Annotated in this window: 45 protein-coding genes (1 of these 45 running past the window's edge); 8 read left to right on the top strand and 37 right to left on the bottom strand. The window is 69.4% G+C overall.

The features are described 5' to 3' along the window. From DXK32_RS16320 to DXK32_RS16245, 16 genes are all read right to left on the bottom strand, one after another. Positions 1-6,782: the 5' portion of a non-ribosomal peptide synthetase gene (locus DXK32_RS16320; protein WP_114859478.1), read on the bottom strand. 433 nt of this gene lie to the left of the window's left edge; the window shows 6,782 of its 7,215 coding nt (coding positions 1-6,782); it begins with the start codon at positions 6,780-6,782; the stop codon falls past the left edge of the window. A gap of 155 nt (positions 6,783-6,937) precedes the next feature. Further along, the gene (locus DXK32_RS16315) at positions 6,938-7,159 is read right to left on the bottom strand and encodes an MbtH family protein (protein ID WP_114859477.1); all 222 of its coding nucleotides are present in this window, start codon (positions 7,157-7,159) and stop codon (positions 6,938-6,940) included. Positions 7,160-7,185: 26 nt separating this feature from the next. Continuing rightward, positions 7,186-7,941 (bottom strand): 2,3-dihydro-2,3-dihydroxybenzoate dehydrogenase, encoded by a 756-nt coding sequence (dhbA, locus tag DXK32_RS16310; protein WP_114859476.1) that lies wholly within the window; start codon positions 7,939-7,941, stop codon positions 7,186-7,188. Further along, positions 7,938-8,813, bottom strand: a complete 876-nt coding sequence (locus DXK32_RS16305; RefSeq protein ID WP_114859475.1) for an isochorismatase family protein — start codon at positions 8,811-8,813, stop codon at positions 7,938-7,940. Before DXK32_RS16305 ends, dhbA begins: the two co-directional genes overlap by 4 nt. Further along, positions 8,810-10,447, bottom strand: coding sequence for a (2,3-dihydroxybenzoyl)adenylate synthase (locus tag DXK32_RS16300; protein WP_114859474.1), 1,638 nt, complete (start codon positions 10,445-10,447; stop codon positions 8,810-8,812). The genes DXK32_RS16305 and DXK32_RS16300 overlap by 4 nt, the downstream gene beginning before the upstream one ends. Continuing rightward, positions 10,444-11,649 (bottom strand): isochorismate synthase, encoded by a 1,206-nt coding sequence (locus DXK32_RS16295; protein WP_114859473.1) that lies wholly within the window; start codon positions 11,647-11,649, stop codon positions 10,444-10,446. The genes DXK32_RS16300 and DXK32_RS16295 overlap by 4 nt, the downstream gene beginning before the upstream one ends. 236 nt (positions 11,650-11,885) lie before the next feature. Beyond that, positions 11,886-15,035: an efflux RND transporter permease subunit gene (locus tag DXK32_RS16290; protein WP_114859472.1), complete on the bottom strand. Its 3,150-nt coding sequence runs from the start codon at positions 15,033-15,035 to the stop codon at positions 11,886-11,888. A 171-nt stretch (positions 15,036-15,206) separates the two neighbouring features. Beyond that, on the bottom strand, positions 15,207-16,304 hold the full coding sequence (locus DXK32_RS16285; protein ID WP_114859471.1) for an efflux RND transporter periplasmic adaptor subunit: 1,098 nt from the start codon (positions 16,302-16,304) through the stop codon (positions 15,207-15,209). Further along, positions 16,301-17,563, bottom strand: coding sequence for an enterobactin transporter EntS (gene entS / locus DXK32_RS16280; protein ID WP_114859470.1), 1,263 nt, complete (start codon positions 17,561-17,563; stop codon positions 16,301-16,303). The genes DXK32_RS16285 and entS overlap by 4 nt, the downstream gene beginning before the upstream one ends. 97 nt (positions 17,564-17,660) lie before the next feature. After that, positions 17,661-19,664: a TonB-dependent receptor plug domain-containing protein gene (locus DXK32_RS16275; RefSeq protein ID WP_282184590.1), complete on the bottom strand. Its 2,004-nt coding sequence runs from the start codon at positions 19,662-19,664 to the stop codon at positions 17,661-17,663. Between the two features lie 136 nt (positions 19,665-19,800). Further along, positions 19,801-21,426 carry a PepSY-associated TM helix domain-containing protein gene (locus DXK32_RS16270; protein ID WP_114859468.1) on the bottom strand — a complete coding sequence of 542 codons (1,626 nt, stop codon included), beginning with the start codon at positions 21,424-21,426 and terminating at the stop codon, positions 19,801-19,803. 42 nt (positions 21,427-21,468) lie between these two features. Further along, the gene (locus DXK32_RS16265) at positions 21,469-21,786 is read right to left on the bottom strand and encodes a hypothetical protein (protein ID WP_114859467.1); all 318 of its coding nucleotides are present in this window, start codon (positions 21,784-21,786) and stop codon (positions 21,469-21,471) included. A 3-nt stretch (positions 21,787-21,789) separates the two neighbouring features. Continuing rightward, entirely contained in the window at positions 21,790-22,095 is a 306-nt protein-coding gene (locus DXK32_RS16260) for a hypothetical protein (RefSeq protein ID WP_247877186.1), read from the bottom strand. A gap of 221 nt (positions 22,096-22,316) precedes the next feature. Next, positions 22,317-22,502, bottom strand: coding sequence for a hypothetical protein (locus DXK32_RS16255; RefSeq protein WP_114859465.1), 186 nt, complete (start codon positions 22,500-22,502; stop codon positions 22,317-22,319). Beyond that, complete coding sequence (locus DXK32_RS16250; protein WP_114859464.1) at positions 22,499-23,686, bottom strand: PepSY-associated TM helix domain-containing protein; 1,188 nt, start codon at positions 23,684-23,686, stop codon at positions 22,499-22,501. The genes DXK32_RS16255 and DXK32_RS16250 overlap by 4 nt, the downstream gene beginning before the upstream one ends. Before the next feature lie 47 nt (positions 23,687-23,733). Beyond that, entirely contained in the window at positions 23,734-26,229 is a 2,496-nt protein-coding gene (locus tag DXK32_RS16245) for a TonB-dependent receptor (protein WP_247877185.1), read from the bottom strand. Positions 26,230-26,667: 438 nt separating this feature from the next. Between DXK32_RS16245 and DXK32_RS33685 the strand changes: the two genes are divergently transcribed. Further along, positions 26,668-27,009, top strand: coding sequence for a zinc ribbon domain-containing protein (locus DXK32_RS33685; RefSeq protein WP_205215733.1), 342 nt, complete (start codon positions 26,668-26,670; stop codon positions 27,007-27,009). Here the strand turns inward: DXK32_RS33685 and DXK32_RS32695 are convergent. The 5 genes from DXK32_RS32695 to DXK32_RS16220 form a co-directional block, all read right to left on the bottom strand. Beyond that, on the bottom strand, positions 26,936-27,223 hold the full coding sequence (locus DXK32_RS32695; RefSeq protein WP_205215735.1) for a hypothetical protein: 288 nt from the start codon (positions 27,221-27,223) through the stop codon (positions 26,936-26,938). The two genes, DXK32_RS33685 and DXK32_RS32695, sit on opposite strands and share 74 nt — an antisense overlap. 25 nt (positions 27,224-27,248) lie before the next feature. Beyond that, on the bottom strand, positions 27,249-28,274 hold the full coding sequence (locus DXK32_RS16235; protein WP_114859463.1) for a FecR family protein: 1,026 nt from the start codon (positions 28,272-28,274) through the stop codon (positions 27,249-27,251). Between the two features lie 101 nt (positions 28,275-28,375). Continuing rightward, positions 28,376-28,900 carry an RNA polymerase sigma factor gene (locus DXK32_RS16230; protein WP_114859462.1) on the bottom strand — a complete coding sequence of 175 codons (525 nt, stop codon included), beginning with the start codon at positions 28,898-28,900 and terminating at the stop codon, positions 28,376-28,378. 205 nt (positions 28,901-29,105) lie between these two features. Further along, entirely contained in the window at positions 29,106-30,416 is a 1,311-nt protein-coding gene (locus DXK32_RS16225; protein ID WP_114859461.1) for a hemolysin family protein, read from the bottom strand. Between the two features lie 437 nt (positions 30,417-30,853). Next, positions 30,854-31,336, bottom strand: coding sequence for a hypothetical protein (locus DXK32_RS16220; protein WP_114859460.1), 483 nt, complete (start codon positions 31,334-31,336; stop codon positions 30,854-30,856). Between the two features lie 163 nt (positions 31,337-31,499). On the opposite strand from DXK32_RS16220, the gene DXK32_RS16215 reads away from it, so the two are divergent. From DXK32_RS16215 to DXK32_RS16205, 3 genes are read left to right on the top strand one after another with little or no spacing between them, the layout of a single operon-like run. Continuing rightward, a complete protein-coding gene (locus DXK32_RS16215) occupies positions 31,500-32,486 on the top strand; it encodes an amidoligase family protein (protein ID WP_205215732.1) in 987 nt (328 codons plus the stop codon). Between the two features lie 16 nt (positions 32,487-32,502). Then, a complete protein-coding gene (locus DXK32_RS16210) occupies positions 32,503-33,198 on the top strand; it encodes a response regulator transcription factor (RefSeq protein ID WP_282184589.1) in 696 nt (231 codons plus the stop codon). After that, complete coding sequence (locus tag DXK32_RS16205) at positions 33,191-34,510, top strand: sensor histidine kinase (protein WP_114859458.1); 1,320 nt, start codon at positions 33,191-33,193, stop codon at positions 34,508-34,510. Before DXK32_RS16210 ends, DXK32_RS16205 begins: the two co-directional genes overlap by 8 nt. On the opposite strand, the gene DXK32_RS16200 is transcribed toward DXK32_RS16205, so the two are convergent. Next, the gene (locus DXK32_RS16200) at positions 34,500-35,324 is read right to left on the bottom strand and encodes an undecaprenyl-diphosphate phosphatase (RefSeq protein ID WP_114859457.1); all 825 of its coding nucleotides are present in this window, start codon (positions 35,322-35,324) and stop codon (positions 34,500-34,502) included. The two genes, DXK32_RS16205 and DXK32_RS16200, sit on opposite strands and share 11 nt — an antisense overlap. A 180-nt stretch (positions 35,325-35,504) precedes the next feature. Between DXK32_RS16200 and DXK32_RS16195 the strand changes: the two genes are divergently transcribed. The 3 genes from DXK32_RS16195 to DXK32_RS16185 all read left to right on the top strand — a co-directional run bounded on the left by DXK32_RS16195 (position 35,505) and on the right by DXK32_RS16185 (position 38,125). Further along, positions 35,505-36,152, top strand: a complete 648-nt coding sequence (locus tag DXK32_RS16195) for a DedA family protein (RefSeq protein WP_114859456.1) — start codon at positions 35,505-35,507, stop codon at positions 36,150-36,152. 178 nt (positions 36,153-36,330) lie between these two features. Further along, entirely contained in the window at positions 36,331-37,182 is an 852-nt protein-coding gene (locus DXK32_RS16190) for an alpha/beta fold hydrolase (protein ID WP_114859455.1), read from the top strand. 58 nt (positions 37,183-37,240) lie between these two features. Further along, a complete protein-coding gene (locus DXK32_RS16185; protein ID WP_114859454.1) occupies positions 37,241-38,125 on the top strand; it encodes a helix-turn-helix domain-containing protein in 885 nt (294 codons plus the stop codon). Here DXK32_RS16185 and DXK32_RS16180 read toward each other — a convergent pair. The 15 genes from DXK32_RS16180 to DXK32_RS16110 all read right to left on the bottom strand — a co-directional run bounded on the left by DXK32_RS16180 (position 38,067) and on the right by DXK32_RS16110 (position 53,420). Further along, positions 38,067-38,780 (bottom strand): IMPACT family protein, encoded by a 714-nt coding sequence (locus tag DXK32_RS16180; RefSeq protein ID WP_432612349.1) that lies wholly within the window; start codon positions 38,778-38,780, stop codon positions 38,067-38,069. The two genes, DXK32_RS16185 and DXK32_RS16180, sit on opposite strands and share 59 nt — an antisense overlap. Before the next feature lie 8 nt (positions 38,781-38,788). Beyond that, positions 38,789-39,463, bottom strand: coding sequence for a GntR family transcriptional regulator (locus tag DXK32_RS16175; RefSeq protein ID WP_114859452.1), 675 nt, complete (start codon positions 39,461-39,463; stop codon positions 38,789-38,791). 119 nt (positions 39,464-39,582) lie between these two features. After that, positions 39,583-40,866, bottom strand: coding sequence for a TRAP transporter large permease (locus tag DXK32_RS16170; RefSeq protein ID WP_114859451.1), 1,284 nt, complete (start codon positions 40,864-40,866; stop codon positions 39,583-39,585). Then, positions 40,863-41,441: a TRAP transporter small permease gene (locus DXK32_RS16165; RefSeq protein ID WP_114859450.1), complete on the bottom strand. Its 579-nt coding sequence runs from the start codon at positions 41,439-41,441 to the stop codon at positions 40,863-40,865. The genes DXK32_RS16170 and DXK32_RS16165 overlap by 4 nt, the downstream gene beginning before the upstream one ends. A 32-nt stretch (positions 41,442-41,473) precedes the next feature. Continuing rightward, a complete protein-coding gene (locus tag DXK32_RS16160) occupies positions 41,474-42,655 on the bottom strand; it encodes a mandelate racemase/muconate lactonizing enzyme family protein (RefSeq protein WP_114859449.1) in 1,182 nt (393 codons plus the stop codon). An 88-nt stretch (positions 42,656-42,743) separates the two neighbouring features. Next, positions 42,744-43,763: a TRAP transporter substrate-binding protein gene (locus tag DXK32_RS16155; protein WP_114859448.1), complete on the bottom strand. Its 1,020-nt coding sequence runs from the start codon at positions 43,761-43,763 to the stop codon at positions 42,744-42,746. A gap of 497 nt (positions 43,764-44,260) precedes the next feature. Further along, on the bottom strand, positions 44,261-44,836 hold the full coding sequence (locus tag DXK32_RS16150; RefSeq protein ID WP_282184591.1) for a helix-turn-helix domain-containing protein: 576 nt from the start codon (positions 44,834-44,836) through the stop codon (positions 44,261-44,263). A 135-nt stretch (positions 44,837-44,971) separates the two neighbouring features. Further along, the gene (locus DXK32_RS16145; RefSeq protein WP_114859446.1) at positions 44,972-46,165 is read right to left on the bottom strand and encodes a hydantoinase/carbamoylase family amidase; all 1,194 of its coding nucleotides are present in this window, start codon (positions 46,163-46,165) and stop codon (positions 44,972-44,974) included. Between the two features lie 135 nt (positions 46,166-46,300). After that, positions 46,301-47,371 (bottom strand): arginase family protein, encoded by a 1,071-nt coding sequence (locus tag DXK32_RS16140; RefSeq protein ID WP_014199589.1) that lies wholly within the window; start codon positions 47,369-47,371, stop codon positions 46,301-46,303. Positions 47,372-47,442: 71 nt separating this feature from the next. Continuing rightward, positions 47,443-48,282: a substrate-binding periplasmic protein gene (locus DXK32_RS16135; RefSeq protein WP_035681055.1), complete on the bottom strand. Its 840-nt coding sequence runs from the start codon at positions 48,280-48,282 to the stop codon at positions 47,443-47,445. 11 nt (positions 48,283-48,293) lie between these two features. After that, entirely contained in the window at positions 48,294-49,049 is a 756-nt protein-coding gene (locus DXK32_RS16130; RefSeq protein ID WP_114859445.1) for an amino acid ABC transporter ATP-binding protein, read from the bottom strand. Positions 49,050-49,085: 36 nt separating this feature from the next. Further along, complete coding sequence (locus DXK32_RS16125; RefSeq protein WP_035680993.1) at positions 49,086-49,751, bottom strand: amino acid ABC transporter permease; 666 nt, start codon at positions 49,749-49,751, stop codon at positions 49,086-49,088. A gap of 259 nt (positions 49,752-50,010) precedes the next feature. After that, positions 50,011-51,225: a YbfB/YjiJ family MFS transporter gene (locus tag DXK32_RS16120; protein WP_114859444.1), complete on the bottom strand. Its 1,215-nt coding sequence runs from the start codon at positions 51,223-51,225 to the stop codon at positions 50,011-50,013. Positions 51,226-51,310: 85 nt separating this feature from the next. After that, on the bottom strand, positions 51,311-51,913 hold the full coding sequence (locus tag DXK32_RS16115) for a TetR/AcrR family transcriptional regulator (RefSeq protein ID WP_114859443.1): 603 nt from the start codon (positions 51,911-51,913) through the stop codon (positions 51,311-51,313). A gap of 136 nt (positions 51,914-52,049) precedes the next feature. Further along, positions 52,050-53,420, bottom strand: a complete 1,371-nt coding sequence (locus DXK32_RS16110; protein WP_114859442.1) for an FAD-containing oxidoreductase — start codon at positions 53,418-53,420, stop codon at positions 52,050-52,052. Between the two features lie 698 nt (positions 53,421-54,118). Between DXK32_RS16110 and DXK32_RS16105 the strand changes: the two genes are divergently transcribed. Then, the coding region (locus DXK32_RS16105; protein ID WP_247877184.1) for a beta strand repeat-containing protein at positions 54,119-57,671 on the top strand (3,553 nt) is incomplete at its 3' end.

Genomic DNA, 57,671 nt, shown 5'->3' with positions numbered 1-57,671 from the left:
GCCTCCGCCGGGTAGGTGTCGAGCAGGCCAAGGAAATCCACCCGCTCCCCCATCCGTCGCAGCCGCACCGCCAAGCCGTAGGCGACCGTGCCGCCCAGCGAATAGCCCAGCAGGTGGTAGGGACCCTGCGGCTGCACCGCGCGCAGGATGGCGAGCTGGCGGTCGCACAGTTCGTCGAGGTCGGCGCTGAGCGCCAGCGGGCCGTTGGGACGTGGCGATTGCAGGCCGACGATGGGCCGGTCGCCGCTCACGTAACGCGACAGCACGCTGTACTGCCAGGACAGGCCGGACCCCGGATAGAGACAGATCAGCGGCGGCCCCGACCCGTCGCGCAGGCGGATCACCGGCGCGAAACCGAGATTCTCCGGCTCGTCCCGCCCGCCCGCTTCGGCCAGTTGGGTATTGGCCAACAGGGCGGCCAGCCGGGCGATGGTGGGGGCGACCATGATCTGGCTGACCGCCACCGGCTGACCCAGGTCGCGGCGGATGCGCGCCGCCAGCCGCATCGCCAGCAGCGAGTGTCCGCCGATGGCGAAGAAATCGTCGTCCGCAGCGATCCGCTCCCGCTCCAGCAGTTCGGCGAAGAGAACCGCCAGATGGCTTTCCAGGCCCGGCGCCGGTGGACGGCCCGACGCGGCCCCTTGGGCGGTCGCTGCGGGCAGAGGCAGCGCTTTGCGGTCCAGCTTGCCGTTCGGCGACAGGGGCAGGGTGGACAGCGTCACATAGGTGGCGGGCAGCATGTGCGGCGGCAGCGTGTCCCGCAGGGCGGCGCGGAGGGCGGCCTCGTCCACCGCGTGGCCCTCCGCCGGAACGAGGTAGGCGACGAGTTGGCGCCGGTCCATGCCGGCTTCTGACCCGCCGTCGCCCAGCGCCACGGCGGTCACCACCGCCTGGGCCACGCCGGGCAGGGCGGCCAGCGCGCTTTCGATCTCGCCCAGCTCGATGCGCTGGCCGCGGATCTTCACCTGATGGTCGGTGCGGCCCAGATACTCGACCACGCCGTCCGGCAGCCAGCGGGCGAGGTCGCCCGTGCGGTACATGCGCCGCCCCGCATCGAAGGGGTCGGCGACGAAGCGCGACGCCGTCAGGCCGGGCCGTCCGAGATAGCCGATGGCGAGCTGGTCGCCGCACAGATGCAACTCCCCCACCGCGCCGGGCGGCACCGGGCGCAGGGCGTGGTCGAGGATGCGGAGCCGCGTGTTCCACACCGGCCGGCCGATGGGAACGCCGCCATCTCCCTCGATCCAGGCGTCGGACGCCGGGCAATAGGTGACGTCCACCGCCGCCTCGGTCGGGCCGTAGAGGTTGTGCAGCGCCGCGCCGAAGCGGCCGGTGAAGGCGCGCGACAGGGTCCGCGCCAGCGCCTCCCCGCTGCAGAAGACGCGGGTCAGGCTGGTGCAGACCGCGGCATCGGGGCCGTGGCTTTCAATCACGCTGGCGGTGAAGAGGGCCAGCATCGACGGCACGAAGTGGATCGTGGTGATGCGGTGATCCTCGATCAGCCGGACCAGCGCCGCCGGGTCGCGGTGGGCCTCGGGCGGTGCCATGACCAGCCGCGCCCCGACCAGGAAGGACCAGAAGAACTCCCACACCGACACGTCGAAGCCGCAGGGCGTCTTCTGCAGGATCGCGTCGTCCGGCCCCAGCGGGTATTCGTTCTGCATCCACAGGATGCGGTTGACGATGGCGCCGTGCGACACCGCCACGCCCTTGGGCCGTCCCGTGGTGCCGCTCGTGTAGATGATGTAGGCCGGGTGTTCAGGGGCCGGGTGCTCCGGCGTCAGCCCGTCCGCGAGCAGAGGCGTTCCATATCCTGCCCCGCCGTCCTCATCGACGAACAGCACCGGCACCGCGTCGCCGAACAGCGGGCGCGAGGCCGCGTCGGTCATCAGGGCGCGCGGGCGGGCGTCGGACAGCATGAAGGCCAGCCGCTCCGCCGGATAGCCGAGGTCGAGCGGCAGATAGGCCGCCCCCGCCTCGATGACTGCCAGGATCGACAGGCTGAGGGACGCGGAGCGCGGCACGCCCACCGCGACCACGTCGCCGGGGCCCACGCCCAGGGCCCGCAGCCGCCCGGCCAGAACGGTCACCCGCCCTCGAACGTCGCGGAACGTCAGGCTCTCCCGCTCATCCTCCAGCGCAATGGCGTCCGGCGTGCGCGCCGCCTGCGCGACGAGGAGGTCGCGCAGCGTGGTCCGGGGAACCGCCCGCGCGGTGGCGTTCACCGCGGCGAGGTGCCGCCGCTCCCCCTCCGTCAGGGTCGGCAGGGCGGCCACGGGCGTCTCGGGATGGCGGACCAGCGCGACCAACAGGCTGCGGACCCGCTCCCCCAGCGCCGTCGTGTCGGGCACCGCGCCGCGGTTCTCCACCAGCAGGGTCAGCTCGCGGCCCGGCAGGACCAGCAGGGCCAGCGGGTAGTGGCTGTAGCCACGGTTGTGGACGCCGGAGACGCGGACGCCGCCGAGGTCGAGGGCCTCGTATCCGCTGTCCGGGTAGTTCTCCACGACCAGCAGCGTGTCGAACAGCGCGGCGCCGCCGGCCATCGCCTGAAGCTCCGACAGGCCCAGGCCGTCATGCTCCATCAGGGTGATGTGGCGCTCCTGGATGGCCGGAAGCTGCTCCCATAGCGACTGCGCCGGGTTAAGCGCCACCCGCACCGGCAAAGTGTTCAGGAACAGCCCCACCTGCTGTTCGACGCCCGGAACGGCAACGGAGCGTCCGGAAACCGGCGTGCCGAACAGCACGTCGTCGCGCCCCGCCAGATTGCTCAGCACAAGCCCCCACACCGCCTGCATCAGCGCGTTCAGGGTCAGCCCTTCCGCCCGCAGCCGGGAGAGGAGGGCGTCGGTCAGCTCCGCCGGCAGGGCCAGCTCCGCCTCCTCCATCGGCGCGTCGCCGCCGGAGCGGGCCGGGTCGAACAGGACGGTTGGGGTGGCCCCGGCCAGCGCCGCGCCCCAGGCGTCCCGGCTCGCGGCCCGGTCACGGGCCAGCAGGCCGTGGATCACCGCCGGATAGCCGATGGCCAGGGGCGTCAGCGCGCCGGGACCCTGCCCATAGGCGGTCAGCAGGTCGCGCAGCAGCAACGGCGTCGACCAGCCGTCCACCACCAGATGATGCACGGCGATCAGCAGCCGATGACGGTCCGGCGCGGTGCGGACGAGGATGGCCTTCACCAAGCCCAGGAAGCGGTCGGTCGGGTTGGCACGCTCCGCCGCCGCCGCCTCGATGCGGGCCAGTTCCGCGGCGCGGGCCTCCGGCGCTTGGTCCGACAGGTCGTGCCGCTCGACGGCCCACAGTCCGGCGCCGCCGTCCGGCAGGGCTGGGATGACCAGCAGCGGGTCGCCGCCACCGTCATGGTCGAACAGCCCGGCAAGCTGCGGGTGGCGGAGCAACACCGCGTCGAAGGCCCGCTCCAGCCGCTCCGCGTCCAGCGGCCCGTCGAGGTCGAGAGCGGTGAAGGCGTTGTAGGCGCTGGCCTTTCCGCCGAGCTGGTTCTGGAACAGCATGCCCTTCTGCAAAGGCAGCAGCGGCACCGCCGCGGCGACCGGGCCGTGACGGACCTCCAGCGCCGCCAAATCGACGGCGGGCGTCGCCATGGCGGTTCGGCGTTCTGCAACCAGCGCCGTCAGGGCGAGCGCCATGCGCCGCGGGTCGCGTCCGGCGAAGACGTCGCGCGGGCGCAGCTCGAACCCGTGGGCGCGCAGGGCGCTGCCCAGCGCGATGGCGCTGATGCTGTCGCCGCCGAGCGCGAAGAAATCGGCGTCGGCGCCGACCGCCGGCAAGCGCAGAACCGTCGCCATGGCGCGGCAGAGCAGCGCCTCCGCCGGGGTGGCGGGAGCCGCGCCGCCGGTCTCCGCCGCCGGGGCGGGCAGGCGGGCGCGGTCCACCTTGCCGTTGACGGTCAACGGGAAGGCGTCCAGCACCACCAGCGCCGAGGGCACCATGTAGTCGGGCAGCCGCTCGCGCAGCCCGTGCAGCAGGTCGCGGGACGTCCGATCCACCCCCTCCGCCAGGGTGCAGTAGGCGATCAGCCGGTGGCTGCCGTTCACCGCCTCCGCCACCACCAGCGCGCCGGACACGCCGGGCAGGCGGTGAAGGGCGGCCTCGACCTCCGGGATCTCGATGCGGTAGCCGCGGACCTTGATCTGGTGGTCGGCGCGACCGATGAAGTCGATCTGCCCATCGCCGGTCCAGCGCACCAGATCGCCGGTGCGATAGAGCCGCCCGCCCGATCCGAAGGGGCCCGAGCCAAACGGATCGGCGACGAAGCGCTGGGCGGTCAGCCCCGGACGGCCCACATAGCCCGCTGCCAGACCGGCGCCGCCGATGTACAGCTCGCCCACGGCGCCCACCGGCACCGGGCGCAGCCGGCTGTCCAGCACATGGACCCGCACATTGCCGACCGGGCGCCCGACCACCGGCCGCTCCGCCGCCGTGACGGGCGCGCGTAGCGTGTCCACCGTGTTCTCGGTCGGGCCGTAGAGGTTCACCGCCATCAGATCGGCATGGCCGCGAAGGTCCGCCCACAGGGCGGGGGAGGCCGCCTCGCCGCCGATCAGGATCAGCGTCGGCTGGTGATGGCCCGGCTCCATCAGACCGCAGGCCAGCATCTGCGCGCAGAAGGAGGGCGGCAGGTCCATGGCGTCGATGCGCCGGTCCCGCACCTCCCGCACCAACGCGTGGGCGTCCCGCCGCATCTCCTCGTCGAAGACGTGAAGCTCCTGCCCCAGCAGCATCCAGAAGATCTGCAACCAAGAGGAATCGAAGGCGAAGGAGTGGGTGTGGGCGGCCCTCAGGACGCGGGTGCCGTGGCGCTGCCGAACGGCCTCCAGGGCCGGGCCGTAGACTGTCGCCGTGTGCGACAGCAGCAGGTTCAGCAGCGCGCCGTGGGTGTTCATCACCCCCTTCGGGCGCCCGGTGGAGCCGGAGGTGAAGATGATCGTGGCGACATGGCCGGGCGTCAGGGGCGCCTTGCGCTCCGCCGGCGCGACGGGGCCGCCGGGCAGGGCGGCGCAGGCGGCCAGCAGGTCGGCGTCGTCCAGGCACAGCGCCTCCAGCCCGGCGGGCAGCCGCCCGGCCACCGAGGCCCAACTCAGGGCGCAGAGCGGCCCGGCGTCCTCGCACATCATCGCCAGCCGCTCGGTGGGGTAGTCGAGGTCCAGTGGCAGGTGGGTGGCGCCGCTCGCCAGAACCGCCAGCATGGCGACCACCGTGTCGGCGGAGCGCGGAACCGCCACCGCCACCACGTCGCCGGGGCCGACGCCGCGCGCGATCAACAGACGCGCCAGCCGCGACACCGCGCCCGACAGCTCCGCGAAGGGGATGCGGGTTTCGCCGAACACCAGCGCCGTGGCCTCCGGCGTCTCGGCGGACTGGCGGTCCAAAACCTCCACCAGGGTCGCCGGGCGCTCCGGGGCGGCGAAGACGGGACCGCTGGACCAAGCGGCGATGGCCGCTTCCTCGTCGGCGTCCATCACCGGCAGGCCGTCCAGCGGAGCGCTGGTCACGGCGGCGTCGAGCAGCCGGATCAGGCGCCGGGCGTGGCGGGCCAGTTCGCCCACCGTGTAGCGCGTGCGGTCGGCGCGCAGTTCCAGCGCGATGCCGCCGCCGCGCGTCATCAGGCCGAACTCGAAATCGTCCACCGGGCCGGTCGCCAGATGGTGGGTGACCGCCTCCACGCCCGCGAAGTCCAGGTCGTAATCGAACAGGCGGTAATTGACCACCGGGCCGTAGAGCGCCTTTCCCGACCCGACCTGACCCAGATCGCGGGGGATGCGCTCCGCGTCGTAGCGCTGGTGCCGGCGCGCCTCCCGCAGCGCGGCGCGCACCCGTCCGGCGGCCTCGGCCAGCGTGCCGGCCCCGGTCAGGTCGATGCGCACCGGCAGCACGTTGACCACCGGAGCCATGGCGTGGACGGCGGCGGAGCCCATGCGCCGCATGAAGGGAACGCCCACCACCGGGCGGGGGTCGCCGGACAGCCGGTGCAGATAGACGGCGATGCCGGCCATCGCCAGATCGGCGACCGACACGCCGCAATGCTCCGCCAGCGTGCCAAGCGCGCGGGCCAGCGGGTCGGGCAGGGCGGCGGTGTGGGCCACCACCTCCGACGTCGCCTGCTGCTCGGTCGGCTTGGCTCCCTGGACGGAGAGGGTCAGCGGCGCCGGAAAATCCCGGCACAGCCCGCTCCAATAGGCGCGGTCGCGGACCAGCGCATCGGATTCGAGATAGGCCGCTTCCTCCTCCGCCACCGCGGCGACGGAGACGAAGGGGCAGGAGGCCGGCGCCCGCCCCGCGACAGCCGCGCCGTACAGATCGGCGATGCGGCGGGTCAGCGCGTTGAAGCTGTAACCGTCCAGCATGATGTGGTGGTAGCGCTGGTACCAGATCCAGCGCGGCGCTCCGTCTGCCCCGGTGACGTCGAACAGGATGTGGCGGCACAGCGGGCGGTCGCCATCGGCGGGCAGGTCTGCGGCCAGATCGTCGGCCATGACGGCGCGCGCCGTCGCCTCCGGGTGGGTGGCGGTGGTCAGGTCCATACGCTCCGGCTCGGCCACCGGATCGCCGCCCAAAATCTGGACGACGCGGCCGTCCCGTTCGGCGAAGCGCGCGGTCACCGTGTCGGCCTCCGCCAGCCCGTCGCGGATGGCCTGGGACAGGCGCACGGCGTCGATGGCGCCGTTCAGCTCAATGGCGTGGGCGATGACATAGGCGTTCTTCCGGGCCGCGACCTGATCCGCCAGCCAGATGCCCAGTTGCGTGCCCAGCAGGGGGATGATGCGCATGGCCCTGTCCTTGATATGAAACGTTGAATTCCCTCTCCCCCTGGGGAGAGGGTTAGGGTGAGGGGGTTGCGCGTGTCGAGACGTTCGGCACAAGCGCAACCCCCTCACCGGCCCTCCGGGCCACCCTCTCCCCAGAGGGGAGAGGGCTATGAAGCTCAGGCGGCGGCCGGGGTGAGGCTGGTGGGGGTGAGGCTGGCCCAGGCGGCCTCGATATGGTCGAGGCAGGCGGCGCGCCCGGCGGGGCCGAAGACGGCGGTCCAGCCCTCCGGCACCGCGGCGAAGCACGGCCACAGGCTGAACTGGCCGGCATCGTTCATCAGCGCCAGGAAGTCGTGACGGTCGTCGTCGAAGGGGTTCACATACTGGTCGTTCGTCATTGGATCATTCCTGGAAACGATAAGGATCAGCGCCCCAGCGTCGCTCCGCCGTCCACCAGCAGGTCGGCCAGCGTGATGTGGCCGGCGGCGGGCGAGGCGAGGAAGACCACCGTCTCCGCCACGTCGCGCGGCGTGCCGAGCTTGCCGAGCGGGATGCCGAGCTTGTGCTGGCCGGGATTGCCCCGGATGGTCTGCGCCGCTCCGTCCGGCCCGCTCCACAGCGCGCGCTGCATGGGCGTGTCGGTGGAGCCGGGGGAAACGACGTTGCAGCGCACGCCGTAGGGCGCCAGCTCCAGCCCCACCGCCATGGTCAGGCTGGTCAGCGCCGCCTTCGACGCGCCATAGGCGGCCATGCCGATCCGCGGCACATGGGCGGCGTTGGACGACACGCTGACAATGGCGCCGCCGTTCCCCCCGCTTTTGAAGGCCGGGATCACCGCCCGCATCATGTGGAAGGGACCGGCCACGTTGACGGCGAAGCTGTCGCGCCAGTCGTCATCGGTCGTGTCCTCCACCGGTCCCATGCGCAGGATGCCGGCGACGTTGGCCAGGACGTCGATCCGCGTTCCTTCCGCGAACAGCGCCCGGCAGGTTCCGGCCACCGCGTCGGCGTCGGCGATGTCCAGCGTCACGGCGCGGTAGGGCCGCTCCCCGCTGTCGTGCCAGTGGCGGTCGAAGGCGACGACGATGGCGCCGCGGGCGTGGAAGAGGTCGGCCACGGCCCGCCCGATCCCTTGCCCGGCGCCGGTCACCCAGGCGGTCCGGCCCGCGAAGTCCGTCATGCCGCCACACGCCCGGACGCGGCCAGCCGGGGCTCGATCAGCGCCCACCAGCCGTTGATGCTCGGCTGCGCGGCCAGCTCGGCGAAGCCGACCTCGACGCCGGCGGCCTTCCAGCGGTCCACCACCTGCATCACCGCGATGGAATCGAGGCCGAAATCCATCAGGTTGTCGTCGTCCCCCGGCGCTTCGTCGAGCGAGGCGAGCAGGATGCGCCGCAGCCCCTCCTTGCTCAGCACCGCCGCGGGGGCGGCCAGCACACTGTCGGAATGGATCGTCCGCCCGGCGTTGCGCGCGACGTAGCGCAGCGCCATCATGTGATCCTCGCGCGAGAAGTCGGCGATGGCGTCGGCGATCAGGAAGGGCTTGATGCCGCGCATGAAGGCGTCCAGCGCCGTCTGCATCACGCCGATGTGCGCGTAGATCCCGCAGATCAGGAGCTGGTCGCGCCCGGCCTCCGCCATCATCTCGGCCAGCGGCGCGCGGAAGAAAGCGCTGTAGCGCCATTTGGTCAGCACCCGGTCGTCGGCGTCCGGGGCCAGCGGGGCGACGATGCCGGCGAGGTCCGGCTTGGCCGTCAGGCCCGGCCCCCACAGGTCGTTCAGCAGGCCGCGGTCGGCGTCGGACTGCACCGCCGGCTGGGCCGTGTAGACGACCGGCACGCCCAGCGCTTTCAGATGGCGCTTCAGCCGGACGATCCGGTCGATGCAGCTGACGATGGCCGGGTTCGCCGCGCCATAGAAGCCGACGAAATAGTCCTGCATGTCGTGGATCAGCAGGACGGCGCGGGCGGGGTCGAGGTTCCAGGACAGCTTGTCCTGTGGCAGCTCCGCCGCGGTGGGCAGGGCGTAGGGGGCGATGGATCGGATGGTCATGATGCGGTCGTTTCCATGGATGCGTTGTCTTGGCGCGCCCGCTCGCGCAGGGTCTGCTTGTCGACTTTGCCGACGGCGGTCTTGGGCAGGTCCGGGACGAAGACGAAGCGGTCGGGCAGCTTGAAGTCGGCGAGCCCCTGGCCGCGCAGGAAGCGGCGCAGCTCCGACGGTTTGGTGCCGGGCGGGGCGATCACGAAGGCGCAGGACCGCTCGCCCATCAGCGCGTCGGGCATGGCGACGACGGCGGCGTGGCCCACCGCGGGATGGGCGGCCAGCAGGTCCTCGACCTCCTGCGCGTCGATCTTCTCGCCGCCGCGGTTGATCTGGTCCTTGTTGCGCCCGCAGACGACGAGGTTGCCGCCCGGCGCCAGGCTGACCAGATCGCCGCTGCAATAGAAGCCCTCGGCGTCGAAGACGCGGGCGTTGTGCGCCTCGGCCTTGTAATAGCCGCGGAAGGTGTAGGGGCCGCGGGTCCACAGCTCGCCCACCGTGCCGGGCGGGACCGGGTGGCCGGCGGCGTCGAGGATGCGGATCTCGTCGTCGGGGCTCATCGGGCGGCCCTGGGTGTTGACCACCGTCCAGGCATCGTCGTCGAGCCGCGTGTAGTTCACCAGCCCTTCCGCCATCCCGAAGACCTGCTGGAGGCGGCAGCCCAGCCGCTCCGGCACCCGCTCGGCGACGGCGGGGCTGAGCTTGGCGCCGCCCACCTGGACGACCTCCAGGCTCGACAGGTCCTCGGCGCCGCCGGCGGCCTCCAGCCAGACCGACAGCATCGGCGGGACCAGCGCCGCCCAGGTGACGCGGTGGCGCGCGATCAGCGGGAAGCAGGTGGCGGGGCTGGGGTCGCCGGCCATCACCACCGTGCCGCCGGCGTGGAACACGCCGAGCGCGCCGGGCGAGCTGAGCGTGAAATTGTGCGGCGCCGGCAGGGCGCAGAGGAAGCGGCAGGACCCGTCCAGCCCGCAGATCTCGACGCTGCGGCGGACGCTGTAGAGATAGTCGTCGTGGGTGCGCGGGATCAGCTTCGGCGTGCCGGTGCTCCCGCCGGACAGCTGGAAGAAGGCCACGCCTGACGGGTCGGCGGCCAAGTCGGCGACGGGGGCCGGCCCGGCGTCCTCCTCCGCCAAGGCATCGCCGTCGGCCCAGGCGAGGCCGCCGATCCCGTCGTCGGACGGCGCGCCGAGCAGGAGCAGCCGCTCCGCCCCGACGGTCTGCGTCATCAGGGCGACCAAGGCCTGGTCCGCCGCCGGCAGCACGGCCAGCGCCGGCTCTATCTGGCGCGCGTAGGCGGTCAGCTCGTAGACGCCGTGGCTGTTCAGCGCGTTGACCGGCACCACGCCGCAACGCAGCAGGGCGAAGAAGACCAGATAGAATTCCGCGCGGTTGGGCACGCGGACCAGCGCCGTGTCGCCGGGCCGCAGGCCGCGGGCACGGAAGGCCACCGCCAGACGGAACGACTGGCGCTGCAGGTCGGCGTAGCGGAACCGGCGCTCTCCGCAGAGGATCGCGGTGGCCTCCGCCGCAGCGCCCCGGTGACGGTCGATCACGTCGGTCAGCGGGTCGCCGGTCCAGTAGCCCTTGGCGCGGTAACGCTCCGCGAACGCGGCGGGCCAAGGCGTGAAGGGAATGGTCACGACGCCAGCTCCACCGGAAGGTCGGTGTTGGAGGGCCGGGCGGACGCGACGCCGAACAGGTTCAGCATGGTGGTCAGCTTGGCCGCCGTCTCTTCCCACTCCGCCGCCGGGTCGGACTCCGCGACGATCCCGGCCCCGGCATAGAGGCGCAGATGCCGGCCCTGGACCAGCCCGCAGCGGATGGACAGCGCCCATTCGCCGTTGCCCCGGCTGTCCATCCAGCCGACCATGCCGCCGTACCAGTTGCGGGCGTACCCCTCCAGCCGCTCGATGGCGTCGCGGGCGAGGCCGGTCGGCGTGCCGCAGATCGCCGGCGTGGGGTGCAGCGCGTGGGCGAGCCGCAGCGACGACACCGCCGGATCGGCCAGCTCGCCGGTCAGTTCGGTGGACAGGTGCAGCATGGTCGGGGTGCGGATCACGCTGGGCGCGTCCGGCACGGACAACGGGTTGCAATGGGGGGCGAGCGCGGCGCGCACGGCATCGACGACGTAGCGGTGCTCTGTCCGGTCCTTGGCCGAGGCGAGCAGGGCGGCGGTGCGCTGGCGCTCCACCGTGGCGGACGGGCTGCGCGGGGCGGACCCGGCCAGCGGGTTGCTGACCACGGTCCGCCCGGTCTTGCGGATCAGCAGTTCCGGACTCGCCCCCACCAGGGTCTGTCCGTAGGCGACCGGGGCCGCGAAGACGTGGGCTCCGGGATTTTGCCGCAGCAGGGCGCGCAGCAGGCGGCCCGGCGCGAAGGGTTCGCGCGCTTCCACGTCGAGCGGACGCGACAGAACGACCTTTTTCAACGCGGTGTCGCGGAACAGGTCGATGGCCTGGGCCACCGCCGCTTCGAAGGCGTTGCGCCCCACCGTCTCATCAAGGGCGGTCAGCGCGACGGGGTCGGGGTCGGCGGCCATGCGGCCGGCATCCTCGCAATCGCAATGCTCGGGGATGAAGAGGCGGGCGTGCTGCCGTCCGTCGAAGGGGACGGCGCCGACCAGGATGGGATTCTCGACACCCTGGGCCTTGCGGCGGCGGAAGGCGCGGTCCAGCGCCTCCTCCCACCGGCCATCGGCGAAGCTGCGGTCGTCGAGGGCGACGTCCAGCCGCTCATCCACGCCATAGGCTTTCAGGACGCGGCCGCGCGAGGCGAAGGCAAAATCCGGGTCGGAACGGCCGCCGGGCGGCCGCTCCCCGGCGGGCAGGGGTAGAACGTCCATGGAAACACGAGCCTCCACTGTCCATCCGCCAGCGCGGACGACGTTGACATGTTCGGAAAAAAGGCGCGCCGCCATCGGTCCGTGTGGGCGCGGGAATCACCACCGGCGTTCTGCCGGGGTCGTGAGCGGCGTCCGCATGCATAAAAATGCGAATGATTCTCATTCGCAATATAGGGATATGTCCGATTCCGCGCAAGCGCTTTCTGCAACCGACGCGGGATTTTTCGCTCTCGGAATTAATCGCCCGCTTCGGCCACCCTCCGGTCGTGCGTTCTGGCGCCCAAACGGTCGGACAGGCGGAAGACCAGGGACAGCACGACGGGCAGGACCGTCACCGTCACCAAGCTAGAGATCAGCAGGCCGCACAGCACGACCAGTCCCAGCCCGCGGTACAGCTCCGTTCCGGCGCTGGACACCGCCACCATCGGGATCAGGCCGGCAATCGTCGTCACCGTGGTGATCAGGATGGGATGCAGCCGGCTTTGCAAGGCGTCGGCGATGGCCTCCGCTCCGGACATGCCGTGCGTCCGGCGGTTCACGGCGGCCTGTTCGACGATCAGGATGGGGTTGTTCACCACCGTCCCGACCAGCACCAGGAAGCCCATCATCGTCAGCACGTCGAAGGGCTGCGGCGGACCGAAGCCTCCCGGCAGGCCGGCGGCGAGGTTGTAGAGCCACAGCCCGACCAGCCCGCCGCCGATCCCCGTGGGCACCACCGCCATGATGATCAGCGGATAGCCCCAGTGCGAAAAGACGGCGACCAGCACCAGATAGGTGATGGCGAGAGCCAGCAGGAACCCGCCGGTTAGGGCGGAGCGCAGCTCGTCCAGCGATCCGCCGGCCCCGGTGATGCGGGTGCTCATCCCGTCGGGAATCACGCCCTCGGCGCGCAGCCGGTCCACCAGATCGCTCCGCACCGCGGCGATGCCGGATTCCAGCGCCACCGAGCGCGGCGGGATGATGGTCAGGGTGACCGTCCGGAACCCGTCGATCCGCGCGATGCTGGAGGCGCCCACGGTTTCCCGCAGCTCGGCGAGGCTGGACAGCGGCACCGGGGCGCCGCGGCCGGTGTGGAGCACCAGATCGGCGAAGCCCTGGCGGTCGCGGCCCAGGCCCCCGGCCACCCTCAGATACATGTCCAGCGTCTCGTCGTTCAGCAGATACTCGTCGGCGAAGGCGCCGTCCGAATAGGCGCGCAGCGTGTAGCCCAGCTCGGCCAGCCCGATGCCCATCTCGGCGGCGCGCTCCCAGTTCGGGTGCAGCTCCAGGAAGGGCTGCGACATGGCCAGCGTGGGTGGGGAGGGATCGCTGTTGACCTGCCCGTCGGGGAACAGGTCGCCCGCGCGATCGAGCACCGTCAGCGCCGTGGCGTAGAGCGTGGTCAGATCGCCGCCGCTCAGCTCCAGCCGGATGGCGCGGGCGCCGCCGCTGTTACCGGAGAAGATCGACCCGCGCGCGGCGAAGCCCCGCATGCCGGGAATCGCCCGCATCCGCTTGGTGACGTTGGCGATCAGCGCGTCGGTGTCGGCGGGGTTTATCGGCTCCGTCACGAAGCGGATGAAGCCGGGGCGGATGAAGCTGAGGTTGACGCGCAGCGGCGGAATGCCGGTCTCGGCGTCGGTGCTTGCCGCGCCCACCTGACGGCTCAGCAGCGGGTCGATCTGCCGCCAGACCTCCTGCATCGCGTCCATGCTGTAGCCGGGCGGGGCGGCCATGAAGCTGAAGACGGTGGCCTCCTCGCCCTCCGGCAGATATTCGGCGGGCGGCACCATGGTGAGCATGACGGCCACCATGGCCGCGGCGGAGACGGCGAGGATCGTCAGCTCCCGCCGGGCGCTGCGCAGCATCCAGCGCACCGCCACACCCAACGCGCCGTCCTTTGGCGCCTTTGCCGCCGGGGACGCCACCGACCAGCGCCCGGCGACGACGGGGACCAGCACGAGGGCGGCGACCATCGACATGACGACGGCGCCGGTGATGGCGATGGCGATGTCGGAATAGAGCTGCCCGGCCTCCGCCGTAATGAACAGCACCGGCAGGAAGACCAGGACGGTGGTGAGGGTGGAGGACAGGATCGCCGGCCACACCTCGGCGATGCCGTCCTCGGTCGCGGCGGCCTTCGGCTTGCCCATGCGCAGGTGGCGGGCGATGGCGTCCAGCGCGACCACGCTGTTGTCGAGAGTCATGCCGATGGCGAAGGCGACGCCGGACAGCGAGATCACGTTGATGCTGCGCCCGGCCGCCGCCAGGACCAGCAGGGTCGCCAGCGTGCAGACCGGCATGCTTGCCGCCGCCGCCGCGGTCGCCGGGATGGAGCGCAGGAACAGCAGGAGCACCACCGCGGCCAGGACGCTGCCGGCGATCAGGTTGCTCAGCACGTTGTCGATGGACCGTTCCATGTAGCGCACGTCCTCCGACAGCAGCCGCATGGTCAGCCCGCGCTCCTTCAGGGCGTGGCGGTTCAGCTCCTCCACCGCCCCGGTCACCGCCTCCTTGACGGCGATGACGTTGGCGCCGGCCCGCTTGCCGATGGTGACGAGCAGGGTGGGGCGCCCGTCGGCGAAGGCGACGCTGCGCGCCTCCTGGGTCGCCATGGTCACCGAGCCGACGTCGCGCAGGCGGATGGCCGTTCCGTTCTCGCGCGCGACGATCAGATCGGCCAGATCCTCCAGATCGGCGAAGCGTCCGATGGTGCGCAGGAAATAGCGGCGCTTGCCGAAGTCGCGGTCGCCGCCGGAGACGTCGCGGTTGCGCGCCCGCACGGCGTCGCGCACCGTCCCCACATTCAGGTTGCGGGCGGACAGCTTCAGCGGGTCGAGCAGGATGTGGATTTCCTGCGCGGCCCCACCGATCACCTCGGCCTTCGCCACGCCGGCCACACGCTCCAGCCGGGGGCGCAGGACGTTCTCGATCCAGTTGGTCTCACGCTGGATGGAGTCCGCGTCGGTGGAGCCGTCCAGCCGCTCGACGCCGAAGAACAGGAAGGGCTCGGCCGTCGCGGATTCGGCGACGATGCGCGGGCGGTCCACCGTCTCCGGATAGTCGGTGACCTGCGACAGCGCGTTGTCGATGTGGATCAGCGCCTCGTCGACGGAGGTGCCGGAGGGGAACTCCAGCTCCACCTGACCGCCGCCGAACTCGGCGTTCGAGGACAGGCGGACGAGGCCGGGGATGGCGCGCAGGTACTTTTCCTGCTCGATCAGGATCTCCTGCTCGACGTCCTGCGGGGTGGCGCCGGGCCAGTTGGTGTCCACCATGATCCGGCGCGGGCTGATGTCGGGGATCATCTGCACCGGAATGCGGAAGACCGACACCGCGCCCAGCAGGCACAGGATCAGGACCGACACCAAAGCGGCCAGCGGGTTGCGCAGGATCAGGCGGGTCATCGCGACTCCGGATAGGAAACTTGCGGTTTCCCCTCTCCCCTCCGGGGAGAGGGTTAGGGTGAGGGGGTTGCGCGATTTTGAGCGTCCGGCAAAAGCGCAACCCCCTCACCGGCCCTCCGGGCCACCCTCTCCCCGGAGGGGAGAGGGTTCATCAACTTGCACTTCGGACCTTCACCCCACCATGTCCGGGACGACCGGCTGGTCGGGGCGCAAACCCTCGTTGCCCTGGACGACCACCAGATCGTCGGGGCGAAGCTCGGGGCTGAGAACCTCCACATGGTCGCCGGAATGGCGGCCCGTGCGCACCGCCACCGGGCGGGCCACCGCCCCGTCGCCGCCGCGCTGCACCACCCAGACGCGGGCGCTGCCGTCGGGATGGCGCTGCACCGCGTCCGCCGGGACCTGGAGCGCGACCTCCGCCATCCCCGGCGCCGGGCCGAGCGCGACGCCGACGCGCGCCGACATGCCGGGCATCAGCCGTCCCTCGGGGTTGGGAAGCGCGATGTGGACGCGGAAGCTGCGGCTGACCGGATCGGCGGCGGGCACCACCCGCTCGACCGCCGCGGCAATGCCGGCCCCCTCCGCCGCGTCGGCGACCAGAACGGTGACCGGCGTGCCGGCCTCGATGCGCCCGTGCTGGCGCTCCGGCACGTCGACGACGACGCGCAGCGGGTCGGTGGCGGTGAGCTGAAACACCGAGCCGCCGGACCCCACCCATTGCCCGCGTTCGGTGCGCCGTTCGGTGACCACCCCGGCGAAGGGCGCGGTCAGCCCGTGGCGCGTCACCTGTTCCCGCTGGATGGCGACGGCGGCGCGGAGCTGGCGGACCTTGGCCTCCTCGATGGCGGCCTGGGCGAGCAGCGTGCGGTAACGGGACTGCGAGACGCTCTGCACGCCGGCCAGCGCCTCGGCCTCGCGGGCCAGCCGCTGGGCGTCGCGCTGGAGATGCTCGGCCTCGGCCAGGGAATGCTCCAGCCGCTCCAGCTCCAGCCGGGCGATGGTGTCGTCGAGCCGCAGCAGCGGTTGCCCGGCCTCCACCCGCTCGCCGGCCTCGACCAGCAGGGCGTCCACCCGGCCTTCGACCTGGGCGGAGAGGGCGCTGCTCTGCGGCGACACCAGCGTGCCGGGGAGATGCAGCGTCTGGCGGACGGGGGCGGCGACCACCGCCGTCACCTTCACCCGCGTCTGGGCGGCGGCCGGAAGGGCCGCGGCGAGCAGGGCGGCGAGGAGGGCACTGTTCAGCAGGATCGGCATGGCGCGGGTCATCATCCGGTTCCCTCCAGGGCGGGATCGCTCATCGGCGCTCCGCGCATCGTGGTGGCGGTGGCGGTCACGGCGGCGGCGAGCGTCAGAGTGCCCAGGCCGAGCGCCAGGATTCCCACGGCGGGGCTCAGCATCGTCGCCAGCAGGCCCAGGCCGATGGTGCCGGCGCTGTCGCCGAACACGTCCTGCGCGGTCCACAGGCTGTTGACGCGGCCCAGCAGCCGGTCGGGCGTGTGGCCCTGGACCATGCTGTATTCCAGGAGCGACGCGATGGAGGTGGCGTAACCGAACAGCACCAGCACGGGCAGCGCCACATAGAGACCATTGGGAAGGCTTCCGGCGGCCCCGATCACGGCGACGCAGGCGAAGGCGCCCATGCAGGCACCGCCCATCGCCAGACCCGGCCGCTCCAGCTGCGCGGCCCAGCCGCTGAGTGCCGCGCCCAGCGTCGCCCCGATGGGAACGGCGCTGTACATCAACCCGGTCTCGAAGGCGCCGCCGCCGAACACCTCCTCGACCAGGGCCGGGAAGAGGATGCGGATGGAGGTGGCGACCGTGGTCAGGCAACCGAGCGCGACCACGCTCACGATGACCTTGTGGCCGAACAGGAAGGCGAAGGCCTGCGCCATGGCGCGCAGCGGATTCTCCCCGGCCTCGCCCTGCGGCATCATCCGGGGCAGGCCGAGCAGAGTCAGAACGGTCAGCCCGGTGCCCAGCGCCGTCAGCAGATAGACCCAGCCGACGCCCAGCCCGGCGATCAGCAGGCCGCCCAGCGCCGGCGACAGGATGGTGGCGACGCGCATCGACAGCATGCCCAGCGCGCGGGCCTGCACCAGATTGGCGCGCCCGACGAGATGGGGCATCGCCGCCAGCAGGGCGTTGACGCCGATGGCTCCGAAGAAGCCGTCCCAGAAGGACAGGGCGTAGATCGCCGGAAGCGACGGGGAGGGCAGCGCCGCGTTGGCCGCCAGCCCGAGGAAGCCCAGGCCGCAGACGCTGCGGGCGACCAGGATCAGCTGGCGGCGATCCACCCGGTCGGCCAGCACGCCGCCCAGCAGCAGGCCCAGGAACATGCCCGTGCCGTCGCAGGCGGCGGCGACCCCGACCTGAAGGCTCGATCCGGTGAGCGCGTAGACCTGGAGCGGCACCGCCACCGACAGCAGGCCGAGCGCCATCAGCGAGATCGTCCGGGCGATCAGCACGCGGCGGAAATCGGGGTTGGTCTTCAGGAGGCTGACATCGACGAAAAGGTTCGACAGGATCATGGGGCGGGCCTTCCCGGCGCCCGCGGCCGGGGGCCGAAGGCGTCTTTGAAAAGCGGGCGCGCCCGCCCCCGGCGCTTAGCCGTGGACGGGCGGCGGATCAGAAGCGGTAGTTGGCGGAGACGTAGTAGTTGCGCCCCACCTCCACCGACGTGAAGTTGACGTTCTTCTCGCTGAGGATGACGTCGGTGATGTTCTTGACGCCGGCCCCGACGGTCAGCGCGTCGGTGACGTCGGCGCTGACGCCCCAGTTCAGCAGGGTGTAGCCGGGCATCTTGCTGGTGCCCTGGAGCTGACGGCCGGTGTAGCTGGTCGACACCGACGTGCTGATGTTGTCGAGCGCCTGCCACGTCAGGGAGGCGTTGACCTTGTGGCGCGGACGGTAGTCCAGCTCCGCACCGTTGCTCTGCTCGGTGTAGAGGTAGGTGTAGTTGCCCGACAGCAGCAGCTTCGGAGTCAGGCTGACCGAGCCGTTGACCTCGACGCCCGAGATGTCGACGTTGTTGATGTTGCTCCAATTGCGGGCGACGGCCACCGGATCGTAGACCGCCTGGATCATGTCCTTGACCTTGTTGTGGAACAGCACGACGCTGCCGTCCCAGCGGTCATGGCGGGTTTCCAGGCCGATCTCGTAGTTGGTGCTGGTCTCCGGTTCGAGATCGGGGTTGCCCGACAGGAAGCAGCGGCCGCCGCAGCTCACGATCCGGTATTCGCGGCTGAGCTGGTAGGCGTCCGGCGCCTTGTAGCCCTGGCTGACGCCGGCCTTCAGCGACAGCGCGTCGGTCAGCGCGTAGACGACGTTGGCGCGGCTGGTGAATTCGCCGCCGAAGATCTCGTGGTGGTCGTAGCGGGTGCCGACCGTCAGGGTCAGCCCGTCGATCAGCCCGATCTGGTCCTGGAGATAGACCGCCTTCTGCCCGATCTCCGACTTGCCGGACTGCAGGAAGGTGTTGGGGTCCTCCACCGTCTGCTTGCGGTATTCCGCGCCCGCGGTCAGCCGGTTGAAGCCGAGCCGGAAATTGCTGCGGCCGTGCAGGAAGAGGTTCTTCTCCTTCAGGTGCCGCTGCTGCGGCGCGTTGAAGGACGAGTTGTAGTCGTCGATGCGGCCGTCTTCGTAATTGGCCTCCAGCAGCGTGTCGCCCCAGCCCCAGTTGCCGCGATGGGCGGCGCCGAAGGTGTTGCGGACGATCTCCTGCTTCTGTGAGGAGAGCCAGCGGTCGTAATAGCCGCGGGGCCGATTGTCGCGGTTCAGGCCGTAGTTGGCCTCCAGCGTCTGGTTCTCGGTGACGTCGAAAGCCAGCGTGGTCAGCAGGTTCGCCAGGTTCTTCTTTTCAAGGACCGGAACGACGCCGTTGTAGCGGGAGTCGTCGTACCAAGCCTGCCGGTTGAAGTACTCCGCGGAGACCGAGGCCGAGACCTTGTCCACGATCGGGCCGGCGGCATACAGGCCGGTGCGGTACTGGGTGCCGCCGCGGCCCGGCTCGACGACGCGGTAGTCGCCGTTGATCTCGCCCGACCATGTGTCGGTCGGCTTCTTGGTGATGATGTTGACCACGCCGCCGATGGCGTCCGATCCGTAGAGCGACGACAGTGGGCCGCGCACGACCTCCACCCGCTCGATGGCCGACATCGGGATCGAGTGGTAATCGAAGTCGCCGCCGCGCCACAGCGCGTCGGAAGTGGACACCCGGCGCCCGTTCACCAGCACCAGCGAATAGTTGGCGCCCATGCCGCGGATCACCACCTCGTCGCGGCCGGTGGCGTCGGTGCGGTCGTTTACGCCCACCGACCGGCTCAGGATCTCCGGCAGGCCGGAGGAGGCGACGCCCTCCTTCTTCAGGTCTTCCGACGTGATGACGGTGGTGAAGGCGGGAGCGGTCAGCGTGCTTTCCGGCGTGCCGGTCGCGGTGACCGTCACCGGACCCAACGTCTGGGCCCCGGCGAGCGTCCCGTCCGTGGCGGCCTGCTGGGCCAGCGCCGGCGTTCCCCCCGCCAGCGCGGCCGCCAGAGCCGCCCCCACCATGGCGGCGGATTTCCCCGCGGCCACCGGACGGCCCGTCGCCGTCCCTGCCTGTGCACACGCCCCCGATGTGCGAATGGTCATGCTCATATCCCCTGATTAGGCATATCCGTAATTGCTAATGCGAATCATTCTCAATTACGCCGTTCGATTGTTAGTGCATATCCCCTACGTCTGCAAGGGGTATGACTCGGTTCGGTTGTTTTTCGGGGTCTTCCAATCACTCAGCCGGGAGTGGCAGCGGCTGCTGACCCATCTCCGATTTCGCGTGCCCGCCCGCGGCCGCCCAAACGCTGTCCCGCGGACCGCCGAGGGCGCGTCGCTCCGCGCTGCGGGCCATGGCGGCGAAGGTCAGGGCGCCGGCCAACGCCACCAGATCGACCCCGATCAGCCCATCCGACACCCACAGGCCCGGCGTGACGAGGCCGAGCAGCGACGTTGCGGGAATGGCGGCGGTGGCCGCCGCGCTGGCCCACAGAAGCTCCACCCCGGCGCGGGACGCCCCGCGCAGGAAAGCCCAGGCGCAGGCGCCCAGGAAGGTTGCGTAATAGACGCCCCAATGCCAAGCGTGCAGGTCGTGCACCATCCCGCTCAGCCATTTTCCGGCGGCGATGGTCAGCGACAGGCCGGCCACGCAGCCCAGGCAGACCCCGACCGTCCCGGCGGCCAGCAGGCGGGTGGCTCGGCTCTGCTCGACCGGCCCCTTCGCCTGACGCTCCGTCCGCCGCCGCGATTCGATCCACAGCAGGTTGCCGGTGTAGAACAGCGCCGCCCCGGCCAGCCCGAGCAGGAAGTAGGACCAGCGCACGATGCCGCCGCCGAAGCTCCCGAAATGCAGCGCGAAGAAGGCGGAGACGGTGGCCGACCATCCGTTCTGATGGCCCGGCATGTATTCGGTGTCGATGATCCGGCCGTCCACCGCCCCCATCAGGACGAAGCCCTCCCGCCGCACCAGATAGCGCGGGTCGTGTCCCCAGACACGCACGGTGGCGGCCCCGGTGCCGGCGTCGTGATACTCCAGGCTGACCGGCTGGAAGCCGGGGGCGAGGCTGTGGACGCGCGTCAGAAATTCCCTGGGGGGCAGCATGACCGCCGAACCCATGTCCTTCGACACCGTGCGGAACGGGCTGCTGGCCGCCGCCACGGCGCGCATCTGTCCGCCATAGACCACGCGGTCCAGCGTGTCGTAGATGTGGTCGTGCAGCCCGAACACCACCGCCGACAGGGCGATGACGAGGTGAAAGGGCAGGCTGATCAGCCCCAGCACGTTGTGGACGTCCAGCCACATCCGCTTCACGTTGCGGGTGACGCGCAGGATCAGGAAATCCTTGACCAGCGACGGCAGCAGGATGATCACGCCCGACACCAGGGCCACCACATAGAGCGCGCTGGCGATTCCTGTCACCGTCGTGCCGATGTCGAGATCGCCCGGAATGCCCACTGTGCGGTGCAGGAAGTCCACCAGCAGCCCGATGCCGGAGGGATTGAGTTGCTCGACCGCCACGCTCCCGTCCGGGGCCAGGGTGGCGGCCCAGGGGGCGGGGTCGAAGCGCTCCTCCGTCCAGGTCAGGCGCAGCGGCGCCTCTCCAGCCAGCGCCGGTTCGACCGCCAGGGTGAAGTCCCGCACCTCCGGCCGCAGGGCGCGCGTGGCGGCGACCAGGTCCTCCGCCCGGTCGAGCGTCGCCGGAGTCACCGCCGCCGGCGGCGTGATCCAGCGTTCCAGCGGGTCCTTGAACATGGTCAGGGCGCCGGCATAGAAGCAGACGAACAGGATCAACCCGGTCAGGATGCCGGTCCAGGTGTGGAGCTGACGGTAGAGGCGCACGACGTCGGTACGGATGGCCATGGCTCGGCTCGCGGCTGTGAGGGCGGGACGGGTGGCGAAGGGTCAGGGCAGCAGTGGACTGCGCGCGGCGAGCAGCGCCGTGTGGGCCAGGATGTTGGCGCCGCCCAGCCACAGCCACGCCTGACGCCCGCTGCGGAACAGGAAGCAGAGGCTGGCCACCCCCAGCCAGATCGGAACGACGAGCCACATGACGAACTGCAGCTTGTTCACCGCCGCCGGCCCGCCGGGGCCGATCCAGGCGAACAGCCCCGCCATGGCAATGGCCAGCGCGAATCCCAGGATCACCCCGGCCACGCCCTTGCTCCACCAGTCAGGACGGATCGGCGCCGGCGCGTTGCGGGCGGAGGAGGCGTCGGCCATCGCTCAGCCCTCCCGGCGCGCGAGCATGACTCCGCGGGCGGTGGCGGCGAAGGGCAGGATGGTGAGGAGCAGCATCGCGACGGTGAGGCTGGTGAACAAAGCGGTCACCGGATGCATCACCACCGACCACAGCAGCCACCCCTCCAGCAGGGCAAGCGTCCCGATCATGCGGCTGCGCCGGCCGGCCAGCGGGCGGGCCAGCCATTGCTGGCGCGGTGCCGAAAGGTAGAACCCGGCGATTCCGACCACGGTCGCGGCCAAGGCCAGCCCGTGAAAGGCGGCTTCCGCCATCGATGCGTTTCCAATCATGGAGCGCCATCCGATTTGGTGGAGAAAGCTCAGGTTCTGCCAATCAGGAATTGAATTTGCAAGTGATTCCTATTTGCATCTAAAGACCCTGCGGCGATCGGCCACGGGGGGCGGTTCATCGCCCGGCGCGGAAGCCGCATCCCCGTGGACCGACATGGGCGCCGACGCCCCAGCCCGCCGGTCAACCCGATGTTTTATCGTGGGTGTATCGTGAACGGTTATCAGCGCCCGCGTTTGCGCCAGGACCAAGCCGCGGTGAGCACGGGGACCGACAAGGCGACCCAGGACACGGCGTCGACGACGCCGTCATCCAGCAGGGCGGCGACCAGCCCGACGGCGGTGACGAGCGCGATCGCCAAGGGAATTCCGAAGACCGCCAGAGGCCGGAAGGGAGTGCGCGACGTCATTCCGCGGCCCCTCCGGCGGCGCCGCGCAGGCCGGGTTCTGCGGCGACGTGATCCTGGGCATGATCCTGGGCATGATCCTGGGTGCGGCGAGCCTGGACGAGGCGGCGGCGGGCGATCCACAAATACAGGCCGCTGCCGAGGATGACGATGGTCAGCAGATCCAGCACCGCCCACAGAACCTTCATCGGCAGCCCGCCATAGTCGCCGAAATGCAGCGGCTGCGACAACCGCAGCGCCAGCATGTACCAGGGCATGGAGCGCATGTCGGTGAAGGCCCCCGTCTCGGCGTCGATCAGGGCGGGGGTGAGGATCCGGTTGGTGGCCGGCGTGGCTCCCTTCAGCCACACCGCGTAATGGTGGTTGCTGGTAAAGCGCACGCCGGGGAAGGCGACGAATTGCGGCCGCATGCCGGGGGCGGCCTCCATGGCGGTGCGGACCGCCGCGTCGACCGAGGCGAAGCGCTCCGGAACCGGCTTGCCCTCGTAGGGGGCGATCATCGCGGCCAGCTCGTTGGCGCGCCAATAGGCGACCAGCGGCACGGACAGGGTGTTGATGACGCCGGTCAGCCCGACCACCACCACCCACATCAGCGTGACGATGCCCAGCATGTTGTGCAGGTCGAGCCATTTCAGCCGCCGGCCGCGCCCGGCCCGCACCGTACCGAAGGACAGCTTGCGCATGAAGGGGGCGTAGATCACGACCCCCGACAGGGTGGCCAGGAACAGCAGGAAGCCCATGAAACCGAGGAACAGCTCGCCGGGCAGCCCGGCGAACAGGTCCACGTGCAGGCGCAGCATCACATGCATGAACCCGCCGTCGTCGTTCAGGTCGGCCAAAATCCGCGTGGTGCGCAGATCGATGGCGGAGATGTGCATCTGCGACACCGGAGGGCGGGCCCCCGGACCGGTGGTGACGTTCACCACCGGCCGGTCCACGTCGAAGCTGAGGAACAGCGGACGCTCGCCGGGGTAGGTCGCCAGCGCCGACGCCACCGCCTCGTCCAGCGACTTCAAGGGCGTGTCGGCCGGCATGGGCGGAAGCGTGTCCTCCGCCGTCAGCGCCTCGATCTCGTCATGGAAGATCAGGGGCAGGCCGGTCAGGCACAGCAGCAGCATGAAGATCGTGCAGATCAGGCTGGTCCATTTGTGGATCACAGTCCAAATCCGGATGGTTCGGTTGGTCATCGCGCGCCCCTCATGCCCCCCTCATGACTTCGCCGGGTCGGAAACACTTAGAAGTCCACCGACACCGACAGCTTGGCCGTCAGCGGGGCGCCCTGGCTCAGGTAGCCGCCGGAGGCCGACGCCCAATAGGCCTTGTCGGTCACGTTCTCGACCGCCGCCCGGATGGTGACCGGACGGTTCTGCACGTCGGCGATCATCCGCGCGCCGACGTCGAAGCGGGTCCAGCTGGGAATCTTTAGCGTGTTGGCGGTGTTGAGATACTGCGATCCGGTGTGGATCATCCGCCCGGTCACCGTCACGGTGGGGAAGGACGCGGGGAGGAAGGGCAGGTCCCATTCGACGTTGGCGTTGAACTGGTGGCGCGGCACGCCGACGGCGTCCTTGCCCTCGGTCGCGGCGCTGCCGGTGTCGCTCAGCTCCGGATCGATGAAGGTGGCGCCGCCGAGCAGCCGGACGCCCTGCACCGGTTCGCCGTACAGCATCAGTTCGATGCCGCGGTTGCGCTGTTCGCCGGACACGCTGTAGACGCGGGTGAACGGGTCGGTGACTCCGCTGGGCTGGGTGGTCTGGAACAGCGACAGCGCGCCGCCGAAGCTGCCGAAGTCCAGCTTGCCGCCGACCTCGTACTGGACCGACCGGTAGGGCTCGAAGATCTCGCCGGAGTTGACCGCCGTGGACGGGGCGGTCGGCCCTTGCGCCAGCCCCTCGATCCGGTTGGCGTAGAGCGACAGCGTCTCGACCGGCTTCACCACCAGCCCGACCACCGGAGTCAGCGCCGACTGGTCGTAATCGGAGGTGCGGGCGCCATTGGCCCGGTTGTAGCCGCGCACCTGGATGTTCTGCTGGCGCAGGCCGGCGGTGACCATCACCCGGTCGTTCAGGATCGACACGGTGTCCGACGCGTAGACGCTGCGCAGCACCGACTCGCTGACCTTCGGCGGATCGCCGACCATGCCGCTGGCCGAGGTCGTCGCCGGGCGCGGCAGTCCGACCATGGTGTAGAGGTTGATGGCGGAGGTTGCGCCGAACTCGAAGCCGTTGTTGTTGGTCGTCCGCAGCGCGGAGGCGCCGGCGTTCAGCTGGTGCCGGAACGGGCCGGTCTGCAGGTCGGCCCGGACGCCGCCCTGGCCGGTGACGGTGTCGTCCTCGCGCGGGACGGTCAGGCGCCGGACCGTGCCGGTGCCGTCGGGCCGCGTGATGGTGGGGGAAGCATAGTCGCCGTCCTCGCGCATGCTGCGCAGGCCGAAGGCGCCGTAGGCGGTCAGGTTGGGCAGGAGGTCGTATTCGGCGCGGATCTGGCCGAAGGTGTCGCGCATCCGCGAATAGCTCCACGGCTGCGCGTAATTCTGCGAGGCCGACGGCACCGCCGGGACGAAAGTGCCGACATAGACCACCGGACGCCCCCGCTCCACCCGCTGGGTCTGGGTGCCGACGTCGAGCGTCACGCGGGCGCGCTCGCCGCGGTAATCCAGAGCCAGGGAGCCGAGCGTCAGCCGCCGCTCCTCGCCGTCGATGGCGGTGTCGCCGCCGCGGACCGCGGCGTTGGCGCGCACGCCGAATTGCTTGGCGTCGCCGAACCGGCGGCCGACATCGGCGGCCAGGCCGAGCCGGCTGTCCATGGCGTAGCTGGCGGTCAGCCGGGTCAGCGGGTCGTCCTCCGCCCGCTTGGGCACGAGATTCACGCCGCCGCCGATGCCGGACCCGCTGGGGGCCGCACCATTCAGGAAGGCGTTGGCGCCCTTCAGCACCTCCACCCGTTCGAACATGTTGGTGGCGACGATTTGGCGCGGGGCGGTGCCGTACAGGCCGTCGACCGACAGGTCCTCCCCCGCCAGCTGGAAGCCGCGGATGACGAAGCTCTCGGCGAAGTTGCCGTAGCCAAGGCTGCTGCGCACCGCCGGGTCGTTGGCCAGAACGTCGGCGATGGTGTCCGCCTGCTGGTTGCGGATGGTTTCGGCGGTGTAGCTGGTGATGGAGAAGGGAACGTCCATGGCGTCCTGGTTGCCCAGCGCGCCGATGCGCCCGCCGCGCGCCACCTGACCGCCGGCATAGGCCGGGGGCAGGGCGCCGGGGCCGGTGGCGCCCCGGCTTCCTTCGACCTGCACCGGATCGAGCAGGACGGCGTCGCCGGCGGCCACACGCTCGACCGTCACGGTCTCGGCGTTGAGGAAGCGGGCGGCCAGCCCGGTGCCGGACAACAGGCGGTTCAGCCCCTCGCGCGCGGTCATCGATCCGCTGACGCCGGGAGAGTTGACGCCCTGGGTCACGGCGCCGGGGCTCAGCACCTGGATGCGCGTGGCGGTGGAGAAGGCGGCAAGCGCCCCGTCCACCGACTGCGGCGCGATGGCGAAGGTCACCGGGCCGGCCTGGATCGACTCCTGGCCCGCACCCTGGGCCGACTGCGCCAGGGCCGCGGAGGCGCCGGACAGCAGAAGGCCCGGCACGATCAGCATCGTCGTCGCCAGGAGCCGTCCCAAAAGCCGCTTCGGGACCACGCGCTCCAACCGGCCATCCTGGACGCGGTCCCGGCGTCCGTTCGTCACACCCGTCGCTTCACACTTCACTGATGTCATCGCTCGCCTCTGTCGTCCGGTGAGAGAGCGCGCCGCTTTCTGCGATTGCGTCTCATTCTCTCCTTTCCCGATCATGACGACGGGCGCGTGGAGAACCCTGGGAAGTTTTTTTCAGGGTCCGCCGTTTTTTTCGGCTGTTCGCCTTTCGCGGTTGGAAAGCAAAAAGGACGCGAACAAACGCGCGCGGCGTGTTCGTCCGTCTGTGAGGCTGCGACCCGGCCCGCGACACTCCGCCAGTAGCCCGGCCTCGGCGCCGATTGCAAGAAGCCGGGTGATCTCGCTGGACCAGATGGCCAGCGGAGGGGCGGGCTCATACGACGCCGAGCGGATCAGAACCGCTATTAAGGGTTGATCGCCTGCTGACGTGTGAGCCATAAAAAGAATCTCAGACATGAAGGGTTCGTAATTATGGAAATTATTGTTGTTTGGATCATCCTGGCTATCGTGGCAGGTGTGCTCGCGCGACGTAAGGGCCGTAGCGTTCCCGGTTGGGTAGCTTTAGCGCTCTTATTGACTCCTCTTACCATCCTGATCCTACTTGCTCTGCCTAACCTCGACCAACAGAAGCCATCCGAGTCCGTGCGCGAGCAATGGGATCGTGAGAACCGCCAGAATTCGAGTCCAGTCGCATCTTTTGAGGAAGACACTAAAACATGTCCGCGTTGTGCTGAAACGATCAAGCAGGCGGCTGTTGTTTGTCGGTTTTGCGGACACGAATTTGGTAACGCACAAAAAATTCATGTGGAATGAAGCAACCCCGCGTCCCAACGGGACGCGCGAGGTCCGCATCCACGACCTGCCCATTCACGGCAAGCGCGTCGGCATCTGATTCGACCGGCAGCGCTTCCTGTGCCCCGATTGCAGCAAGAGCTGCGCCGACCAGCCAGACGCGCTGGTCGCGTTCAGGGCGGACCTGGACGAACTGGCCAACCTCACCCAGGCCATCGAGCGGGGAGCCGATCAACCGCGAAAGGCGAATAGCCGTTTTTTCAGCGGAGCAGCGTCAAGTATGGAGTGATGCGGGTGGCGCGCACGCCGAGGCCGCGCTCCAGCGCGTCGAGCACGGCGTCCGGCCGGTCGAGCGCGAAGACGCCGGACACGACGCGCTCCGCCGCCTCGTCGTTCAGCAGGATCACCCGGCCCGGCCATTGCCGGTTCAAGGCCGCGATGACCGAGGCGAGCGACTGCTGGCGGAAGACGATCTGCCCTTGGCGCCATGCGAAGGCGACGGCGGGGTCCGCCGCCCGTGGACCGGTCACGCCGTCGACGTCGGCCTCCGCGCTCTCGCCGGGGCGCAGGCGGACGCTGTCGGGCCAGGGAGCGTTGCCGTTGGCGTTCCGGTGGGCGGCGACCTCGACCAGCCCTTCGCCCACGGTGACCGTCGTGCGGTCGCTCTCGCGCCGGACGCTGAACTGGGTTCCCAGCACACGGGCGGCCCCCGCCCCGCCATCGACGACGAAGGGATGATCGGGGTCGCGCGCGACGTTGAACCACGCCTCGCCGCGCAGAATCCGCACGCGCCGTTCGCCATTCTGATAATCGAGCGCCAGCGCGGTGTCGCCGTTCATCTCGACCGTGGAGCCGTCCGGCAGCGTCAGGGTCCGACGCTGCCCGGTCGCGGTCACCTGATCCGCGACGGCATTCTGGTAGAGCGCTGGCCCGCGCCAGACGCCGAGGCCGCCAACCGCCAACAGGATCGTCATCGCCGCGGCAAGGCGCCGGATGCCGGCCGACGCGGGGCGGCGAGGAAGGGCGCTGCGGGACTCGGCGTAGGCGGCGCGGGCGGGTTCCTTCAGGTCGTGAAGGAGGGTCTGCAGGCCGGCCCAGGCGTGGGAGTGGGCTGGGCTGCGGGCCAGCCAGTCGGCAAAGGCGGCGCGTTCCGCCGGCCGGACGTCGTCGGATTGCAGGCGGAAGTACCACGCGTTGGCTTCCGAGAACAGCCGGTCCTCGTCCGGTTCGCCGTTCGCCGGTTCGCCGTTCGCCGGCTCGCTGCGCTGTCCGTCCTGATGATCCATCGCGTCCCGCTGAGCGCTCCAGTTGTCTCGTGTTTGGATAGACGGTCGAGGGCGGCCGATCCCTCAAAGAAAATGACCGGCCGGGACCTTCACCCCGCCCATCATCGCAGCGGGCGCCGCTTCATGTGCGCACGGCATTGCTCCAGCGCCGTGCGCAGATGGTACTCGACCGTGCGGGGGGAGATGCCAAGCCGCTCGCCGATGGCGCGGTAGGACAAGCCCTCGACATGGTAGAGAAGGAAGACGTCACGGGTTTTGGGCGGCAGGGAGTCGATGGCGCCGCGCAGCCGGGCCATGGTCTGGTTCCGCTCCACCACCGCATCGGCCGCGGGGCCGGAGGAGGGCAGATCCTCGTCGGGCGGTCCGGCCTCGCGCTGGCGCTGGCGCTTGGCGGCCCGGCAATGGTCGAGCGCCACGCGGTCGGCCACCACATACAGCAGGCCGGCCGGGTTCTGGATCGCCTCGCCATCGGGCAGACGGGCCAGCCGCAGGAAGGCATCCTGCGCGAGATCGCCCGCCGTCTGCGGGTCCCCGGTCCGCCGCGTGATCGCACGCTCCACGCGCAATCGATGCGCATCGAACAACTCGGCGATCTTGCGCGCCCAAGCGCCGACGGGGCCCGTCATCGGGCGTTCCAAGATTGGAGGGCGTCGGGCGGAAAAAGGCGGAGGGTGTCGGTCACAGATGGGCGGATTGGCCGATGCGATGAAACCGGCACCCGTGGGGCCATCGCCTGGGATGCCGGTCACACCGGTATAGCCGCATCGGACCTATAATGCGAACTGTTCTTATTATCAAAAACAGCCGTTGGTTTCCGAGCCGGCGCCGCCGTTATTCAGCGGCCGCGGCGGACGGATCGGGCCGGGGAACGACCAGCAGCTTGTCGATCCGGCGGCCGTCCATGTCCACGACCTCCACCCGGACGCCGTTCCATTCGAACGCTTCGCCGGCCACCGGAACGTGGCCCAGATGATGGAGCACCAACCCGGCCACCGTGTGGAAGTCACCGGTGCCGCGCACCCCGCGCAGCCCGACGGTGTCCTCGAACTCGTCCACCGGCATCCAGCCTTCGACCAGCCAGGACCCGTCCTCCCGACGCACCGCCGCGGTCTCCATGGCCTCGCCGACGTCCGGGAGATCGCCGGCAATGGTTTCCAGGATGTCGGTCAGCGTGACGATGCCCTCGATGCTGCCATACTCGTCGACGACCACCGCCAGATGGTGGCCGGAGGTCTTCATCAACTCCAGCAGTTTCAGGATCGGCGTGCCGTCATGCACGACCAGGGGCCGGGCGACCTGGGCCTCCAGGTCGAATGGCCGGCCTTCGACGAGGGCGTCGACCAGATCGCGGGTGTGGATGACGCCGACCAGCTCGTCGAGTTCACCGCGGCACACCGGGTAGCGGGAATGGCCCCCGGCGCGGATCGCCGCCAGCTGGTCGGCCTGCGTCTTGCCCAGATCGAGCCACGCGACGTCGGGGCGCGGAATCATGATGGTGCGCACCGTCCGGTCGGCCAGCCGCAACACGCCGTCGATCATCTCCTTCTCGGCCGGAGCGAACACGCCGGCCTGCGTGCCTTCGGAGATCATCGAGCGGACCTCCTCCTCGGTGACCGATTCCTCCCGCGCCCCCTGCAGGCCGAGCAGGCGCAGCAGCAGGTCGGTCGACGCCCCGAGCAGCCAGACGAAGGGAGCGGCGACGCGGGACAGCAGGCGCATCGGCGGGGCGATGAGCGAGGCCACGCGCTCCGGGCTTTTCAGCGCGATCCGCTTGGGAATCAGCTCGCCCAGGACGATCGACGAATAGGTGATGACGACCAGCACGCCGCCGACGCCGAGCAGTTCACCGCGTCCGGCCAGGGCGGGAAAACTGTCGAGCCACTGGCCGAGCCGGTCGCCCAGCGTCGCGCCGCCGTACGCGCCGGCGACGACGCCGACCATCGTGATGCCGATCTGCACCGTGCTGAGGAAGCGGCTCGGGTCATCGATCAGCCGCAGCGCCATCCGGGCGCCGCCGTTGCCCTGATCGGCCATGCTTTGCAGCCGGGTCTTCCGCGACGAGACGACGGCCAGCTCGGACATGGCGAACACCCCGTTCAACAGGGTCAGCGCGACGATGATGGCGATTTCAAAAGACAGCATGACGGGCGATTCCAGGCGTGAGGGCAGACGGCGGGCTCCAACGGCTCAGGGGCGGTTGGGCTGCTGACCACGGGTGTGAGCCGGGCGGGGCGAGGGGCGCCCTGGCCTGGTTCCAGCACCGGCTCGACGCCGGGCTTGGCCGCCAGGGCGTGTCGGGCCGCGGGTCTGCGTCTTGGGAATCGCCCGAATCGGGCTGCGGGGGAACGCCGCAGGACATCCGGTCGGGCCGGGTACCCTGCGGCCCACAAGGGCCGCTTGAAACGTTCATGGTGTCCCCGGCCGGTCGCCGGGGGCGCTCCGTCATTGTTGCACCTGCCCCGATCATGTGGTTTCGGCACGCCTTCGCGCAACCGTGAAGTCGGGGTGGTAGCCCGAAACCGTTGGTGGCACCCATGAACGGTCGGGGCGCGCCCGCCCCGTTCCGCCTGGGGAAGCCGTCAGATCCGGATCTGTCCGTCCAACGGCTTTTCCGCCGGTTTTTCCGCCGGTGCTGGCGGGAGGACGCCGTCTAGGGCCCGTTTCAGGGCCTCCAGGCCGGCCGCCGTCGATCCCTTCGCCGATTCGACCGCCCCGGTGATCGCGATGCACAAATCCAGACGCTGCTGCGGATCATGGCGGCTGGATTCGAGCAGGCGGCCGATGGCGCCGGTTCCGTCCTCGGTGCCGGATTGCGACTCCGCCGGATCGATGCCGAGCAACGGCAGGATGTACTCCCGTCCCTTTTCCTTCGCCAAGGCGACGGCGCGGTCGCCGAACGTGCCGGCGGCCTGCAACCCCATGTCCCAACTGGTGAGGGCGGCGGACACCGTCGGCGAGCAGAGCGGCCCGGTGCCGGCCGCCGGGTCGGCCGCGGCGGCGGGAGTGGCGACGCACAGGCCGGCGGCGATGACGAAAGCTGCGGAGCGCGCGGTGATCAGCATGGATTCAAGGTTCCCCAAGTGACGTCCGCCTATTTGGGGGCACGACCATCGCGCGTCCAGTCGGGCCTTGTGTTGAGGTCGGACCCTGGGCGCGACCGGTGTCCATGACGGGAATTTTGTGCGTTGCAGCGGACCATCTTGGAAACCGGAAGCGCGGGGCCACATGCGGGGCATGCGCAATCATGATCCCCCGCCGGCCGACGTTTCCCTGCCCGAACGTCGCACGAGCGTTCACCGATCCGCTTTCCGCTTCCAGCGACCGCCGTCGACGCGAACCGCGCAAGGGGCGATCCGGCGCGTGGGGGTGGAGATCGAATTTCTGGGCATCAGCGCCCGGACCGCCGCCCAGACGCTGGCGCGCGCGTTCGGCGGGACCTGCGACGAGGAGGACCCCCACGCCTTTCACGTTCCGGACACCACGATCGGGCGCCTAAGCGTCGAACTCGACGTGCGCCATGCCCATCCGCGGCGGGCGGCGGCGGTTCAGCGCGTGCGCCTGAACCCGGCGGTGGCCGCCTGGCTCGGCACGGCTTTGGAAGGCATCGTGCCGCGTGAACTGATCACCGCGCCGCTCCCGTTCGACGAGTTGCACCGCGTGGACGACGCCGTGCGCGCGCTGCGTGATGCGGGTGCCCGGGGCGCCGGGGCGACGTGGCTCGGGTCGCTGGGGCTGCATTTCAACATCGACCCGCCCAACCTCGACGCCGACACGATCACCGCCGTGCTGAAGGCGTTCCTTCTGCGAAACGCCCATCTGCGCCGCGGGACGACCGATCAAGGACCAACCCCGGGCTTCCTGCCCGCGCCCTATCCCGACGACTATGTCCGCCGCGTCGTTGCCCCGGACTACTGGCCGGATCTGCCGACCTTGGTCGAGGACTATCTTGCCGCCAACCCGACGCGGAACCGCGACCTCGATCTGCTGCCCTTGTTCCTGCACCTCTTCCCGGCCCGGGTGAGGGCGGCGCTCCCCCATGAGAAGATCGGAAGCCGGGCCGTCTTTCATTACCGCTTGCCGCAGGCGCATGTCAGCGATCCGGCCTGGAGCATCGCGGGCGCCTGGAACGGCTGGGCCGGCGTGGAAGTGCTGGCCGCCGATCGCGACGAACTCGTGCGGCTTTGGCGGTCCCTGCATGAACGGGCGGCGTGATGTCAGCGAGGTCAATGTGAGACTGTTGCTGGTGGAGGATCATCAGGCCCTGTCGGAGATGGTCGCCGGCCATCTGGCGAGGGTCGGCTTCGTGGTGGATTCCGTCGGTTCCGCCGAGGATGCGATCACGGCGCTCGGGATCACGCGCTACGACGGCATCGTGCTCGACATCGGCCTGCCCAAGGCGAGCGGCATGGCCGTCCTGGAGCATGTCCGGCAGCGGGCGTCGCAGGCGGTGCCGGTGCTGATCCTCACGGCCCGCGACGCTCTGGAGAGCCGTCTCGCGGGGTTGAACGCCGGGGCCGACGATTATCTGGTCAAGCCCTTCGACCTCAGGGAACTCGAGGCGCGGCTGCGGGCCATCCTTCGCCGACCGGGGCCGCGCCAGACGGAGTCCTTCGCACTCGGCAACCTCACCTTCGACGTTTCGTCCTGGGACGCGCGGGTGGATGCGCGGTCGCTCGACCTCGGGCGCAAGGAGTTCGCCCTGCTTGAGGAGCTGATGCGGTCGGCGCCGCGCATCGTCATCAAGGACCAGCTTGAGGACAGGCTGTATGCCATCCACGAGGCCGTCACGCCGAACGCGATCGAGGCGATCGTCTCCCGCCTGCGCAAGAAGCTCCAGGCGGCGGGCGCCTGTGTCCAGATCGCGACGGTCCGCGGCGTCGGCTACAAGATGACGGTGGAGGCGCGGGCGCTTGCGGATGAATAGCCTGCGCTCCCGCCTGCTCCTGGTCATGGCGCTCGTCTTCGCGCTGGGGGCGGGCAACGTCGTGATCTATCTGCTCGACCTGGACGAGGACATCCGCGCGCACGTCCTGAACGAGCAGGTCGACACCCTTCTCGCCGCGGTGACGCCCGCCCCGGACGGTTCGAATCTCGGCGCCCTTCCCGTGCAGTTCTCCGCCTCGGACTGGCGCTACACGCTCTACACGCGCTCCGCCGAACTCATCGCGAGCGCGCCGGAGGGGGCCGCGCCGCTGCCGTTCCGCAGTCCGGAGGCGTTTCCGGAGACCACGCGGGCCGCCATCACGGCGCGTCGGATCGGCGACGACCGCGTCCTCGTCGCGAGCCGCAACGACTGGGAGGACTGCGAGGAGCTGTGCCAGCTGTTCCGCGAACGCATGGCCGGGTCGTCCGTCGTCATCGCGATCCTGGCCGCCATTTCGCTGGTGTCGATCATTTTCCTGGCGCGCTGGATGCTGGGCTCGGTCCGTCGCGCGGCTGACCTCGCCTCGACCATCGGCGTCGCCCATCCCGACCGTCGCATCCCGCTCCGTGAACTGCCGGAAGAAATCGTCCCGCTGGCGATCTCCGCCAACCAGGCGCTGGACCGCCTGTCGTCGGCCTACGAAATCGAACGGCGATTCACCGCCGATGCGGCCCATGAGCTGAGAACGCCGCTCGCGGTGCTTGATCTTCGGCTGCAAAAGGCGCGCGCGGAGCGAAGCCCCGATTGGACCGCCATCGCGCGGGACATGGAACAGATGCGCCACCTCATCGAGCAGCTTTTGGCCCTGGCCCGCGCCGATCAGGGTGGCGGCCGGCGCCCCCACGGGCCGGAAGCCCGCGTCGGGCTCGCCAGGATCGTCCGGGAGGCCGTTGCCGACATGCTGCCGGCCTATGAGGCGGCCTCACGCACGATCGACGTCGCCGTCGCCGAGGGGCTGGTCGTCGAGGACGCGCACCGGCAGCTTCGCCAAGCCCTGAGGAACCTTCTCGACAACGCCTTCCGCCACGGGCGGGGCCGGGTCTCGGTCTCCCTCGCGAGCCAGGACGAGCGCACGGCGGTCCTGCGCGTGTCCGACGAAGGGGCGGCGGTTCCCCAGGATGCCGGGGATGTGCTGTTCGAGCGCTTCCACAAGGGCGTGCCGAACTCGCCGGGGTCCGGGCTCGGTCTGGCCATCGTCCGTCGCATCCTGCGCAACCTAGGTGGGGAGGCCCGCATCGGAACCGGCCCCACCTTCGCCATCGAGCTGATCGTGCCGCTCGCCGTGGCCGAGGCCGACGCCGTCAGGGGGTGATCACGCCAAGCTGCAGCAGCGCCAGCAGCGCGATCCCCAACACCGTCCGGTAGATCACGAACGGCATGAAGGAGGCCCGCGACACGAGCTTCAGGAACGCGACGATCACGATGTAGCCGACCAGGAAGGCGACGGCGGTCGCCACGATCGTCGGGGCGAGGGCGACGTGCTGCGGCTCCCCCCAGGATTTGACGAGCTGGTAGAAGCCCGAGCCGAACACCGCCGGAACGGCGAGGAGGAAGGAGTAGCGCGCCGCCGCCTCCCGCGTGAAGCCCAGCATCAAGGCCGCGGTGATGGTGCCTCCCGACCGGGACACGCCGGGGATGAGCGCCATCGCCTGGGCGAAGCCGAGCAGAAGGCCGTCGCGCCACGACAGTTCGGCCAGCATCTTGCGCCGGCGGCCGTACCGGTCCGCGAGGCCGAGGATGATGCCGAACACGATGAGCGTGGTGGCGACGATGTAGAGGCTTCGCAAGCTCGTTTCGATGGCTCCGCTGAACAGCAGGCCGAGGACGACGATGGGCACGCTGCCGACCACGATGAGCCATCCCATGCGCGCGTCCTCCGGGACGTGCCCGCCGATACCCGATGTCTGGCGGATCATCGCCGTCGCGATCCGTATCAGGTCCTCCCGGAAATAGATGAGGACGGCCAGTTCCGTGCCGATCTGCGTGATGGCGGTGAAGGCCGCGCCGGGATCGGCGCCGGATGGCAGGAACTCACCCGCGATCCTGAGATGCGCGCTCGACGAGATCGGCAGGAACTCGGTCAGGCCCTGCAAGAGCCCCAGCACCGCCGCTTCCCATATCTGCATCGTCCCGTCTCCGTTTCTTCTTGGTGTGGTGTCCGGCGGCAGCCTGCCGTCCCGAGCTGACGCGCACCTGATGCGGGTATGCGATTCCGCGGCAGCGGCTGGAAGCCGTCAGGCCCATGTCAGCCGCCACGGCTATGCTGTCTCTCCGTTCCCCTGAAACGGTCAAAGGTGGATCACGTCATGGACGCAGCCGTCGAGATGGCCATGCATTTCCTGGAACGCCATCACGACTGGGCCGGCCCGGTCGTTGCGGTCCTGGCGTTCTGCGAGTCGGTGGTCCTGGTCGGCCTCGCCGTGCCGGCGACGGCCCTCATGATCATGTTCGGCACGCTTCTGGGGCTGGGCATCATCGACCCGGTCCCGGTGGTCGCCGGAGCGGTCCTGGGAGCCATCGCGGGCGACGCCGTGTCCTACAGCCTGGGGCGCTGGCTGGGGCCGGCGGTGGTGTACCGGCGGCCCTTGTCCCGCTACCGGGGGGAGGTGGCGAAATCGCGCCTGTTCTTCCGCCGGTACGGCTTCGCCGCGGTGTTCATCGGGCGGTTTCTCGGTCCCCTGCGCTCGATCGTCCCGCTCGTCGCCGGGATGATGAAGATGAACGGCCGCCGGTTCCAGTTCGCCAATGTCGCGTCGGCCGCCGTGTGGGCGCCTGCCATGCTCGCGCCGGGATGGTTGGCGTCGGCGGGCGCCGGCAGCATCGCCTCCGACGCGACCGGCTTCGGCGGGGTGATGGTGGCCGCCTTCATCGGCAGCGTCGCGCTGACGGTCCTGATCGCCGGGGCTCTCGGCTCGCGGCGACCGGGCCGCCGAGGCCGGCAACGGTCGTCCTGAGGAGTGGCGGGGTCCGATGACGCACCCGCGGGCTTTTCCCTTACCTGCCATGTAATCGCGCGCCGTTCGCGGAACGACGATGCTGCGGATGTCCGGTCGAACCGGACCATCACGGCGGCGGGTGCGCGGCGCACCGGATGCCCCGCCCCGCAGCGTTCCGCACACAGGAGCACAGATCATGAGCATGACTCCGGCATCGCCCGCCGACCCGAACCAGCCCGGCTTCCTCGACACGGACGACGGCGTGCGGCTCTTCTACCGCGATTGGGGGGATGGGAGGCCCGTCGTCTTCCTGTCCAGCTGGTCGCTGAACTCCGACTCCTGGGCCTACCAGATGCTGGCGCTGGCGGAGCGTGGGTGCCGCTGCGTGGCTTACGACCGCCGCGGCCATGGGCGGTCGAGCGATCCGGGACGCGGCTTCGACTTCGACCGGCTGGCCGACGACCTCGCCTCCCTGCTCGACCGGCTGGACCTGCGCGGCGTCACCCTGGTCGGCCATTCCATGTCCTGCGGCGAGATCATCCGCTATCTGAGCCGGCACGGCGGCGATCGTGTGTCCCGCGCCGTCCTGGTCGGCACGGTGACTCCAACCCTCGGCCGCACCGACGATGATCCGGACGGAATCGATCCCGCCGTTTTCGAGGCCTTCCGCTCGGAATGCCTGATGCGGGACTTCCCGAAATGGCTGGAGGACAACATTCGTCCCTTCCTGGCGGCGGACAGTTCGGCGGGCATGATGGAGTGGGTGAAAGCGATGGCCTTGCAGGCGTCGATGAAGGCGCTGCTGGACTGCCATCGGGCGACAACGTCCACCGATTTCCGGCGGGAGCTTCCGGGCATCGTCGTGCCGACCCTGCTGGTCCATGGCGATCTCGACGTCTCCAGCCCGCTCGGCATCACCGGGAGGAAGACCGCCGCCTTGATGCCGAACGCGACGCTGACCGTTTACGAGGGGGCGCCGCACGGCCTGTTCCTGACGCACATGGACCGCTTCAACCGTGATCTCCTGGCTTTCCTGGATGCCCGGTAGGCGGCGCTGATACCATGGGTCTGCAAAACAACGCGAACGGCGAGAGGGAGTTGGACCGATGACGCAGGCAGCGACCCGGCACCGTGCGCCGTCCCGGACCGTGCCGCGCCAGCCGATCGGCGAGCTGCTGCGCGCATGGCGCAAGCGGCGCGGCTTCAGCCAGCTCGATCTCGCCTGCGAGGCCGACGTTTCGACCCGGCATGTCAGCTTTCTGGAAACGGGGCGGTCGCAGCCCAGCCGGACCATGCTGCTTCATCTGGCGGACCGGATGGACATTCCGCTCCGCGACCGCAACGCGCTGCTCGCCGCCGCGGGCTTCGCGCCGGTCTTTTCCGAACACCGGCTGGACGATCCGGAGATGCAGGCCGCCCGCCGGGCCGTCGACCTCGTGCTGACCGGGCACGAGCCTCACCCGGCGCTGGCCGTGGACCGGCATTGGACGCTGGTCGCGGCCAACCGGGCGGTCGCCCCGCTGCTCGCCGGCGCCGCGCCGGATCTTCTCCAGCCGCCGGTCAACGTGCTGCGCCTCAGCCTTCACCCGTCCGGGCTGGCGCCGCGGATCGAGAACCTCGCCCAGTGGCGGACCCACATCCTGCACCGTTTGACCCGCCAGATCGACGTCAGCGGTGACCCCGTGCTGACCGCGCTGCTCGACGAGCTGAAGGGTTACCCGGCGCCCGACGGACCCGCCGTCAACGCGTCGAACGGCCGGAACGACCCGCTGCCGTCGCATGACGGCGTGGTGGTACCCTTGCGGCTGCGGACGGAGGCCGGGACGCTCAGTTTCTTCAGCACCACGACGGTGTTCGGAACGGCGGTGGACGTCACCCTGTCCGAACTGGCCATCGAGGCCTTCTTCCCGACCGACAGCGCCACGGCGGACGTCATGCGGCAGGCGCTTGCCCGGTCTCGACCGTCGCCTGACCACGCGAAACATCCGTGATCATGCGGACGGCATCGTCCAACTGCCCGCGGGGAATGGTGATCCGGAGCAGCACGCCGTCGGGCGTGAAGCCGTTGGCCTCGGCAAGCGCCGCGGGAAAGGCGCCAAGCCCGGCCCTGATCCTGGCCTCGTCGGCGAAGGCGCAGGTGACGGACAGGGTGGCGAAGGCGATGATCGGCTGGCGTTCGGCGGCCTGGAGACAGGCCGCCGCGGTGCCGCCATAGGCGCGCATCAACCCGCCCGCGCCGAGAAGAACGCCGCCGAACCAGCGGCTGACCACCACCGCCACCCGATCCAGGCTCTGGCCGTCTATGGCCTGGAGGATCGGGCGCCCCGCGGTTCCCCCGGGTTCGCCGTCATCGTTGGATCGGTAGAGGTCGCCGATCCGGAAGGCCCAGCAATTGTGACCGGCATCCCGCTGGCTGAGCGCGGCGATGAACCCACGCGCCTCTTCCTCGCTGTTGACCGGACCCGCCGCGGCAAGGAAACGGCTTTTCTTGATGTCCTGCTCGAACCGCTCGTTTTTCTTAAGAGTGAACATTGCCTTTTGCCGCCACCATTCCCGCACAGCCCGGAGGCCGGCCTTCCCATGCGCCGATGGAACGTAGTCGTGCGATGGGGAAATTGCGACGGGACCGTTCAGATTTGCGGCCACGCGGTCCTTCAGGCCCGGCCCTCCATGGCCTTCAACGTGCGGTCGCGGGTGGCGATCAGGTGGTCGCGCATCGCCGCGGCCGCTCCCTCGGCGTCCCGGGCGCGCATCGCCTTGCAGATGGCGACATGCTCCTCCAGCGAGGGGTCGAAGGCGTTCGGCACCTTCTCGATCACCGCGTTCCGGCACCAGGCCACCGAATCCCGCAGCGTCGCCATGATGCGGGCCAGCCGCTGGTTGGGGCAGTGGGCGAGCACGAAGTCGTGGATGACCTCGTCCACCTCCTGCAGGCGGGCCTGCCGCTCCTCCTCCGGGGCGGGGCGGCCGGCGGCGATGTAGGCTTCGGTGATCGCCCCCACCTCCGCCTCCGGGGCGTGGGGAGTGGCCAGCTCCGTCACCAGCGGCTCCAGGGCGATGCGGAGCTGGAAGACCTCCATCAGGGCGTTGCGGTCGATCTCCGCCACGAAGATGCCGCGCCGCGGGTAGATGTGGACCAGCCCGTCCGCCTCCAGCCGCTTGGCGGCGTCGCGCAGCGGCGTGATGCTGATGTTCCACAGCGCCTTGTACTGGTCCAGCATCAGCCGCGACCCCGGCGCCAGCCGGCCGGAGATGATCTCGCTCCGCAGCCGCTCGGTGACCTGCTCGCCGATGGAGGCCGTGTCGAGGGGACCGTTGCCGTCGAGCATGGAAGACCGTTCCTCAGTGAATCGCCGCAGACGGAGGCGCCGCGTCAGGTCCGACATTTTAACACCGCGCCTCCCCCGCCTTCAAACCCGCCTTCACGTCCCTGGGGCATCGGGGGCCGTCACCGCGCCGTGAACCAGGCGAGCGGCGCCATCACCAGTTCCGGGAACAGCACCAGCAGGAGCAGCACGGCGGTCTGCGCCAGCAGGAAGGGGCCGACGCCCTTCATCAGGTTCGACATCGACATGCGCCCGACGCCGCAGACCACGTTCAGCACCGTGCCGACCGGCGGGGTGATGAGGCCGATTGCGTTGTTCATGATGAAGAGGACACCGAAATAGACCGGGTCGATGCCGGCCTGCTTGATGATCGGCATCAGCACCGGGACCATCAGCAGAATGGTCGGCGCGAAGTCCAGCGCCGTGCCGACGATCAGCACGATGACCATCAGCGCGAGCATCAGCAGAAGCCGGTTGTCCATCACCGGGGCCAGCAGATCGGCGAGCTGGGCCGGGATGTTGGACGCGGTGATCAGCCAGGCGGAGATGCCCGCCGCCGCCACCAGGAACATCACCACCGCCGTCGTCTTCGCCGCCGACAGCATCAGCCCGTACAGGTCGGCGATCTTCAGCTCGCGGTAGACGACCAGCCCGACGAACATGGCGTAGACCGCGGCGACCACCGCCGCCTCGGTCGGCGTGAAGACGCCGGTCTTCAGCCCACCGATGATGACCACCGGAAGCAGCATCGCCCAGAAGGCGTCGGCGGTCAGCCGCAGCCGCTCGCGCAGCGGCACCTTGGGCGGCGTGGTCAGGATCTCGCGGCGGGCCAGCCACCACCAGGTGATCAGAAGCGCCATCCCCATCAGGATTCCCGGCACGATGCCGGCCAGGAACAGCTTGGTGATGGAGACCTGCCCGGCGACGCCGTACAGGATCATGCCGATCGACGGCGGGATGACCGGCGCGATGATGCCGCCCGCCGCGATCAGCCCGCCGGAGCGGTGGATGTCGTAGCCCGCCTGCCGCATCATCGGCAGCAGGATGGACGCCAGGGCCGCGGTGTCCGCCACCGCCGAGCCGGACAGCGAGGCCATCAGGATCGCCGCGAACACCGCGACGAAGCCCAGCCCGCCGCGCAGGTGGCCGACCCAGGCCATGGCCATGGCGATGATGCGCCGCGACATGCCGCCGGCGTTCATGAACTCGCCGGCCAGCATGAAGAAGGGCACGGCGAGCAGCGGGAAGCTGTTGGCGCCGTCCCACATGCTCTGCACGACGATCTGGGGGTCGAGCATTCCCATGAAGGCCATCAAAGCGAGGCCGGAGACGATCAGCGCGAAGGCGACGGGCAGCCCCAGCGCCATCGCGCCCAGCAGGCTGCCGACGAAGATGACGATGGTCATGGCGCCGTTTCCTTCAGCGTGTTTGGGCTTGCGAGCGGGCCTGGGCCTTTCAGCCGGTTCGGGTCCACCTCGCCCATGCCCTCCTCCTCGACCTGGATCAGCTCGTCGTCGCCGACCTTGCCGAGCGCCAGCCGGACGAGGTTCACGATGCACATCAGCCCGATCACCCCGCCGGTCAGGTAGGTGACGCCGAAGACCCAGATCATCGACAAGCCGGTCACCGGGGCGTGGTTCGTCGCGTTCAGATCGTGCTGGAGCAACGTGCCCTGGACGATGACCACGCAGCAGACCAGCATGATGACCTGATTGATCGCCCAGCAGACCTTTTTGCCGGCGCGCGGCAGCAGGCGGACCAGGGCATCCACGCCGAAATGCGCCCCTTCACGGAAGCCGATCACGGCGCCGATGAAGGTCATCCACACGAACAGGAAGCGCGGAAGCTCCTCCGACACGTCGATGCCGCTGTTGAAGACGGCGCGCAGCACGACGTTGCCGAACACCATGACCAGCATCGCGGCGATGCACACCACCAGGATGCCGTCGAGGAGTCTGAAGAAGAGGGTGCCGTTCCACATCACGGATCTCCGGCGGGACGTCTCCAACCCGGTCACGCGCTGCGCGACCGCACGGTGTAGCGGGCGAGCTGGTCGGGATCGACCTCCACACCCAGCCCCGGCCCGCCGGGCACGGCGAGGCACCCGTCCACCAGCGTGAAATTGTCGACCAGCAGGTCGTCGCGCAGCGGGTTGTGGGTGCGGTCGAATTCCACCATCGGCTCGTTCTGCAGCGGCACGCCGAGCGCCGTGTAGGGAACCAGCGGCGCCGTCGCCAGCGCCTGGAGCGCGGCGGCGAGCGCGATGCCGGACCCCCAGATGTGCGGGACGGTCATCACGCCGTGGGCGGTGGTCAGCGCCAGGATCTTCTGCCATTCGGTGAAGCCGCCGGCGCAGCACAGGTCCGGCTGGGCGATGTCGATGCAGCCCTCGGCCAGCAGCTCGCGGAAGCCGAAACGGGTGTATTCGCACTCGCCGCCCGCGATGGGCACGTCGATGGAATCGCGCACGCGGCGGTAGCCCTGGCGGTCCTCCGGTGGCACCGGCTCCTCGAACCAGCGGACGTCGAACCGTTCCAGCGCCCGCCCGATCCGGATGGCGCCCGCCGTGTTGTAGGCGTGGTTGGCGTCGACCATGATCAGGGTGTCCGGCCCCAGCACGTCGCGGACCAGCGCCACCCGCTCGATGTCCTGGGCGATCGGCAGCAGGCCGATCTTGATCTTGATCGCCGGCAGCCCGGCCTCGCGGTAGCGCTGCGCCTCCTCGGCCAGCGCCGCCATCATGCGCGGCGTGTCGCGGAAATAGTCCGGATAGTAGCAGCCGGTGCCGTAGGCCGCGACCTTGTCGCGGAAGGCGCCGCCCATCAGCGCGTGCACCGGCCGGTCCAGCGACTTGCCCCACAGGTCCCACAGCGCGATGTCGATGGCGCTCAGCGCCTCGATGTAGGTGCCCTTCTGGCCGAAGTCGCGGCAGAAGGCATAGAGATCCTCGAACACCCGCACCGGCTGGTCGGCGCGGCGGCCGATCAGCCGGGGGGCCAGCACGTCGATGATGCAGCTTTCCGGCGGTTCCGCCGGGCCGTACTGCCCGCCCTCGCCCCAGCCGACCAGACCGTCGTCGGTGGTGATGCGGACCAGCAGGCTGTTGCGCTCCGGGAAAGCCGCCTGGGAGGAATAGAAGGTCTTCGCGTTCAGCGGAGTCTTCAGGACGAAGGTGTCGATCTTTTTGATGAGCATCGGGGGTCCCACGGGGAGATCGGGCGTCGGGCGGGCGCACGGTCCCACGGGCGGACTCGCGGCCCGCCCGCGGGTCACGGAACGTGCGTTACGGGTTGGCCTTGCGGAGCTGGGCGAGTTCGGATTGCAGCAGGGTCATCGTCTCGGCGCCGATGGCCGCGGCGTGCTTCTCGTAGACCGGCGCCACCTTCTGGAGCATGCGCTTGCGCTCCTCGGCGGACAGCTCGTTCACCTGCATGCCGAGCTCCTTCAGGCGGGCCAGCGACTTCTCCGACTGCTCGCGGTTCACCCGGCGCTCCTCGGTGCGGGCCACCGCGGCGCAGGACTGGAGCACGTCCCGCTCGGCCGACGACAGGCCGTCCCAGATCTTCTTGGAGTAGAGGATCACCGCCGGCGTGTAGGCGTGGTTGGTGACCGACAAATACTTCTGCGCCTCGTAGAACTTGCCGGTCTCGATGTTGGCGTAGGGGTTCTCCTGCCCGTCGACCGCGCGGGTTTCCAACGCCGTGAACAGCTCGCTGAAGGCCATCGGGACGGCGTTGGCGCCCAGCGTGGAGAAGGTGTCCATGAACACCGGATTCTGCATCACGCGGATCTTGGTGCCGCCCAGATCCTCCCATTTCTGGATGGGCCGGCGGGAGTTGGTGAGGTTGCGGAACCCGTTCTCCCAATAGGCGAGATTGACCAGCCCGACGCCCTGGAGCTTCTCGGACAGCTGCTGGCCGACGGCGCCGTCGAGGATGCGGTCGGCCTCCGTCTCGTTCTCGAACAGGAAGGGCAGGTCGAAGACGCCCATGGCCGGCACCAGGGAGGCGAGTGGCGAGGTGGAGGCCACCACCAGGTCCAGCGAGCCGCCGCGCACGAGCTGCACGGCCTGCATGTCGCTGCCCAGCGCGGCGTTCCAGAAGCTTTGGATCTTCATCTTGCCGCCGGACTTCTCGGCCGCGCAGGTGGTCAGCGCCGAAACCCCGGCGGCGAAGGGGTGGTCCTGAGCGACGGCGGCCGAGAGGCGCATGGTGCGCTCCGCGGTCTGCGCCGTGGCCGGGACGGCGGCGAACAGCGCCGCCACGGCGACCGTCAGGACGATGGGCAGTTTCTCGACGTTCATAGGGGGCGTTCCTCCGATCCGCATTGTTCAGGGGACCGGTTCTGTGCCGGCCCCGAAAGGTTGGTGACGCGCACAATGCCTGATGCATCAGGCATTATCAAGATCATTCGCGTGCGAAACCAACCCGTCGCGTCGCGGACGGGTGAGCCGCCGGAGGCGGGCATCGAAGGGGGAGTGTCTTTGGGCTTTGCGGAGTCCAGGCCGTCCGACGCCGTTCAAAGCCGAAGCGGCGCGGCGGCATCGGAGGGCGGATTGGAATCACGACGGCGCGCCAGCCGTCGGCAGACGCGCGGATCGCTCAGTTTCCAGTCCGGAAAAGATGTCAATGCGGAGGGTGCTGCCCGACCCATGGCAGTGGTCAGCCGGGGACCCGGCTGCAAAGCGGCCTGTGCCTGGGTCCCCGAATTCTTGCGGTTTGCACCCTGCTCCCGCGCCTGTCCGCAGCGGCCGCGCCGGACACGGGAGCGCCGGACATGGCAGCGCCGCCCACCGGAATCCTAGAAGGTGGGCGGAGAGTTGAGCCACAGGACCGCGGCCGGAACGGTCCCCGGATTGGCGTAGCCGTGGGGAATCTCGGACGCGAAGAACGCGGCATCCCCCGCGCTCATCCGGGTGGTCTCGTCGCCCAGGATCAGGTCGATCTCACCCGACAGCACATAGACGAACTCCTCGCCCGGATGGGTGATGCAGCCGTCGGAACGTCCCCCGACGGCCACATGATGGATGTTCACCTGGAAGGAGCTGCCTGGGGCGAGCACGGACAGCGCTTCGAGCTGCACACCGTCCCGCCCGCGCAGCAAGCCGTCGGACAGGATGGGGCGATCCCCGTTGCGAACGATGATCGCCGGCTGGGCCCGCTCGGTCGGCAGCAGGTTTCCGATGTTGGTGTCGAGCGCCGTGGCGATCCTGTGCAGCGTGTTGAGCGATGGCCGGGCCTTGCCCTTCTCGATCTTCGACAGCAGCGCCACCGAGCAGTCGCAGCTTTTCGCCAAGCTCGACAGGGTCATCTTGCGCGCCACGCGCAGCTCATGGAGCCGTCTGCCAAAATTTTCGGACAGAAATTTGTCCTGCATCATCCTCGACTTTCACGCTCCGCGCAGTTTTTCCCGAAAACCGTGCCGAAACACTCCGGCGCCGTCTTCGAAGGCCGTCATCCTATCGTCCCGGACCAACCTCCGCCACAGCGATGGGGTGCCGGGAGGGTCCGTTTACAGGCTCTCGGCGCAGGCGAAAACGGCCTGCGCGAGCACATGGGCGCCCAGCACGATGTCGTCTGCCCGCGTGTCCTCCACCGGCGTGTGGCTCCGCCCGCCGATGCTCGGCACGAACAGCATGGCGGTGGGGACGCTTTGCGCCAGCACCATCGCGTCGTGGATCGCCCCACTGGGCAACGGCATCGACCCGGCGCCATGGGCATCGGCGGCGTCGGCAACCAACCTCCGGAGCGTGGGGTCCAGCGACACCGGCGCCAGACGCCCGGCTTCCTCCAGCGAAACCCGCACCCCCTCCTGGCCGTCGAACTCGCCGACCAGCATCGTCAGCGCGGCGCTCAGGTCGTCCAGCGCCACTGGGTCGAGGTCGCGGAATTCGAGCAGAAGCTCGCCACGCTCGACGACGACGTTCACGGCGCCGGGCTGGAGCGACACCTTGCCCAGGTTCCACACGCTGTCCGCCGAGCCGGCTTGGCGGAAACGGTGGTGGCAGGCGTCGGCGAAGCGGTAAAGCAGGCGGGCGGCGTCGCGGCGCAGCGCGATCGGGGTGGTGCCCGCATGGTCGGCGCGGCCGTCGAACCGCACGGCGTAGCGGCGCATGCCGAAGATCCCGGTGACCACGCCGATGGGGAGTCCGGCGGCCTCCAGCCGCGGCCCCTGCTCGATGTGGGCCTCGAAGAAGGCGCGGTGCCGTTGCGGATCGAGGCGGATCGGCGGGGTGGCGTCCAGACCGGCGCTGGTCGCCTCCTCGGCGAATCCGGCCGGCAGACCAGGGAGGTCGCCGCAGAAGGAGCGGCTGCCCAGACAGCTCAGGAAGCGGCCCTCCTCGTCGGAGAAGTCGATCAGGTCGATGCCGACCGGCGCGCCGGGGTGGGCCTCCATCCAGGCGCGGGCGATCTCCAGCCCGTAGGCGAGGCCGAGCGTGCCGTCCAGCCAGCCGCCGGTCGGCACGCTGTCGGAATGGGAACCGATCAGCACCGATCGGTCGGCGCCGGGGGCCGCGCCATACAGGTTGCCCACCGCGTCGATGGTCGCCCCAAGACCGATCTTTTCCATTTCGCCGGCCAGCCAGCGGCGGGCCGCCAAGTCCGCCGGAGAGAGCGCGGGTCGGCAGACGCCGGACCCCACCGCGCCGAATCCCGCCAGGGTCCGCAGGGTCGCCAGAACGGCGTCGCCATTGACGTTGAGCATCGATCGGTATTCCCAGCGCCTCCGCCGCCGACGGACGGGACGCTTCACAAAGTTCGGAAGAGGGAAAACGGTGGAGAAGGGGCGGGGAGCGTTCAGGCACCGGGGCACCGGCGCCGCTCCCCACCGCCGGTTTCGTCAGGTTCCGGTCTGGCCGGCCTTGCGCATGGCGAGGCCCGCGAGGAAGTAGGTAACCGCGTAGACGATGACCCGGTACATGATCGCCGACCCAGGTGGGATGCACAGGAAGGACAGCCCGTCGCAGCCGCGCTTGCCGACCTCGTGCGCGATGCGGATCGCCTCGTAATCGGTCATGCCGATCGGTTCGGCCAGTTCGCCCAGGATGTCGCCCTCGGTCGGGCCGGCGCCGCCCAGAACGTCCATGTCGAAATGGGCGTAGACGCCGGCGGTGCCGTCGTAGGCGTGGCGCAAATTGTCGATCACGCCCTGGATGCCCAGCTCCGTCCGGATCTTCCACATCGGCATGAAGCAGGCGCCGTTGCGCAGATAGTGGCGGACGATCTCCGGATTCTCCAGCATGCCGCGCTCACCGATCTCGACGAGGTTGCGGATGGCGTAGCTGGGACAGTCGCGGAACAGCTTGTCCTTCCAGTTGGTCGAGCCGGCGACGTGGTCGTTCATGGTGGCCCAGTCGTAGGGCCAGCAATCCCAATGGGTGTCGAGGCTGATCATGCCCACCGGCCCCTTCACATGCTCGGCCACCGGCCGGCCGATCGCGTAGGAGGCGCAGGGGGAGTTCTGGCCGATGACGATCGGCACGGCGCCGGCGGCCAGCGCCGCCTTGACCTTGCGCTCGACGCCCTCCTGGGCTTCCAGGATGCGTTCGACCGTGCCCTCGTAGCTGGCTTCGAGGGGGATGTCGACGTCGCCGTAATCGACGACCTTCAGATGCTCGAAGATGTCGAGGTCGAAGTCCTGCACGTAGCCGCCGCGGTAGCGGATCGACTGCTGGCGGACGCGGACGGTGGCGGCCAGCCATTCGGCCTTGTCGACGCCGCTGTACTTGGTTCCCCAGCCGGCGGCGAAGGGCGCGCCGATGATGACGGCGTCGGCGCCGGCCAGATCCTCGTCCCGAATGGCGTAGGGGACGCCGAGGAAGGTCGGCATGTCCGCCTTGATGCGGGGAAAGTGGGTCGTGCGCCAGGTTTTGCCGGCCAGGGTATCCTGCCAGCTCGGGTAATGCGGCATGGACGCAGATGTCCTCTTCGGGGGTTTTCAGGGCAACCGCTTGTGGATCGGGTCGGGCGGCTGGCCGGCGATCAGGGAGCCTGCTTGGGGAATTCACGCAGGGCGGGCTCGTTCACGTAGCGGCCGCCGGTGATGTACTTGGCGGCGATCACGTCCCACTGGCCGGAGGTCAGCAGGTTGTCGAGCCCGACGTTGAGGACCGACTGCAACTCGCTGTTGCCCTTGCGGACGGTCCAGGCGATCGGCAGGAAATTCACCGGCCGGTCGTTGAACAGCATCTTTACGCCGGGCTGCTGCTCGGTGAAGCGGGTGGCGGTGAACAGATCCTCGAAGCTGGCATCGGCGCGGCCGGCCGCCACCTCCATGAAGCCCGCGGTCAGGTTGCCGCCGGCCAGCGAGGTCATCTTGGCGTTGGGGATGGTGCGGCGCACGAAGTCCTCGGCGGCCGTGCCCTGGACCACGGCGATGCGCACGTCCGGCTTGTTCATGTCGGCCAGTGAGGCGAAGCGCGCCTCGTCGTTCTTCACCACGGCAACGCTGCCGAGATAGAAGATCGGCTTGGTGAAATCGACGACGGTGGCCCGCTTGACGGTGGCGAAGGTCGCGCCGATGGACATGTCGAACTGGCCGGCCTGCAGCCCGGCGACGAAGTTCGCCCAGGTCGTCTCGATGAAGACCGGGCGGACGCCCATCTGCTCGGCGATGGTGCGCGCGGCGTCCACGTAGAAGCCGGTCAGTTCGCCCGTCTTGGGGTCCTTGGCGGTTCCGGGCGGGGAGGGGATATAGCCGATCTTCAGCTCGCCCTGCCGGACGATCTTCTCGACCTCGCCGGCGGCCTGGGCCTTGACGGCGCCGAAGGTCACCAGGGCGCCAACCACCAGCGACGAGATCAATGTGCGGAATGCGGACATGTTCAGCCTCTTCAATGCAGGACGCGGGCAAGGAACGCGCGGGTCCTCGCGTTGTCCGGGTTGGTGAAAATCTTGCCTGGTGGTCCCTCTTCGACGATTCGGCCGCCTTCCATGAAGACGACCCGGCTCGCGACGTCGCGCGCGAAGCTCATTTCGTGGGTGACGATCACCATGGTCATGCCCTCGGCGGCGAGTTCGCGCATGGCGGTCAGCACCTCGCCGACCAGTTCGGGGTCGAGCGCCGAGGTCGGCTCGTCGAACAGCATCAGGCGCGGGCGCATGGCCAGGGCGCGGGCGATCGCGGCGCGCTGTTGCTGCCCGCCCGACAGCTTGGTCGGACGGACGTCGCGCTTGTCGGCCAGCCCGACCTTGGCGAGAAGCTGCTCGGCGTGGCGGACCGCCTCGTCGCGCGCGACGCCCTTGACCTGGATCGGCCCCTCGATGACGTTCTGGAGCGTCGTCATGTGGGGGAACAGGTTGAAGTTCTGGAAGACCATGCCCATTTCGGCGCGCAGCCGGTTGGTCTGGCGCTCGGTGGCCAGCCGCCGCTGGCCGTCGGCCTCGACGTAGCCGACCAGCTCATCGCCGAAGCGGACCTCGCCTTCGTCGTAGCGTTCCAGAAAGTTGATGCATTTCAAAAGCGTGCTCTTGCCGGAGCCGCTGGGCCCGATGATCGCCACGACGTCGTGGGCCTGCACGTCGAGATCGATGCCGCTCAGGACGCGCGCGCTGCCGTAGCTCTTCCCGAGGTTGGTGATGCGCAGCATAAGGGAAACTCCACCGGAGGATCGTGCGAGGATCGGTCAGGCCCGCATCTTCAGGCGCCGTTCCAGGCGCTGCGACAACCAGATCCAGGGGTAGGTGATGATGAAGAAGAAGATCGCCAGGAACGTGTAGACCTCGAGAGGACGGTAGGTCGTGGCGATGAGGTTGTTCGATTCCTGAAGAAGTTCGTAGACCGCGATCATCGATCCGAGCGTCGTCAGCTTCATCAGGTTGGCGAATTCATTGATCAGCGGCGGGATCATCTTCTGCCCGGCCTGGGGCAGGATGATGCGGCGGAGCGCCGTGAAGTGATTCATGCCGATGGATTTGGCGGCGAGAAACTGGCCGGTGTCCACCGCGTTGATGCCGGCCCGCACGATCTCCGACACATAGGCGCCGGAATGGATGCCGAGGGCGATGATGATCGAGGTCATCGCGCTCAGTTGGTAGCCGAAGATGATCGGGAAGCAGTAGTAGAGCCAGACAATCTGCACGAGCGCCGGAGTCGCGCGAATCATCTCGACATAGACGGATGTGACGGATCTTATAAAGATGCCGGACGATTCTCGGCTCACACCGACCAAGAGGCCGATGAACAAACCGATGGCGGATGACAGTAACGTTATCTGGAGTGTCGTAATGGCGCCGCGTGCAAAAATCGGCCAATACTCAAGTATTATGGCGAACTGCCATTCGTACCCCATCGCCGATGCCCCTGTTCATGGTCTGGCTTTGTCGCCGACCTAATTTTGAATGACATTCAAAATGCTCGATTGATTTGGCACTGTCAATGGGGTTTCGCGATGCGTGGGACATCGGTTTCGGGCTTTCGAAACACTCAATCAGGGGTGGTGAAATGGGCTGGGGCTTTCTCTTGATTCCTTGGTGCGCGGAGGCGCCGCCCGAGCAATACGGGGGCGCCCGGTGCCCGGGACGGTCGCTCCCGTCGCGTTGGCGACCCGTTCAGGCCGTGCGGTGGCCGCGGGCGTTGGTAAGGATGTCGGTCCCCAGCGCCACCGCCAGCGCGACGGCGCCGCACAGGAAGACCGCGGCGTAGTTCCCCCCGCTGTGGGCGAAGAGATAGGAGTAGCCGTAGCCGCTCAGCGCCTGGAACAGGGCGAAGGCGGTGGTCGCCCGGCTCCAGGCGGCGCGCTGCTCCGACGGGCTGCGCGGCAGCAATTCATGGATGCGGCCGAGCACCAGGGGAACCACGCCCGGCGTCAGGGCGCCGAGGACGACCGTTGCGGCCCCGACCACCAGCGGATGGCCGCTGAGCGCCAGGGCGGCCACGGCGACCGCCTGGAGCAGCAGCGCGATGCGATAGGCCGCCGCGTAGCCGATCCGGTCGGCCAGCGACCCGGCAGCCACCGGCCCGGCCACCGACGCCGCGCCGTAGAGGACCCAGAAGAGGGCGCCGACATCCGCGCCATGGTTCAGGCCGCGGGCGACATAATCGACCAGCAGCAGCATGACCGGCACCAACCCCAGCGCGTTCAGCGCGTATTCGGCGTAGAGCGAGCGGAGGACGCGCCCCTCATGCCGCGGGGCATGCTCCACCGGCGGAGCGGCAACCGCCTGCGACGGGGCCGATGGCGGCCAGCCGAACCAGGACAGGGCGGTCAGCAGCAGCGACAGACCGCCCAGCCCCAGCCAGGTCTCGTGCAACCCCAGCCGCATCAGGGCCGGCACGGCGGTGCCCGAGGCGGCGATCCCCAGCCCGATGCCGAGGAAGATCATGCCGCTGACGAAGCCGCGCCGCGCCGCCGGGACGTGGGGCAGGATGCTGGTCGCGACCAGGACCATGATGGCGCCCCCGGCCAGACCCGAGACGAAGCGCCATCCGAAGAACCAGCCGAGCGAGAGCGGGTAGGCGCAGGCGATGAAGGCGAGGGAGGCCGTCAGCATCAGCGCCCGCAGCAGCGCACGGTTGGGCAACCGGCTGGCCAGCGGCCGGCCGAGCAGGGCGCCCGCCAGATAGCCGGCGAAATTCGCCGCACCCAGCGTCACCGCGTCGGCGGCGGAGAACCAATGGGCCTCGATCAGCGACGGGACCAGCGGCGTGTAGGCGAAGCGGGCCAGCCCGACGGCGACGAGGCTTCCCGCCATGCCGGCGAGGGTCGCCATCCAGGCGGCGCCGTCGAGGTGGTCCATGGCCGCGGTTGCGGATGTCCTGTTCATGGGCGTGCGTCCCTGTTGCGGCTCCGCTGCGGCGGGCCGCCCGTTGACCGGGAGGAATGGGAAGGGGGGTGGGCCGCCGCGGCGGTCAGGGGTCCGGCATCGGCGGCAGTCCCAGGCTGGCCAGGGCGCCGCGCGCCGCCCCTTCCAGCAGGTCGCGTTCGGGGCGGATGCGGGCCAGGACCCGGATGCCCAGCAGGGTGGAGAAGAGCAGGCGCGCCGCGTCGTCGTCGGGAATGCCGGCCGGGATCGCGCCGCTCCGCCGCCCCGTGACGATGCAGCGGCGGAAGAAGTCTTCGATGGTCGTCAGTTCCGCGTTCAGGAAGTCACGCAGGTCGGGGTTGTCCGGCGCGACCTCCAGCGCGGAGTTCACCAGCAGGCAGCCGCGCCGGCACCCGTCGCCGAGCGATCGCTCGATGCTTTCGCGCAGGAAGCCGGCGATGGCGGCGGCCGGCGATGCCGCCGCCTCGTGCCGGGCGATGCGGGCGCGCAGCGAGCCGTCCAGGTAATGCTCCAGGGCGCGGCGGAACAGCGCCCGCTTGTCGCCGAAGGCGTTGTGCATGCTGGCGAGCGTCATGCGCATGCTGTCCGCCAACTCGCGGGTGGAGGTCGCCTCGTACCCCTGGGTCCAGAAGCGGTCCACCGCCGCGTCCAGCACCGCCGTCTCATCGAACTTCCGCGGCCGAGCCATGGGTCCCGCCTTCCGAACCGGTGTTTTAGATCACATGATCCAAAATACGCCGGGCGGAGCGGCGGTCAAGGTCTTTGCCATCGTGCGAGCGCGGGACTGCCCTGCGCGGCCGCCGTTGCTCGCCGTTGTTGAGCCGTTAATCCAATGGCTTCAGTTCGCCCAGCAGGGTCGGCAGCAGTTCGGCCACCGTGGGGTGGATGTGGACGGCGCGCTGCAGGGTGGGGTAGGGCGCCTTGGCGTACATCAGGTCCAGCACGCCGTGGATGGCCTCGTCGCCGCCGGGACCGAGGATGGCGGCGCCCAGGATTTCTTGGCTGTCGGCGTCGACGACGATCCGCATGAAGCCCTGCGTCTCGCCCTTCTCGACCGCGCGCCCGACGCGCGTCATCGGTCGCATGCCGACCAGCGCGCGCCGGCCCGAGCGGCGGACCGCCTCGTCGGTCATGCCGACGCGGGCGAGTGGCGGGTCGGTGTAGAGCGCGTAGGCCTGGATGCGGTCGTCCACGCTGCGCCGATCGCCGTCGAGCAGGTTCGCCGCGACGATTTCGAAGTCGTTGTAGGCGGTGTGGGTGAAGGCGCCGCGTCCGTTGCAGTCGCCCATCGCCCAGATCCCCGGCACGCTGGTGCGCAGCGCATCGTCCACCGTGATGAAGCCCCGGGCGTCGGTCGCCACCCCGGCGCGGTCGAGGCCGAGGTCGTCGGTGTTGGGCGCGCGCCCCACCGCCAGCAAAGCGTGGCTTCCCACCACCGATGGCGCGCCGGAGGCGCAGGTCACGCCCACCTCCACGCCGTCGTCGTGGGAGGCGAAGCGGATGCAGTCGGCCGACAGGCGGACCGTTACGCCTTCCGCCTCCAGCAGGTCGCGGATCGCCGCGGAAACGTCGGGGTCCTCGCGCGCGATCAGCCGGTCGCCCTTCTCCACGACGGTCACCTCGGCGCCGAAGCGGCGGTACATCTGCGCGAATTCCAGGCCGATGTAGCTGCCGCCGACCACCACGAGATGCCGCGGCACCCGGTCGAGGCCGAGGATCGTGCCGCTGGTCAGGATGCCGACGTCGCGCACCCCCGGCATGTCCGGCACCGCGGCGCGGGCGCCGACGTTGATGAAGATGCGCTCCGCCGTCAGCAGCTCGTCGCCGACGCGCACGCTGTTGGCGGATTCGAAGCGGGCGTGGCCTTGCAGCACCCGGCAATTGGGCATGCCGCGCAGCCAGCGCTCGACATTCTCGCGCGACCGGCCGGAGACGGCGTCCTTGCGCGCCTTGACCTTGGCCATGTCGATCCGGACCGGGCCCTCCAGGATCACGCCGTATTCGGCGGCCCGCTGCGCCATCCGCGCCACGCGGGCGCTGGCGATCAATGTTTTGGTCGGGGTGCAACCGGTGTTCACGCAGGTGCCGCCGAACAGCTTGCGTTCGATGACCGCGACGGTCATGCCGGCGGCGGTGAGGCGCCCGGCGAGCGGTGGCCCGGCTTGGCCGGCTCCGATGATGATGGCATCGACCATGGCATGCTCCTGCAACCGGACCTGGGAGTGACGGACCGTCGCCGGAGGGATGCCGGTGCCGATCGGACCCGGAGAAAACCTAAGTGTGGCCGGCGACTGGTCAAGATCGGGCAATCGGTCGGCGGAGTTCCCCTTGGCGGCGGAGTGTCCCTGCCATGGGCGCCGAGGCAGAGAGGCCGATCCAGGGAGGCCAGTCGCTGCGCGTGACGCGGCCGGACCAGCCTCCAATCCCCTCGGAGGCCGCGCGGTTTCCCGGTGAGGTTCGAGTCGCGGCGGCTGCGCGCTTCGATGGAATCCAAACCCACATCCGTGGTCGGACGGGCTTTTCGAAAGCTGGCCCTCTCTCCGAACAGGGCTTCCGACGTCAGGAGCATTCGGCGGGCGGATCACGGTTTTGTTCTCGAACCGTTTCCATCGGGCCGGAGTCGCTCGCCGGATTGGAAACTTTTGGTTTTGAACTCAATTGACAGTCGATATCTGTCCGTGCGGATAATTCTATGTGCACCGATGTATGCGTGTTCTCGTGTCGAACAAGAAACAATATGAAAAGTAAGGATTCGGGCGCGCATGTTCCATTGTTACTGTTCGGTAACACGCCCGGGAAGGGCTTTATATACCATTAATTAGCTCTTGATGGCTCATTGATCCAATCAAGACCGGTGTGCGTGCCGGCAGCGTTGCGTGAGGGAAGAAAGACCGTGGCGAATCCAACCTTCACAATGATCGGCACCAACAGCTACGGCCTCGCCGACACCGGAAGCGAGGCCGCCCCGGTGCTGGTCGACCTTGATGGTGACGGTGATCTCGACCTTCTGGTCGGCAACGCCGACGGGAACACGCTCTTCTTCCGGAACACCGGAACGACGCTGTCGCCGACCTTCACGCTGGACAGCACCAACCCGTTCGGAATCACCAACGTCAGCGCGGGCGGCGCGCTTCCCTCCTTCGTCGATATCGATGGCGACGGCGATCTCGACCTCTTCGTCGGCAACCACGCCGGCACCACCCTGTTTTTCCGCAACAACGGCACCTCGGCGCAGACGCCGACCTTCTCGCTGGAAGGCACCGGCCTGTTCGGCATCCAGAGCGCCGGCGGTTACGGAGCGCCGAGCTTCGCCGACCTGGACGGCGACGGCGCTCTCGACCTGCTGATCGGCAATTCGAGCGGGGACATTTTTCTTTACCGCAACACCGGCTCGAGCCTGTTGCCGACCTTCACGCTGGCAGGAACCAATCCCTTCGGCCAGACCCGCAACATCGACGGCTACGCGTCGCCCGTGCTGGCGGACATCAACGGGGACGGCCTCGTCGACCTCATTACGAAGAGCATCGTCTACGTCAACGTCGGCACGGCGGCGGCGCCGACCTTTTCGTTGCTCGCCACGAATCCCTACGGGGCCATCGGCCCCGGAGCGTACCCGCGGCCGGCGCTGGGCGATCTCGACGGCGACGGCGACATTGATCTGGTGGTCGGCGTCGACGGCGGCGATGTGGAGTATTTCCGCAACGTCGCCCCGGTGGTCGTGACGCTGAGCGATGGCGGAAACACGATCGCGCTGTCGCAGATCAACACGCTGACCGGCGGCACCGGCATCGACGTCGTGTCACTGGTCGAGATCGGGGCGACCTACACCGTCTCCGGGGTCGAGACGCTGACCGGCAGCTCCGCCACCGACCTGGTGATCCTGGGCGGTGCCGGCAACACGATCCTGGTGAGCCAGGTCGAGACGCTGATTGGCGGTGCGGGCACCGACATGGTGACGCTGGGCTCGCTCGGCAACACGATGCTGGTGGGCGGCGTCGAGACGCTGACCGGTGGGATTGGCACCGATGTGGTGACGCTGAGCAGCAGCGGCAACACGATGCTGGTGGAGGGCGTCGAGACGCTGACCGGCGGCATCGGCACCGACGTGGTGACGCTGGGCGACAGCGCGGGCAACACGCTGACCGTGTCGAAGCTGGAGACTCTGACGGGCGGCGTCGGCAACGACGTGGTGACGCTGGGCAGCGGCGGCAACACGGTGCTGGTGACCGGCGTCGAGACGCTGACGGGCGGCACCAACACCGACGTGGTGATGTCGAGCAGCTTCGGCAGCACGGTGCTGGTCCGGCTGATCGAGCAGGTGCTCGGCGGCTCCGGCACGGACAACGTGACGTTGGGCACCGGCGGCAATTCGTTGCTGATACGGGGCGTTGAATCTCTGACCGGCGGTGCCGGCGCCGACATGGTGACTCTGGGCACCGGCGGCAACACCGTGTCGGTGAGTCTCGTCGAAACACTGTTCGGTGGCACCGGCGCCGACATCGTGAGCCTCGACAGCAACGGCAACACGCTGTTGGTCCGGTTGACCGAGACGATGATCGGTGGGGCCGGCGCCGATTTCGTGACGCTGGGCAGCGGCGGCAACACCGTGTCGGTGAGTCTCGTCGAAACGCTGATCGGCGGCAATAACGCCGACACCGTGAACCTCGGCAACAGCGGCAACACGCTGACGATCCGGCTGTTGGAGACGGTGATCGGCGGTTCCGGCACCGACGTCGTGACCGTGGGCACCGGCGGCGCCACGATGCGGGTGGGCGGCGTCGAGACCTTGACCGGCGGTGTCGGCACCGACGTGGTGACGCTGCTCACGGGTGGGAACACACTGACGGTGTCCCTTCTGGAAACGGTGCTCGGCGGCACCGGCGTCGACGTCGTGACGCTGGATGGCGCCGGCGGCACCATGCTGGTGAACGCTCTGGAAACGGTGCTCGGCGGCACCGGCACCGACGTGCTGACGGTCAGCGGCTCCGGGTTGACCGCGCTGGTCGGCGGCATCGAGACGCTGAACGGCGGCACCGGCGTCGAGTTCGTGACGTTCGTCGACGGCGGCAACACCATGTCGGTGTCCCGGCTGGATACCCTGATCGGCGGGTCCGGCACCGACGTGGTGTCCTTCGGCACGACGTGGGGCAACACCCTGCAGGTGAGCCTCGTCGAAACACTGATCGGAGGCACCGCGACCGACGTCTTGCTGCTGAGCAGCGGCGGCAACACCATCGAGGTGTCGCGGATCGAGACGCTGCTCGGCGGTGCGGGCACCGACGTGGTGACGCTGGGCGGCGGCGGCAACACGCTGCTGGTCCGGTTTCTCGAGACGCTGACCGGCGGTTCGGGGACCGATGTGCTGACGCTCGCCACCGGCAGCAACGTGATGACGGTGAGCGGCGTCGAAACGATCAATGGTGGCTCCGGCCTCGACATCGTTACGCTCGGCGACAGCGCGGGCAACACGCTCACCGTGTGGCGGATCGAGACGTTGATCGGCGCGTCCGGCACCGACGTGGTGACGCTGGGCAGCTTCGGCACCACGTTGCAGGTGGACGGGGTCGAGACGGTGGTCGGCGGCATCGGCACCGACCTGGTGGAGCTGGGCAGTTCCGGCAACACGCTGCTCGTCAGCGGCCTCGAGACGCTGACCGGCGGCATCGGCACCGATGTGGCGACGCTGGGCGACGCCGGCAACACGCTGCTGGTGAGCGGCGTCGAAACGCTCGACGGCGGCACCGGAACCGATGTGGTGACGCTGGGCGACAGCGCTGGCAACACGCTGACGGTGGCTGGCGTGGAGACGGTGATCGGCGGCGCCGGCACCGACGTGGTGACCTTCGCCCCGGTCGGCAACCAGGGAACGCTGTTCGTTTCCGGCGTCGAGACCGTCTACACGCCGTTCCAGACCTTGACGCTCAACGGCGTTGACACGCTGATCGTCCTGCCCGCCAGCCCGTCCGCCCCGGCGCTGAGCCCGGCGTCGGACAGCGGCGTGATCGGCGACGGGTTGACGAATGCGGCGCAACCCACCCTGACCGGAACCGCGGAAGCCGGCGCGGTCATCCATCTCTACGGAAACGGCGTCGAGATCGGGACAGGGACGGCCGACGGCTCGGGCGTCTGGTCGGTGGTTCCCGGCACGACGCTTGCCGACGGGAATTGGACACTGACGGCCAAGGTGGCTGTGTCCGGTGTCGAAAGCGGTGTGTCTGGCTCCCTGCTGGTGACCATCGACACCAGCGCCGATGCGCCGACGAGCCTTGTCTTGGCGACGGCATCGAACAGCGGATCGACATCGGACACGCTGACCAATGTGACGGCTCCGGTGATCACCGGGACGGTGGGCGAGGCTGGGGTCGTGGTGCTGTACGAGGGCACGACGGCCCTGGGCACGGTGACCGCTGCGGCAGGTGGCGCCTGGAGCATCACCGCGGCCTCGC

This window comes from Azospirillum brasilense (genome assembly GCF_003349955.1).
Lineage (GTDB): Bacteria > Pseudomonadota > Alphaproteobacteria > Azospirillales > Azospirillaceae > Azospirillum > Azospirillum brasilense_B.
This window is presented reverse-complemented; position numbering and strand designations above follow the sequence as displayed.

Coding starts and splice junctions, on each gene's coding strand:
- DXK32_RS16220 (WP_114859460.1), bottom strand. CDS start 31,336: ATGCTGATCACCGCGCGCTCCGCAGCTTTCGTCATCGCCGCCGGCCTG.
- DXK32_RS16305 (WP_114859475.1), bottom strand. CDS start 8,813: ATGACCATCCGATCCATCGCCCCCTACGCCCTGCCCACCGCGGCGGAG.
- DXK32_RS16285 (WP_114859471.1), bottom strand. CDS start 16,304: ATGATGACCCGCGCCATGCCGATCCTGCTGAACAGTGCCCTCCTCGCC.
- DXK32_RS16290 (WP_114859472.1), bottom strand. CDS start 15,035: ATGACCCGCCTGATCCTGCGCAACCCGCTGGCCGCTTTGGTGTCGGTC.
- DXK32_RS16205 (WP_114859458.1), top strand. CDS start 33,191: ATGAATAGCCTGCGCTCCCGCCTGCTCCTGGTCATGGCGCTCGTCTTC.
- DXK32_RS16145 (WP_114859446.1), bottom strand. CDS start 46,165: ATGCTCAACGTCAATGGCGACGCCGTTCTGGCGACCCTGCGGACCCTG.
- DXK32_RS16115 (WP_114859443.1), bottom strand. CDS start 51,913: ATGGCTCGGCCGCGGAAGTTCGATGAGACGGCGGTGCTGGACGCGGCG.
- DXK32_RS16125 (WP_035680993.1), bottom strand. CDS start 49,751: ATGGGGTACGAATGGCAGTTCGCCATAATACTTGAGTATTGGCCGATT.
- DXK32_RS16190 (WP_114859455.1), top strand. CDS start 36,331: ATGAGCATGACTCCGGCATCGCCCGCCGACCCGAACCAGCCCGGCTTC.
- DXK32_RS16150 (WP_282184591.1), bottom strand. CDS start 44,836: ATGCAGGACAAATTTCTGTCCGAAAATTTTGGCAGACGGCTCCATGAG.
- DXK32_RS16140 (WP_014199589.1), bottom strand. CDS start 47,371: ATGCCGCATTACCCGAGCTGGCAGGATACCCTGGCCGGCAAAACCTGG.
- DXK32_RS16185 (WP_114859454.1), top strand. CDS start 37,241: ATGACGCAGGCAGCGACCCGGCACCGTGCGCCGTCCCGGACCGTGCCG.
- DXK32_RS16175 (WP_114859452.1), bottom strand. CDS start 39,463: ATGCTCGACGGCAACGGTCCCCTCGACACGGCCTCCATCGGCGAGCAG.
- DXK32_RS16270 (WP_114859468.1), bottom strand. CDS start 21,426: ATGGCCATCCGTACCGACGTCGTGCGCCTCTACCGTCAGCTCCACACC.
- DXK32_RS16255 (WP_114859465.1), bottom strand. CDS start 22,502: ATGACGTCGCGCACTCCCTTCCGGCCTCTGGCGGTCTTCGGAATTCCC.
- DXK32_RS16275 (WP_282184590.1), bottom strand. CDS start 19,664: ATGACCATTCGCACATCGGGGGCGTGTGCACAGGCAGGGACGGCGACG.
- entS (WP_114859470.1), bottom strand. CDS start 17,563: ATGATCCTGTCGAACCTTTTCGTCGATGTCAGCCTCCTGAAGACCAAC.
- DXK32_RS16155 (WP_114859448.1), bottom strand. CDS start 43,763: ATGAACGTCGAGAAACTGCCCATCGTCCTGACGGTCGCCGTGGCGGCG.
- DXK32_RS16200 (WP_114859457.1), bottom strand. CDS start 35,324: ATGCAGATATGGGAAGCGGCGGTGCTGGGGCTCTTGCAGGGCCTGACC.
- DXK32_RS16110 (WP_114859442.1), bottom strand. CDS start 53,420: ATGGTCGATGCCATCATCATCGGAGCCGGCCAAGCCGGGCCACCGCTC.
- DXK32_RS16215 (WP_205215732.1), top strand. CDS start 31,500: ATGCGGGGCATGCGCAATCATGATCCCCCGCCGGCCGACGTTTCCCTG.
- DXK32_RS16265 (WP_114859467.1), bottom strand. CDS start 21,786: ATGGCCGACGCCTCCTCCGCCCGCAACGCGCCGGCGCCGATCCGTCCT.
- DXK32_RS33685 (WP_205215733.1), top strand. CDS start 26,668: ATGGAAATTATTGTTGTTTGGATCATCCTGGCTATCGTGGCAGGTGTG.
- DXK32_RS16160 (WP_114859449.1), bottom strand. CDS start 42,655: ATGCTCATCAAAAAGATCGACACCTTCGTCCTGAAGACTCCGCTGAAC.
- DXK32_RS16170 (WP_114859451.1), bottom strand. CDS start 40,866: ATGACCATCGTCATCTTCGTCGGCAGCCTGCTGGGCGCGATGGCGCTG.
- DXK32_RS16235 (WP_114859463.1), bottom strand. CDS start 28,274: ATGGATCATCAGGACGGACAGCGCAGCGAGCCGGCGAACGGCGAACCG.
- DXK32_RS16225 (WP_114859461.1), bottom strand. CDS start 30,416: ATGCTGTCTTTTGAAATCGCCATCATCGTCGCGCTGACCCTGTTGAAC.
- DXK32_RS16315 (WP_114859477.1), bottom strand. CDS start 7,159: ATGACGAACGACCAGTATGTGAACCCCTTCGACGACGACCGTCACGAC.
- DXK32_RS16120 (WP_114859444.1), bottom strand. CDS start 51,225: ATGAACAGGACATCCGCAACCGCGGCCATGGACCACCTCGACGGCGCC.
- DXK32_RS16165 (WP_114859450.1), bottom strand. CDS start 41,441: ATGTGGAACGGCACCCTCTTCTTCAGACTCCTCGACGGCATCCTGGTG.
- DXK32_RS16260 (WP_247877186.1), bottom strand. CDS start 22,095: ATGATTGGAAACGCATCGATGGCGGAAGCCGCCTTTCACGGGCTGGCC.
- DXK32_RS16130 (WP_114859445.1), bottom strand. CDS start 49,049: ATGCTGCGCATCACCAACCTCGGGAAGAGCTACGGCAGCGCGCGCGTC.
- DXK32_RS16250 (WP_114859464.1), bottom strand. CDS start 23,686: ATGACCAACCGAACCATCCGGATTTGGACTGTGATCCACAAATGGACC.
- DXK32_RS16195 (WP_114859456.1), top strand. CDS start 35,505: ATGGACGCAGCCGTCGAGATGGCCATGCATTTCCTGGAACGCCATCAC.
- DXK32_RS16135 (WP_035681055.1), bottom strand. CDS start 48,282: ATGTCCGCATTCCGCACATTGATCTCGTCGCTGGTGGTTGGCGCCCTG.
- dhbA (WP_114859476.1), bottom strand. CDS start 7,941: ATGACGGACTTCGCGGGCCGGACCGCCTGGGTGACCGGCGCCGGGCAA.
- DXK32_RS16295 (WP_114859473.1), bottom strand. CDS start 11,649: ATGGACGTTCTACCCCTGCCCGCCGGGGAGCGGCCGCCCGGCGGCCGT.
- DXK32_RS16230 (WP_114859462.1), bottom strand. CDS start 28,900: ATGACGGGCCCCGTCGGCGCTTGGGCGCGCAAGATCGCCGAGTTGTTC.